This is a genomic window from Bradyrhizobium australiense (genome assembly GCF_013114825.1).
GTDB classification, from domain to species: Bacteria; Pseudomonadota; Alphaproteobacteria; order Rhizobiales; family Xanthobacteraceae; genus Bradyrhizobium; species Bradyrhizobium australiense.
The window spans coordinates 1-42,153 of sequence record NZ_JAAVLX010000018.1 but is presented as its reverse complement, the minus strand read 5'-3'; the positions used below and the strand labels follow the sequence as shown (position 1 = coordinate 42,153).

General features: G+C 58.3%; 30 protein-coding genes and 23 pseudogenes. 42 read left to right on the top strand and 11 right to left on the bottom strand.

Annotated features, from left to right (window positions below; genetic code table 11):
• Positions 1-915 precede the first annotated feature (915 nt).
• The 9 genes and pseudogenes from HCN58_RS34275 (at position 916) to HCN58_RS34245 (ending at position 7,182) form a co-directional block, all read left to right on the top strand.
• Positions 916-3,366, top strand: a complete 2,451-nt coding sequence (locus tag HCN58_RS34275) for a CaiB/BaiF CoA-transferase family protein (protein WP_171583740.1) — start codon at positions 916-918, stop codon at positions 3,364-3,366.
• A 360-nt stretch (positions 3,367-3,726) separates the two neighbouring features.
• Positions 3,727-3,873: a hypothetical protein gene (locus HCN58_RS34270; RefSeq protein ID WP_171583739.1), complete on the top strand. Its 147-nt coding sequence runs from the start codon at positions 3,727-3,729 to the stop codon at positions 3,871-3,873.
• Between the two features lie 800 nt (positions 3,874-4,673).
• Positions 4,674-5,064, top strand: a pseudogene (locus tag HCN58_RS34265) (transposase); the annotation flags it as partial.
• A gap of 154 nt (positions 5,065-5,218) precedes the next feature.
• Positions 5,219-5,347, top strand: a pseudogene (locus HCN58_RS37650) (hypothetical protein); the annotation flags it as partial.
• Between the two features lie 54 nt (positions 5,348-5,401).
• On the top strand, positions 5,402-5,608 hold the full coding sequence (locus HCN58_RS36490; RefSeq protein WP_235984133.1) for a hypothetical protein: 207 nt from the start codon (positions 5,402-5,404) through the stop codon (positions 5,606-5,608).
• 55 nt (positions 5,609-5,663) lie between these two features.
• Positions 5,664-5,951: pseudogene (gene tnpB / locus HCN58_RS37645) on the top strand (IS66 family insertion sequence element accessory protein TnpB); the annotation flags it as partial.
• Positions 5,952-6,216: 265 nt separating this feature from the next.
• A complete protein-coding gene (locus tag HCN58_RS37275) occupies positions 6,217-6,711 on the top strand; it encodes an IS66 family transposase (protein WP_171583736.1) in 495 nt (164 codons plus the stop codon).
• Positions 6,690-6,884: pseudogene (locus HCN58_RS37640) on the top strand (IS66 family transposase); the annotation flags it as partial. The gene HCN58_RS37275 and the pseudogene HCN58_RS37640, both read left to right, overlap by 22 nt.
• Positions 6,817-7,182, top strand: coding sequence for an IS66 family transposase (locus HCN58_RS34245; protein ID WP_171583735.1), 366 nt, complete (start codon positions 6,817-6,819; stop codon positions 7,180-7,182). The pseudogene HCN58_RS37640 and the gene HCN58_RS34245, both read left to right, overlap by 68 nt.
• 131 nt (positions 7,183-7,313) lie before the next feature.
• Here the strand turns inward: HCN58_RS34245 and HCN58_RS34240 are convergent.
• The 3 genes and pseudogenes from HCN58_RS34240 to HCN58_RS34230 all read right to left on the bottom strand — a co-directional run.
• Positions 7,314-7,629, bottom strand: a pseudogene (locus HCN58_RS34240) (IS110 family transposase); the annotation flags it as partial.
• A 902-nt stretch (positions 7,630-8,531) separates the two neighbouring features.
• Entirely contained in the window at positions 8,532-9,920 is a 1,389-nt protein-coding gene (locus HCN58_RS34235) for an aminotransferase (RefSeq protein WP_171583734.1), read from the bottom strand.
• 10 nt (positions 9,921-9,930) lie between these two features.
• Positions 9,931-11,409 (bottom strand): NAD-dependent succinate-semialdehyde dehydrogenase, encoded by a 1,479-nt coding sequence (locus HCN58_RS34230; protein WP_171583744.1) that lies wholly within the window; start codon positions 11,407-11,409, stop codon positions 9,931-9,933.
• 186 nt (positions 11,410-11,595) lie between these two features.
• Here HCN58_RS34230 and HCN58_RS34225 point away from each other — a divergent pair, with 186 nt between their 5' ends.
• The 22 genes and pseudogenes from HCN58_RS34225 to HCN58_RS34150 form a co-directional block, all read left to right on the top strand.
• On the top strand, positions 11,596-12,072 hold the full coding sequence (locus HCN58_RS34225) for an Lrp/AsnC family transcriptional regulator (RefSeq protein WP_171583733.1): 477 nt from the start codon (positions 11,596-11,598) through the stop codon (positions 12,070-12,072).
• A gap of 386 nt (positions 12,073-12,458) precedes the next feature.
• Positions 12,459-12,626: pseudogene (locus HCN58_RS36485) on the top strand (MFS transporter); the annotation flags it as partial.
• A 747-nt stretch (positions 12,627-13,373) separates the two neighbouring features.
• A complete protein-coding gene (locus HCN58_RS34215) occupies positions 13,374-13,685 on the top strand; it encodes a hypothetical protein (RefSeq protein WP_171583732.1) in 312 nt (103 codons plus the stop codon).
• A 581-nt stretch (positions 13,686-14,266) separates the two neighbouring features.
• Positions 14,267-14,800: pseudogene (locus tag HCN58_RS36480) on the top strand (ABC transporter ATP-binding protein); the annotation flags it as partial.
• Between the two features lie 18 nt (positions 14,801-14,818).
• Positions 14,819-15,325, top strand: a complete 507-nt coding sequence (locus HCN58_RS36475) for an ABC transporter ATP-binding protein (protein ID WP_235984137.1) — start codon at positions 14,819-14,821, stop codon at positions 15,323-15,325.
• Positions 15,326-15,834: 509 nt separating this feature from the next.
• Positions 15,835-16,095, top strand: a complete 261-nt coding sequence (locus HCN58_RS36915; protein ID WP_283814685.1) for an NAD(P)-dependent oxidoreductase — start codon at positions 15,835-15,837, stop codon at positions 16,093-16,095.
• Positions 16,096-16,156: 61 nt separating this feature from the next.
• Positions 16,157-16,315 (top strand): NAD(P)-dependent oxidoreductase, encoded by a 159-nt coding sequence (locus tag HCN58_RS36910; RefSeq protein WP_283814684.1) that lies wholly within the window; start codon positions 16,157-16,159, stop codon positions 16,313-16,315.
• A gap of 609 nt (positions 16,316-16,924) precedes the next feature.
• Positions 16,925-17,447, top strand: a pseudogene (locus HCN58_RS34200) (FAD-binding oxidoreductase); the annotation flags it as partial.
• A 298-nt stretch (positions 17,448-17,745) separates the two neighbouring features.
• Positions 17,746-17,913 (top strand): hypothetical protein, encoded by a 168-nt coding sequence (locus tag HCN58_RS34195; RefSeq protein ID WP_171583731.1) that lies wholly within the window; start codon positions 17,746-17,748, stop codon positions 17,911-17,913.
• 195 nt (positions 17,914-18,108) lie between these two features.
• Positions 18,109-18,459, top strand: coding sequence for a zinc-binding metallopeptidase family protein (locus HCN58_RS36465; RefSeq protein ID WP_235984132.1), 351 nt, complete (start codon positions 18,109-18,111; stop codon positions 18,457-18,459).
• Positions 18,426-18,905 (top strand): M20/M25/M40 family metallo-hydrolase, encoded by a 480-nt coding sequence (locus HCN58_RS36460; protein WP_235984130.1) that lies wholly within the window; start codon positions 18,426-18,428, stop codon positions 18,903-18,905. Before HCN58_RS36465 ends, HCN58_RS36460 begins: the two co-directional genes overlap by 34 nt.
• A 183-nt stretch (positions 18,906-19,088) precedes the next feature.
• Positions 19,089-19,304, top strand: coding sequence for a hypothetical protein (locus HCN58_RS37635; RefSeq protein WP_376701253.1), 216 nt, complete (start codon positions 19,089-19,091; stop codon positions 19,302-19,304).
• 694 nt (positions 19,305-19,998) lie between these two features.
• A complete protein-coding gene (locus HCN58_RS34185; protein WP_171583730.1) occupies positions 19,999-20,706 on the top strand; it encodes an aspartate/glutamate racemase family protein in 708 nt (235 codons plus the stop codon).
• Between the two features lie 284 nt (positions 20,707-20,990).
• Positions 20,991-22,190, top strand: coding sequence for a M20 metallopeptidase family protein (locus tag HCN58_RS34180; RefSeq protein WP_235984129.1), 1,200 nt, complete (start codon positions 20,991-20,993; stop codon positions 22,188-22,190).
• A 975-nt stretch (positions 22,191-23,165) separates the two neighbouring features.
• Complete coding sequence (locus tag HCN58_RS36455; protein WP_235984128.1) at positions 23,166-23,426, top strand: hypothetical protein; 261 nt, start codon at positions 23,166-23,168, stop codon at positions 23,424-23,426.
• Positions 23,427-23,513: 87 nt separating this feature from the next.
• Positions 23,514-23,591: pseudogene (locus HCN58_RS36450) on the top strand (AAA family ATPase); the annotation flags it as partial.
• Between the two features lie 60 nt (positions 23,592-23,651).
• On the top strand, positions 23,652-24,062 hold the full coding sequence (tnpA, locus tag HCN58_RS34170; RefSeq protein ID WP_171583729.1) for an IS66-like element accessory protein TnpA: 411 nt from the start codon (positions 23,652-23,654) through the stop codon (positions 24,060-24,062).
• The gene (gene tnpB, locus HCN58_RS34165) at positions 24,059-24,406 is read left to right on the top strand and encodes an IS66 family insertion sequence element accessory protein TnpB (protein ID WP_171583728.1); all 348 of its coding nucleotides are present in this window, start codon (positions 24,059-24,061) and stop codon (positions 24,404-24,406) included. Before tnpA ends, tnpB (HCN58_RS34165) begins: the two co-directional genes overlap by 4 nt.
• A 73-nt stretch (positions 24,407-24,479) precedes the next feature.
• A complete protein-coding gene (gene tnpC, locus HCN58_RS34160; RefSeq protein WP_171583742.1) occupies positions 24,480-26,060 on the top strand; it encodes an IS66 family transposase in 1,581 nt (526 codons plus the stop codon).
• Between the two features lie 13 nt (positions 26,061-26,073).
• Positions 26,074-26,445, top strand: coding sequence for a DUF3024 domain-containing protein (locus tag HCN58_RS34155; protein WP_171583727.1), 372 nt, complete (start codon positions 26,074-26,076; stop codon positions 26,443-26,445).
• Between the two features lie 28 nt (positions 26,446-26,473).
• Positions 26,474-26,868: pseudogene (bioD, locus tag HCN58_RS36445) on the top strand (ATP-dependent dethiobiotin synthetase BioD); the annotation flags it as partial.
• 286 nt (positions 26,869-27,154) lie between these two features.
• Positions 27,155-27,556 (top strand): annotated as a pseudogene (locus HCN58_RS34150) (nuclear transport factor 2 family protein); the annotation flags it as partial.
• Positions 27,557-27,604: 48 nt separating this feature from the next.
• Here HCN58_RS34150 and HCN58_RS37630 read toward each other — a convergent pair.
• The 4 genes and pseudogenes from HCN58_RS37630 to HCN58_RS34135 all read right to left on the bottom strand — a co-directional run bounded on the left by HCN58_RS37630 (position 27,605) and on the right by HCN58_RS34135 (position 30,017).
• Positions 27,605-27,982 (bottom strand): annotated as a pseudogene (locus HCN58_RS37630) (glutamine amidotransferase-related protein).
• Positions 27,892-28,221 carry a glutamine amidotransferase-related protein gene (locus tag HCN58_RS37625; RefSeq protein WP_376701254.1) on the bottom strand — a complete coding sequence of 110 codons (330 nt, stop codon included), beginning with the start codon at positions 28,219-28,221 and terminating at the stop codon, positions 27,892-27,894. Before HCN58_RS37625 ends, HCN58_RS37630 begins: the two are co-directional and overlap by 91 nt.
• 6 nt (positions 28,222-28,227) lie before the next feature.
• Positions 28,228-29,573: pseudogene (locus HCN58_RS37885) on the bottom strand (anthranilate synthase component I family protein); the annotation flags it as partial.
• A gap of 170 nt (positions 29,574-29,743) precedes the next feature.
• Positions 29,744-30,017: pseudogene (locus tag HCN58_RS34135) on the bottom strand (Dabb family protein).
• Positions 30,018-30,259: 242 nt separating this feature from the next.
• Between HCN58_RS34135 and bioB the strand changes: the two are divergent.
• The 4 pseudogenes from bioB to HCN58_RS36415 form a co-directional block, all read left to right on the top strand.
• Positions 30,260-31,269 (top strand): annotated as a pseudogene (gene bioB, locus HCN58_RS36430) (biotin synthase BioB).
• A gap of 41 nt (positions 31,270-31,310) precedes the next feature.
• A pseudogene (locus HCN58_RS36425) lies at positions 31,311-31,416 on the top strand (aspartate 1-decarboxylase); the annotation flags it as partial.
• 25 nt (positions 31,417-31,441) lie between these two features.
• Positions 31,442-31,738: pseudogene (locus HCN58_RS36420) on the top strand (aminotransferase class I/II-fold pyridoxal phosphate-dependent enzyme); the annotation flags it as partial.
• Positions 31,739-31,746: 8 nt separating this feature from the next.
• A pseudogene (locus HCN58_RS36415) lies at positions 31,747-32,178 on the top strand (aminotransferase class III-fold pyridoxal phosphate-dependent enzyme); the annotation flags it as partial.
• A 239-nt stretch (positions 32,179-32,417) separates the two neighbouring features.
• Here HCN58_RS36415 and HCN58_RS34115 read toward each other — a convergent pair.
• Together HCN58_RS34115 and HCN58_RS34110 are read right to left on the bottom strand one after the other, a co-directional pair.
• Positions 32,418-33,605: a M24 family metallopeptidase gene (locus HCN58_RS34115; RefSeq protein ID WP_171583726.1), complete on the bottom strand. Its 1,188-nt coding sequence runs from the start codon at positions 33,603-33,605 to the stop codon at positions 32,418-32,420.
• Positions 33,606-35,556: 1,951 nt separating this feature from the next.
• A complete protein-coding gene (locus HCN58_RS34110; protein WP_171583725.1) occupies positions 35,557-35,784 on the bottom strand; it encodes a hypothetical protein in 228 nt (75 codons plus the stop codon).
• Between HCN58_RS34110 and HCN58_RS36900 the strand changes: the two genes are divergently transcribed.
• The 4 genes and pseudogenes from HCN58_RS36900 (at position 35,765) to HCN58_RS36890 (ending at position 37,700) form a co-directional block, all read left to right on the top strand.
• A complete protein-coding gene (locus tag HCN58_RS36900) occupies positions 35,765-36,100 on the top strand; it encodes a TauD/TfdA dioxygenase family protein (protein ID WP_283814682.1) in 336 nt (111 codons plus the stop codon). The two genes, HCN58_RS34110 and HCN58_RS36900, sit on opposite strands and share 20 nt — an antisense overlap.
• Positions 36,079-36,791, top strand: a pseudogene (locus HCN58_RS37620) (TauD/TfdA dioxygenase family protein). The gene HCN58_RS36900 and the pseudogene HCN58_RS37620 overlap by 22 nt, the downstream one beginning before the upstream one ends.
• A 152-nt stretch (positions 36,792-36,943) precedes the next feature.
• The gene (locus HCN58_RS34100) at positions 36,944-37,231 is read left to right on the top strand and encodes a hypothetical protein (RefSeq protein ID WP_171583724.1); all 288 of its coding nucleotides are present in this window, start codon (positions 36,944-36,946) and stop codon (positions 37,229-37,231) included.
• Positions 37,232-37,580: 349 nt separating this feature from the next.
• Positions 37,581-37,700: a hypothetical protein gene (locus HCN58_RS36890; protein WP_311966939.1), complete on the top strand. Its 120-nt coding sequence runs from the start codon at positions 37,581-37,583 to the stop codon at positions 37,698-37,700.
• On the opposite strand, the gene HCN58_RS34090 is transcribed toward HCN58_RS36890, so the two are convergent.
• On the bottom strand, positions 37,646-37,840 hold the full coding sequence (locus tag HCN58_RS34090) for a hypothetical protein (RefSeq protein WP_171583723.1): 195 nt from the start codon (positions 37,838-37,840) through the stop codon (positions 37,646-37,648). The two genes, HCN58_RS36890 and HCN58_RS34090, sit on opposite strands and share 55 nt — an antisense overlap.
• Positions 37,841-38,418: 578 nt before the next feature.
• On the opposite strand from HCN58_RS34090, the pseudogene HCN58_RS34085 reads away from it, so the two are divergent.
• The 3 pseudogenes from HCN58_RS34085 to HCN58_RS34075 form a co-directional block, all read left to right on the top strand.
• Positions 38,419-39,266: pseudogene (locus HCN58_RS34085) on the top strand (site-specific integrase).
• 9 nt (positions 39,267-39,275) lie between these two features.
• Positions 39,276-40,449 (top strand): annotated as a pseudogene (locus tag HCN58_RS34080) (IS91 family transposase).
• Positions 40,450-40,853: 404 nt separating this feature from the next.
• Positions 40,854-41,510, top strand: a pseudogene (locus HCN58_RS34075) (transposase); the annotation flags it as partial.
• Positions 41,511-41,518: 8 nt separating this feature from the next.
• Here HCN58_RS34075 and HCN58_RS34070 read toward each other — a convergent pair.
• A pseudogene (locus HCN58_RS34070) lies at positions 41,519-42,153 on the bottom strand (IS630 family transposase); the annotation flags it as partial.

Genomic DNA, 42,153 nt, shown 5'->3' with positions numbered 1-42,153 from the left:
AGCCCCTCAAACATGAGCTTTGAATCTTGAGACATGACCGTTGACCTCTCACACATGAACTTTGAGCGCGAACTGCGCACCTCATCCGGACTCATCAACCGCGCCCCAATCCGTTCGATGATCTGTACCGCCCTAAGTTTCATCTCATGATGTTCACCGCCTTTGGATTTCGGAGCGTAAACAGCGTCAGCGCATTAACTAGGATCAATCGAGCGGGTCTCATCGGGAACCCTTGGCGACAGGGCTGCCGGCGGCTTGGCAGCGGCAGTCCTCATCTCAGCAATTCGCGTGCCGCTCTGGGATCCGTGCGCGGCTTGCCTGACGAGAGAAAACACGTGTAGCTAGCAGCCTGCTCTTGGAATAATGCTGCGGGTTGTTGGAGTTCCGACATCGCCGTAATCAACCGGACATCATCTGTTGGAGAGGGCGCGCCGTCCTTTCTCGACACCGGCCAGTGCTACGCGCGCACACCTGTGAATGATAGGCTATGGTGGAGATCGCCGCTGCTGGCTTGCAAAGGCGCCGTGCAGGCGACGGCAATTCTAAGGCTAAGATTTGTCGGGGCGAGCGTGCATTTGTCTCAGCATAATCTGGGGGGCGGCTACGCACTGCTCCAGCGCGGCAAAGTAGCGAGCTGGATTTCTCAAAAGCCTGCCTCCCGCAGAGCTTGAGTGCGCTGGCACGGTACTTGCTAACCTCTGGTGAAGAGCTGTCAACAGCTGCGCGCGCATCCACGCGCAGTGTTGGATAGGAATAGACAAAGGTGGTGCAACGGTCCTGGTAGGAAGCGGTGCTTGCAATTCGTGCGCGTGTATCCATCTCAAGTAAAAGCGCCGCGCTCGTGGTCGTTACAGGCTTGTATCACGTCGCCCATGATCTCCCGGTGACAGGATAGTCGGAGAAATGGAGAACTCGATGGGCGTGTTATCGCATCTGCGGATCGTCGAGATCGGCAGCTCGGCCGCAACCAGCTACTGCGCCCGGCTGTTTGCAGATTTCGGCGCCGATGTTCAGAAGGTCGAACCGCCAGCAGGAGATCCACTTCGACGCAGCGCGCCACTTGCGCCTAGCGGCCAGAGTGCGTTCTTCGCGTTCTTGAATTATAACAAGTCTAGCATCATCATCGATGACAAGGACCCCAACGCGATCACGCAGCTGAGGACGCTGATCGAGGATTGCGACATTCTGGTGGATGGCCGCGATGTCGAGTCTGCGGATTGCCCATTGATTGATATCGCCGAAATCCGCAAGCGGCGCCCCAAGTTGATCTACCTTGAAGCGAGCATGTTCGGCCGCGAAGGGCCGTATGCGGAATTCGCCGCAACCGACTCGACGGTCCGCGCACTCGCCGGCCTCATCAAGTTGGTCGGACCTGTGGAGGGGCCGCCCTTGCACGCGCCGGATTTCCAGACGGGGATCGTCGCTGGTCTGTGGGGCTTCATCGCCGCGGCTTCTTCGGCGCTTGCACAAGTGCAGGGTGGGGCAGGGCGGTCGTGGTCGCTCAGTATTTTCGAGGCAAATCTCGCTCTCAGCGAGTATCACATGTTCGAGGCGTTTGCGGCTGGCAACGTGATGCGCCGGATTGGCATTAACCGGTTCTGGCCCGGTAGTGGTCCGACCGGAATTTACGAAACCAAAAAAGGTTGGCTCGGCGTCACGATAGGCACGCCAACACAATGGCGCGCCTTCTGCGATATGCTTGACCTTTCGGAACTGCGTGACAATCTGGTTCTGGTCCTCCCCGAAAATCCTCCGCCAGACATGGAACAGATCGAACGACAGTTTATGCCGAGGCTGAAGGCACGTACAGCGCGGGAGTGGTTTGCAGAGGGGCTGAAACGGAAGATCCCGATCATCCCGGTGCCCGAAATGCCCGATCTGCTGCAGGACGCGGAGAAGAAGGAACGCGGTGCAATCGTGCCCGTCCTGCTTGGCGAAGAAGAGGGCCTGACGGCTGGCTCGGTGCAGCGGCTGACATTGACGCCGCCGCGCCGGGGCGGAAGGGTTCCGGCTCCCGGCGAGCAGCAGGCGTTCGCGAATACCCGAACACACCTGACTGGCACTGCGTCGGCGTCGTCGGGCTGCCTCGATGCCAACCGGGAGCCGCTTCAGGGAATTCGAGTGATTGACTTCTCGATGGGCTGGGCGGGTCCGTTGTGTACGCGCACACTGGCTGATCTCGGCGCGGACGTTATCAAGATCGAAGCCATCCAATATCCGGACTGGTGGCGCGGCGTTGACCGGCGATCTGCTTACGTCGATGGCCTGATGTATGAAAAGACGATGCGCTTCTGCACCATGAATCGCAACAAGCGCGGCATCACACTCGATCTGAAGCGGGCGCGAGGCCTCGCTCTTGCCAAACGGCTGTTGGCCGGGGCCGATATTGTCGTCGACAATTATTCGGTCGATGTGCTGCCGAAGCTCGGGCTTGGTTACGACGTGCTCGGAACGCTCAATCCTCGGCTTGTCATGATGTCCATGTCAGCCTTTGGTGCGGATAGCCGCTATCGCGATTGCCGGGCCTACGGCTCGACTCTTGAGCAGGGCTCTGGGTTGCCGAGCGTGATCGGAAACCCCGGCGGACCACCCGTCATGAGCCACATCGCTTTTGGGGACGCCGTCGGTGGGTTGAACGGCTGCGCTGCAGTTCTGGTCGCCCTGATTCATGCCCGCACCACCGGGCAGGGACAATTCATTGATCTTGCACAGATCGAATGCATGATCCCGTTCGCGGCCCCGTGGATCACCATCCACTCAATCGGCGGTATGCCGCCGACAAGATACGGCGATCGACATCCGCAGTTCGTGCCGCACGGCTGCTTCCGGTGTGCGGGTGAGGACAACTGGATCATGGTAGCAGCGACCGACGCGGACATGTGGCAGAGGCTTGCGATCCTTATTGGCCGACCAGACTGGGCCACTGACACATCGCTGAAATCTGCGGAAGCTCGCCGGTTGGTTGAGGATGTCATTGAAGCAGACATCGCAGCCTGGACTCTCACCCGCGACGCAGACGAGGCCATGTCGGAGTTGCAAGCCGCAAAGATTGCTGCCGGAGTAGCTCGCCTGCCAACTGACTTGCTGAAAGATAGGCATCTCCGGTCGCGCGCATTCCTGCAGCAAATCGAGCGCCCTTTCGTCGGCTTGCATCCACAGCCCTCGATGCCGATTCGCGAAGGTGCAGGCCCCTATGCGATCCGCACGGCGGCGCCGACGCTCGGACAGCACAACGGGGAGATCCTATCAGGGCTTCTCGGCCTTTCTGACGCCGAGATCGCAGAATTGGCGAAGGAGGGTATCATCGGTACGGCGATGCTCTCCGAGGGAGAGCTCGCAAAGATAAAGAAGATGTCCTCGGCCTGACCAATCGACGCTATAGCCCGGATGGCGTAAGTCTCGTTACGGTCAATACTCCGGTTCTGTGGCTATGTGGGTGTGAAGGAAGGCCTTTGGAACCCGACAGATAGCTGATCCCGCGCGATTTCTTCGCAAGATGGCTAATCTGTTGCGCCGGCAGCAGCGGGCTGATTGCGAGATGAGAAGGGAGGACGATGTCGGAGCTTTCGTGGGCGATCGTGATGAGTTCAGCGCCGGGTAAGCGCGGACCTGCTTGCGAAGGATGCCGCTCGCCTCGTGATTAACCTGGAAGGAAGCCGACGCGACCCCGGAAGATTGCCACAAACCAGGGGGCCACCGAGGTCGTCGTGGTGCAGGCGACGTGTCGTGGACGAGGATTGCAGAAAGATCGTTGCCGCCGCGGCGTCCTGGCGAAAGCTCGACGTGCTGATCAACAATACCGGCATCACCAAGCAAGCATTGCCGAACCACAATTTCGACGGGTTCTCGGCTGAGGATTTTCAGCGCATTTAAGCGGTCAACACCATCGGGCCGTATCAGATGATCCGCGCTGCGCCCCCTTGTTGGAAGCGAGCGCAAAGGCATCTGGGGACGCAGCGGTGGTCAACGTCTCCTCGGTCGCTCGTCAGCGGTGGGCGGTTCATCCGTAGCCTATATCGCGCGAGCAACGGCGCACTTAATCCATGACTTTATCGCTGACCCAAGCCTCGCGCCCGCCATCCGCGTCAACACGGCTTTGCCCGGGCAATATCGATCCGCCTTGGTACACAAGGGGGCGGGGAGGTACGCGATGCGATCGTTGAAGGTGCCGCTCATCAACCGGCGACTGAGGGGCGGACTAGGGCCGAGCGACCTGCCCGTTAGGATTTTACAGACCTCCAGTTCAGCCCGATGTCGCCAAGCCTCGCTGTCGCGTCAACTCGTCTGAGCGGTTAGATGCGTATTCTTGCAGATCAAAATGGACAATGAAATCCAGCAGCGGATCGCTCTCTCGGATGTGGTCCGCCGGACCAGACTTTCGGAGCATCGCCTAGGCGATGCCTCACTGCAGTGAGCCTGTTAGCGAACTCAGTCAATTCGCGAACACCAAAAATTGACAAAAAAAGGTGCTTATGTCGGCCGAGTTGAACGCGAAGCTGAAGAAGCTTCTGGCCGAGCAGATGCTCCATGCAGCGCCGCTTCGCGAGATCCTTTCAACGCTTCGCGAGATCCTTTCAAAAATGTATGATCCGCCCCGTCCGGGCAAGGGCTCGTAACATCCTAATGACGACTCCGATTGCATAAATGTATCCGGCCTCTCGCGATTGGACTGGCCAGGCGGCGGGATCTCCCCTAGTGGAAGCTGGGTTCATTGCCGCCCCGGCTTCTTGTTCGCGTCCTGTCACGATTGTATAGTCGTCTATTGCTGGAGCGCCTCCAGGCGGCGTTCGATAGCACCAAGCTCTAGTTCTTCGGCCACCTCGCGCACCTCGTCGAACCAGCGGCATTCGCCCGCCATCTGAACGCCCTCCGCAAGATCGAGTGGGTCGCTACGCCAAGCGTCCCTTCGGCGGGCCAGAGCAGGTTCTGGCCTATCTCGGGCGCTACACCCACCGCGTTGCGATCGCCATAGCCGGCTCCTTACCTGTGAGCAGGGCCACGTCCGCTTCCGTGGAAGGATATCGCGCTGGCAACAGATCCAAAGTGATGACGCTCGACACGGAAGGTAAGCGCTCATCTGAGGCCCTTGATGCGGGGTTGAGTTGGACGTGAGAAGAGACCTCCGATTTGGAGGGCACCGTCCGCATGGCCATAGACGACAAAATGGACGTCTCATTAGGAGCCTCAAGGACGGGCCGTCTGAGCCATCGTGAGATAGTTGAAGGGCCGACGGGGCGGCGGATGCGCACCGCGGCGGAGAAGGCGCGGATTGTGGCCGAGAGCTACTTCCGGGAGAGAGTGTGGCGGGGAGGTCGCTCGCAAGCACGCCACGTCGCGCCGGCAGGTCTATGATTGGCGGAGGCGATTTCGGGAAGGAAAGCTGTCGTCGCCGGAAGGACTGATGCCAGAGTTCGCAACGCTATGGTGGAAGGGCCTTACGATACTGGCTTTCAGCCAGGCCTGGCAAGCAGCGCCGGAGCAGATACCGGCCCGGCTTGAGATTGTGATCGACGATGTTCTGATCCCGGCGGAACCTGGCTTTGAGCAGCTGTGCGCGGTGATCCGTGCGGTGCGAGCATCGAGATGGTCACGCCGGGCGCTGATCTGAAAGTCTATATCGCGACGCAGCCGGTTGACTTCCGGAAAGGCCATATGGGCTTGCCGCGGCGGTGCAGCAGATGTTGGGGCTCGATCCGTTCAGCGGCGCGGCGTTCGTGTTTCGCGCGATACGATCGGACCGTATCAAGGTACTTGTGTGGAACCGCACGAGACTGGTGCTGGTGCACAAGCGTCTGGAAAGAGCCAAGTTCGTGCGGCCGCAGATTGGGAACAGTGTGATGCGGGTGTCGCCGGCGCAGTTCGCCGCCTTGTTCCGAAGGCCTGGATTGGAGTTTGGTTCGGCCGGAAGGTGTTCGCCGTCCACACCTTGCATGAGAGCTGCGGCAGAGTAACTCGGGGAGCTTTTTTTGATGACCGAAGCGCCGTTGCCATGATTGAAATGGCTGATGGACGCTGCGTCACTTGCGCAAGAAAACCAGGAGCTGAAGGCGAAGCCGGCGCAGACGCAGGCCGCTGTAACCGAGTATCAGGCCGCCCTGGCCGCCTCTGAGGAGGCGTGCCGCCGTTTGGACAACGTGCTCGACGCCATGCGCGTCAGCAATTTGGCGCCAAATCCGAAAACTCCGTCCCGATCAATACCATTTGCCGCTGGAGGACGTGGAGATCGCGCAAGGCGTGCTGGATGCCGCCCGGGAAAAGGCGACGAGGGGCATCCAGGGCCGCTCGAGCGGCACGCCTTCGCCGCCTAATCGCAATCGCTGCCAGCTGCCTGCTCTGGAACAGATCCTCGAACCGGAGAGCACGCGCTGTCCCTGTGGCTATGGCGAAATGGCGAAAATCGAGCGGCTCGACGTGATCCCCGCGCAATTGCGCGTGCTGGTGACCCGTCGTCCGCGAATGCTTGTCGCCACTATTTCGAGGACTATCGTGCAGCTCCATGCGCCGGAGCATGTGGCGCCTGGCGGCCTACCTACCGAGACCTTGATCGCGGAGGTCATCGCGTCGAAATTCGGCGGCCACTTGCCTTTTTATCGACAGGCTGAGATCTATGCCCGGCAGGGAGTTCGACTTGATCGGGCCACGCTGGCGGGCCGGGCTTTTGCTTTCATCTCCAGCCGATCGCCGAACAAATGCGCAAACATCTGGCTGTGACCGATAGTCTGTTCATGGACGAAACCAATGCACCGGTGCTCGATCCGGAGCGCGGACGGACGAAGAAGGGCTTCTTCTGCGCGACTGCCTCCGACGACCGGGGACATGGCGGTGCCGGTCCGCCAATCGTGCTGTTCCGCTATGCCTCCGGCCGCGGGCGCGTTTGCCCAGCAGTTCCTGCTTGGCTTGAAGGACGATTCGTACAGTGCGACGGCTATGAGGAGGTACGATCGGCTCACGCGCATCGAGCGGCCGCAAAGGCCGTGGACGCTCGTGCATTGCTGGAGCCATCTGCGGCGCCGCTTCGTGAAGCTGATGCGCAACACGAAATCCCCGATCGCCGAGGCCGCGGTCAAGCAAATCGCCTCACTCCACGCGATCGAGGCGACCGTGCGCGGTGCATCACCGCAAGCTCGGCTCGTTGCGCGCAAGACCTACTCGGCGCCAATCGTTGACGCGCTGAAGCCCTAGTTCGAAAAGCGAGTGCCCATAGGACGTGGCTTCGTTCAACCCGGCTTCAAATAGGCCCGCGCCGGACTTGCGGTGAGATCTGTGGCGCGGGACATATTTGAACCAGTATTCCGAGCATTCTCCGCGCAGCATTCAGATACCACATGATAGAGCTGCAGATTCATCTCCATCGGGGCCTTCTGCATATGCTGGATATGGGCGGCGGCATATTCCACCAGCCGCTCCCGTCGGCGCAGATACGCGCGTAGGATTGCGATCTCGGCATCAGGTCGGAAGCTGCCGCGTAACAAGCCATAGGAATGAAGCTGGCGCACCACGCGGCATCGCTGACATCGATCCTACGCCCGGGCCCGTTCTTGGCGTACCGCGCATTGACCAGAATCACCTCAAACCCGCGAGCTCCAGGAGTTCGTAGACCGGGATCCAATAGACCCCTGTGGATTCCGACAGCAACGTCGCGTGCGTGGCGGGGCGCCGCGTCGCGGCCGTCGGCTCCAGCCAGAATTTGTCCACCCAGCGCCGCAACACGGAGTCGCGCAGGCCAAGCTCCTTGGCAACAGATCCGATCGAGCGCCCGCTCGACGCAAGTCCTATAGTCGTCCGTAAACGATCGGCGTTGACGTCCTTCCATTCGACACCTCCTGGCTCTTCGAGCCCACTAAAGATGTCCACTCATTGGGAGGAGGTTCAACCCATGATTCCGCTGTTGTCACTACGAGGTAAATTGCCGCGGCGCGTCGCCGTAAGCACGAAAGATCGCCCTTACTTGAAGCCAAGAATGTACCCCATTTCTATTTGCATCCTCAGTGCTAATCCTCACCCTGGCGGTGCTCATCTGAATGAATTCTCCGTATGCAGACAATAGGAGCCACAGCGACTACACGAGCAAGAAGTCGACACTTGCTTCGGCTCATCTCTATCTTGCAAAGATATTACGAGACGACGAAGTTGAAGTTCCCTAATGTAGGCAACCTCCGACTCCGAAATAATGCGCCCGATCTGAGAATCCGCACGTTTCCACCCGCTCCAGCGACGGACTATCGTCTAGGCCTCTTCACTGCGCGGTGAACTGAACCGCTAGCCTGATTCCCTGTGACTAGCACACGCTTCAATGACCGATGGGGAAACGGGGCCTAGCGAGAAGGCCTCCAAAAGAGATAGTGCAACTTACGACAACTCCGTGGCCGCATCCCGCGCGGGACGACTCCAAGGTTCGACACGAGACGGCTTAGCAGCACCAGCACGCCGACAGTCTATGAGACGTCCCCCTTCTGGGCTGGTCGACTTTCCTGTTCAAGAGCGAACAATTATCCGCGGCGGCACACAGGATTGCATCTTCAGTTTTCCGGCTATTTCTTCGCGAGTTCGTCCATGACTTGCTTGGTGGCTCGATACGCCATATCAACAATCTCGTCGATTTCGGTTTCGGTCACCACGAGAGGCGGAGCGAAGCCGAGGATGTCCCCATGCGGCATAGCTCGTATAATAAGCCCCCGATCCCGAGCTGCCTTCGAGATGCGGGCCCCCACCTTGAGCTCCGGATCAAATCGGCGTTTTGTCTGACGGTCGGCAACAAACTCGATCGCGCCGAGCAGGCCCACGCCTCGCACTTCGCCGACGATCTCGAGCTGTGCAAATCTCTCTCTGAGTCGCAGATGGAAATACGAGCCGACAGTTCTGGCGCGGCCGATTAGTCGCTCCTTCTCAACAATATCGAGAACTGCGTTGGCGGCTGCGGCCGCAATCGGATGGCCGGAATAGGTGTAGCCGTGAGAAAATGCTCCGACACGATCCGCTGCTTCCTCCATCACGGCGTAAACCCTTTCACCAACAATGGCACCCGAGAGCGGAAAGTAGCCCGACGTTAGTCCTTTTGCGACCGTGACCAGGTCTGGCTCCATCCCGTACAGCGTGCTGCCGAAGTCAGCACCGGTTCGACCGAATCCACAAATAACCTCGTCCGCGATCAGAAGAACGTCGTAGCGCCTAAGCACGGTCTGAATTTCACTCCAGTAGCCGGCAGGAGGTGGTGTGATCCCTCCCGTACCAAGTACCGGCTCAGCGATAAACGCACCGATTGTTTCAGGCCCCTCGCGAACGATTAGCTCTTCAAGCTCTGCCGCGCGTCGGCGAGAAAAGGACTCTTGCGTCTCGCCTGGCTCGGCGCCCCAATAGTGGTGCGGGGTGCCTGTGTGCAAAATGCCCGGAAACGGAAGACCCATGTAATCATGGTAAAACGACATACCAGTCATTGAACCGGAAATGACCGAGCAGCCATGATAGCCGCGCTCGCGCGAAATGATTTTTTTCTTTTTAGGCTGCCCCCTTAGATTGTTGTAGTACCAGACGAGCTTGGCTTGCGTTTCGTTCGCGTCCGATCCGGACAGCCCATAGAACACTTTGCTGGCCTTACCAGGCGCCATTCGCACGAGACGATCCGACAACGTGGCCAGCTCTTCGGTCGTGTGCGCTGCATATGTGTGGTAGTATGCTAGCTTATAAGCCTGCCGCGCGATGGCCTCAGCCACTTCGGTGCGGCCGTATCCGATGTTTACACAGTAGAGGCCCGCAAAGCCGTCGATGTAACTACGGCCCTGCGCGTCTTCGATGCGGATGCCTTTTCCTCCAGCGACGATTGTCGGATCACCAATCTTGCCAGTTGCGAAATCCTTGAGCTGGGTGAAAGGATGGAGAACGGTTGAGCGATCTCGTTCAGCAATAGTATTTACATCAATCATTTCGTTTCTCCTAAGCCGCGAGATCGCCGAAGCAGACGTATTTCAGTTCCATGTACTCCGCTAAACCGTGTCGAGAGCCTTCGCGGCCGAGCCCTGATTGCTTCCACCCGCCGAACGGAATAGGTGGACCCGTGAATGACGCGGTATTGATGCCGAGCATGCCACACTCGATTTGCTCTGAAAGCCGGAGCGCTCGACGCAAGCTATCCGTGTAGACGTACCCAGCCAACCCCATTTCGCTTGAATTCGCTCGAGCGACGACCTCGTCTTCAGAGTCGAACGGCAGCACGGCAGCTATCGGGCCAAATGTTTCCTCATGTCCAATGAGCATGTCTTCGGTGACTTCACTGAGCAACGCCGGAAGCACGAAGTTCGGGCCTAGGCTTTCGTCTTGTTTCGCGGAGATAACCCGCGCTCCCTTTTTCACCGCATCATTGATTTGGGCCCTGCACTTGTTGGCCACTGATAATTTTGTCATTGGCCCTATATCCGTTGCAGGCTTCAGGCCATGACCGGCCTTGAGTTTAACCATCGCCGCAGTAAACGCCTCAAGGAAGGCACGATAAATGCCCCGTTGTACGTAGATGCGATTAGCCGCCAAACAGTCCTGACCCGACGTAGCAAACTTTGCCGCCATAGCCCCTGTGACAGCCTTGTCGACATCGACGTCGTCAAAGACGAGAAAGGGAGCATGCCCTCCGAGTTCGAGCGACACCTTCTTTACGCTCTGAGCCGCCCCCTGCAGAAGCAGGCGGCCAACTTGGGTAGAACCGGTGAACGAGAGCGCGCGTATTCTTGTGTCGCGCAACAGGGGCGCCGACAGTTCGATGGGATCGCCCACGATCACTTGAAACACGCCCGGCGGGACGCCGGCCTCCTCAGCCAATCTAGCCACAGCAAGGGCGGAGAGCGGCGTCTCTGGGGCAGGTTTCACGATAATCGGACAGCCGGCCGCAAGGGCCGCCGCCGCCTTTCGTGTGATCATGGCGACGGGGAAATTCCACGGAGTTATCGCCGCCGCGACGCCAATTGGCTGCATTCGCACCTGAAGCAAACTGTCAACCTTATGGCTAGGAATCATCTCGCCGTACGCGCGCTCGCCTTCTGCAGCGAACCAGTCGAGAAAAGTAGCACCGTAGGCAATTTCGCACCGCGCCTCTGCGAGGGGCTTGCCCTGCTCGCTCGTCACCAGGATAGCGAGCTCTTCTGAATGCTTGCGCATCAATGATGCCCAAGCCCCGAGGATTGCCCCGCGTGCTGCTGGCATTAGTTCTCGCCACGCAGCAAAAGACCGCTCAGCCGCCTGTATCGCGAGCGTCACGTCCGCGGCACTGCAACGAGCAACCTCGGCAATTTCGTCCCCCGTAGCCGGATCAACCACAACGTCTTTTTGCTCGCTCGCAATCCATCGTCCATCGATAAGCGCGGCTCCCGCAACAAAATCGCGGCGGCGCAGCCTCTGCAGGTAACTCGCAGCAAGACCGGCCATGTCCGGACTTTTGTTTCTGGCAGTTTGAAAGGCCATTTGTGAAGTCCCGCGCAGTCGTTTGTTGAAATCCACCAGGCAATCAGGATACTAGTGTCGCGAACAGATTTGCGTTGCATTTCGCCGCGGTGCGTAGGGTTTTCTGCAGCTTGGCGTCATTTTGCGACGGAATTCACCCGGAGCCCAACTATGCAATACGACCGAACTGACGCTCGCATCCTTGAGATCGTACAAAAGAACAACCGTCTGACTTCAGAGGTGATCGGCGAAATGGCTGGGCTTTCTGCTACCGCGTGTCAGAGACGATTGAAGAGGCTTCGTTCGGAAGGGATCATCGAGGCTGATGTCTCGATCGTTTCGGCGAAGGCGGTGGGAAGGCCTATTCAAATGCTTGTGCTAGTGACACTGGAGCGCGAGCGTTCAGACATAATCGACAAGTTCAAGAAGGCCATCAAATCATCCGCTGAAGTGGTCAATGGATTTTACGTCACCGGCGACGCTGATTTTGTCCTGTACATCACTGCGTGTACCATGGAAGACTATGAACAGTTCACTCGGCGCTTCTTTTACGAGAACTCGGATATTAAGGGGTTCAAGACAATGGTTGTGATGGATCGCGTGAAGGCGGGTTTCGCGATTCCAGTAGAGGTTCCCGATGAAGAGTAACTCGACAGGATTGGTGTCTGTCGACTTAGATCCGCCCATTCGGGCGCCTTTTCTTCGTTATTTCTCATTGAACGCGACAAATCCGCGCTCTCGCTCCGCTACTCTCTGTTGCTATCGTATATTGGCGTTCCAAGAGGAATTCGAGACTGACGAAATTCGCAAGATGTTGTCGCGCTCCATCCGAACAGCAGCGACGCTCCTTTGTCGACGAGGCCGATGGGACAACGACTCGGATTCGAGCTGATTTGGAAGTGACCAAAAAAAAATTGGTTCTCGCGCGCGAGGTGACAACCCCCGATTGCCAGGCATGCTGTTCACGGTCAAATTGTTGGAACCGTCACTGACTTGCGCGAAAATCAAACAGTCGCAGGCGAGACAGGAGTGATATGACTGAGCCACCCAAGCCGGAGGTGTTCAGTGTCGATAGTATCACCGCGCCGCTGCGCCATGCCACGTTCCGGCGCATTTGACTGGCAAGCGTATTGTCTAATCTCGGCACGCTGATTCAGGGTGTTGGTGCGGCATGGGCTATGACGGAGGTGTCGTCCTCGGCTTTGGCGTCAGGCGCCAAGCCAGGCCGCATACTCTCGCCGCGAGCGAAACAAGCTCGGGGTCCGGAACGGTCGGCGAGAGTTGTGGCCGTGATCGGGCCGATGCCGGGGATGGACGAGAGCAACTTCGGACTTGACCGACGATTGCTGCTGTTTCGACGCTGACGTCCCAGCTCGCCTCCTCAGAGTTCGCCGGTGCAAGCGGCGCTGGAGACCAGACCAAAGTTGCGGCCCTGTATTGAGAGAGATGAAATGGGCGCGGACCTCATCTACTGAAATCAGACTACAACAAATCAGTTTGGGATGTGCCTACATGCAGTCCCGAGGGGGCTCGTCGCTCATCTCGTTTGAATCGGCTTTCGTTCGCCGGCTCCAACTGCAATGGCTTCGGTTCTATCTGTTCAATTTGCTGCTTGCTCTGCGGCCCTGCATCGATAGTCCTTCAGCTCCTTTGTCCGGCACGGAGAACCGTCAGCTGCCGTTGGAAGAGGATGAGCCGTTTGGAGGCCGGCACGTCGTCCTCGAGGAGGCTTGCCAGCTTCAAATTCGACAAGAGCGACTCGCGGGCCGCACGGCGATAGGTGCAGTCGTCTTGAACGCGCTGTAGCTCCCTTGTTTCCTAAGCAGCAGCCGCGCGCAAGCCGTTACCGTCACTCCTAGACGGGCTACTCTTTAAATGTCCATTCAGAGGGCGCTTACTTTCGCCGCGCAGCGTCCTGCACTTTAGACGAATTTACCGGCTGCACTTACATGCACTCAAGCAATTGTTTCGCGCGTCCGCCTGTTGGCGAGCTGCTGAAAACTTCAAAAAAACCGTTTGGCGCCGAATTTGTGCGTTGGCGCGCGAATCATCGCGGAAAGTCGGATCAAAAATATCGTTACAGTCGGCGCAGGTTCAATTTAAGCCTGTTTTGCGCCCACTCGGGAGACAAGGAGAAGTCTATCACAGGGATCGAGCAGCGCGCTGAGGCCAAACCGCGCGTGTTGCTCGTCGACGATCCGGGACCCGCCGCTATCGGTCGCGAGGTGCGCTCGCATATGTGCGCCATTCTCTCCTGGTGATTCCGTGCAGAAGGAGTCGCGTTGTTGGTAGTGCTTCGGTGCGCGCTGTTGGGGCCGACTTTGATCAGCGAGGGTGTGAGTTCGCGGCCAGAGGTGGATCATTTCCGCGTAGTGGTGGTGGAATGAAACCGGGAATGGACCAAGGAGGGGGTATTCAATCAACCGTGGCTTTAGCCGGCGGAGCATCTTTCGTGCTGCTGCCGCCGCGGTAGCGGTTCCAGCGATCGCCCGAACGGCGGCTGCCTTTGCTCGAGACAAGCTCGCCGGTAGTGGCCAAGTCATCGCGTTATCGTGGGGCGGTCTGTTTACCAAGGGCATTCGAAAATATGTCTACGAGCCCTTTACCGAAGCAACCGGGATCAAGGTGGTTGATGTCGTTGCCGATGTTGCCGAGCCTCAAGTCAAGGCGATGAACCAAGCCGGACGTGTCGATTGGGATACTGCCTTCATACAAGCGTCGACCTTTCCATCTATGGACGAAGCTGGCATGTTTCTCCCGATCAACTATAGCCTTTGGGATGCTGAATCCATAAAGGGACAGAGCAAACGGCTCGTCTCAAAAGTGCGGTGCCGGTGATCGCATGGGCCATGACGCTGGCCTAGGACAAGCGGACGTTTGGAAACAATGGCCCAGGACACTAATTGGAGCCGAAATGTTGATGACAGCCGGGCTGACCAGCACTGATGTGAAGGCCGGAGGCATTATGCTGCATAACCTGCAAAAGCGGTACGGTCGCGCAACAGCCGTTGATAGTGTCAGCCTTTCGATATCGCCTGGAGAGTTCATTTCGTTGCTCGGCCCGAGCGGATCCGGAAAGACGACCACTCTGATGATGATCGCTGGTTTCGAGATGCCGGATAGCGGTCAGGTATTGTTGGATGACAAGGACATTACGCGGCTGCCGCCCCACCGTCGCCAACTCGGCGTGATCTTCCAGAACTATGCTCTCTTCCCGCATATGACGGTCGCCGAGAATATCGCATACCCGCTTCGTATGTGACGTATGGCTAAGGCGGAGATCGAAACCCGCGTAAACCGAGTGCTTGATCAGGTGCACCTAAGTGCATTGGCCTCGCGGTACCCACATCAAATGTCTGGCGGTCAACAGCAGAGAGTGGCGATAGCCCGAGCAATGGTTTTCGAGCCGCCCGTCCTGCTTCTCGACGAACCGCTCGGTGCGCTGGACAGAAAGTTGCGCCAGCATCTCAGGAATGAAATCAAGACCTTGCATAAGGAAGTCGGCAAGACGATGACCTATGTCACCCACGATCTGGATGAGGCGCTCGCCATGTCTGATCGGATAGCGGTGATGCATGAGGGGCGGATACGGCAGGTTTCCGCACCGCGGGACATCTATCGCAGGCCAGCCGATTTATTTGTTGCCAGTTTTGTGGGTGAGGTGAATCTCATCCCCGTCAAGCTCAGGTCCGGCGTCGTTCACGGTCCTGCTGGGGAGCTTTTGGCTGCAGCGCAGCGGCCCGAGGCGGATACGGATGCGACGCTTTGTGTACGCCCCGAACATTTGCGCCTCGACAAAGCCCTCGGGAGCGCAGGTGGAGTTCAGGGGTGCATCGTCGACATGACATTCGTTGGTGATGCGACCATCGTCGATTCCGCACTGACTATGGATTGCAGCTGACGTCGAAAGTTCTCAATGTTGCTGCTGAAACACTGCCCGACATCGGCGATGCGTGTGTTGCCTCCTGGGCCGCGAACGACGCAAGCGTTCTGAAAGAGTCGCTTACTGGTATCGCTTAGCGACGTTGACTGAAAATGCGTGGCGCCGTCCTACGTACGCCGATCTACAGAGATCAATATGGCAGATAAAGGTCCAGCACTTACTGTCCTTCTCAACCATTGCCGCGGCGACCTACGCACGGCTGACAGGAGAGCGTTTCCCGCAGGTTCGCGCAATCAGCGCGCCCGATCCCGAACGGCTGGCGCGGTACATCGGTGAGGCGGATGCACTGCTTGCGTCTCGTTTCCCTGTAGAACTATTCGATCAGGCGAAGAAATTGCGATGGTTTCAATGCACTAACGCCGGCGTTGATTCCATGTTGCCGATTCGCGATCAAGGGGTCACATCACCGTTAACGCCCGGGGGATTCACGGTGACATCATCACAGATTTTGTGTGGCCGGCGTAACGATGCTGCACTGGGATTTCCGGAGGTTCTTGCAAGAGCGGGCTGAACGAAAGTGGAATCCACGTTATGTAAGGCCATTGGCCGAGAAGACGCTCGGGGTGGTCGGGCTGGGCTCCATCGGAGCGACCGTCGCGCGGCGCGCCAAGAGCGCTGGCATGACGGTCATCGGTCGAAGGGGGATGTTTCCGTACCAGTTGAGGGTGTCGACCATCTGTTCGCTTCCGACGCGCTCGCAGATTTGCTTCCGCTATGCGACTTTGTAGTTCTGGCCGTGCGGCGACCGCAGACAAGATTGGTATCATCGGCGCAGCGGAGCTCGCGCGTATGCGGCCTGATGCCTTTCTGGTCAATATCGCCTGGGGCACCGCCGTCGTGGAGGCAGAGCTGATCAAGACTCTGCAGACGCGTGCAATCGCCGCAGCGATGTTCGATGTCTTCGAGCAGGAATCGCTCCCAGGACAGCCCGCTATGGGACATGCCTAACGTGATTGCAACACCTCACGTGATGGGAAGTCCAACAAACTATGCGGAGCGAGTGTTCTCTATCTTCGGCGACTACATAGGCCGCTTCCTCAAGAACGAGCCGATGAGGAACGCCGTGGACATGGGGCGCGGCTATTAAGGCGTGCTGAATGCCAAGAGTGGGGCCTCATGCGGCTATTGATCCGTTCGGACGTCGTTTGAATCTTTCGTGGCTTCGCGGGCTGTGTGTATGGGGATTTCGACAAGCGCACGTTTGTCACGCGAGGCCGGCCCGTGGCCAAAGATTGAGACGAAAGAGAGTGCCGCACCTCCTGGGTGAAAGAACTAAGCCGAAAGAAGTTAGATGAAAGGCTAGCGCGACCTCAGCCGCCCTCGCATGCTGGAATTTCCTTCTAGTGCTTTACTGACCCTAACTTGATCGGTGCAGTGGCACGTGGACGGCCTACGGGGGGCTCCATTTCTACCGCGCTGCGCCCATTCGCCAAACCCTGCATTTCAGCGACCTGTGTTGTTGCCGACAACTATTTCGACTGTCGGTGCCGCTTTGAAGCTTTGAAGGAAAGAATCGTGAGTATCAACGGGTCTGCCGCACCGCCGCTTCCGCCAGAGATGATCGAGAAATTCCGTAACTTGTCGGCGCCAAATACGCAGTGACCGATCCGGCCGACATTGAGCCTTACCTCGCTCAGGAGCGCAATCTGTTCCACGGCCGCTCGCCGCTGGTACTGCGGCCGGGTTCGACCGCGTAAGTTTCCGCGATCTGGAAGCTCGCTTCCGAACATAAAATTGTATTGGTGCCGCAGGGCGGCAGCACCGGCCTCGTCGGGGCCAGACGCCGCACAATGACGAGGCGTTGGTGTCGCTGCGCCGGCTGGACAGGATCCGCGAGGTCGACGCCACCTCAAATACCATGATCTGTGAGGCGGGCGTGGTGCTGCAAATCGCGCAGCAGAAGGCAGCCGAGGTGAGCCGCCTGTTCCCGCTCTCGCTTGGAGCGGAAGGAAGCTGCACTATCCACGGCAATCTCTCGAGCAACGCCGGCGGTACCGCTGCACTCGCCTATGGCGTCGCGCGCGAGATGGCGCTGGGGCTCGAGGTGGTGCTGGCCGACGGACGCGTGCTCAATGTGCTGTGAAATCCTGAAAAGGTGCTGTAACGCTCCCATCTCGTCCATCTACTCGCAATGGCTGATCGCGGACACACCGACGTTGGTGGTAGCGCTGTGGCGGAATATCGAGATCGTGAAACGGCAACGCCGGTCTGACGCGAGAAGACTCAAGAGGTCACGCCCATGCCCGAGTCACCGCGGACGACGACGGTAGCAGCGGCGCGTCCGCAGCTAAATTGGCCTCGAGTGTACTTGTCAGCGCAGTAAGAAAAACCCTCAGAGGGACGAGGAATTGAGCAGTAGATTGGACGGTACGAACCATATGGCCAATTTCCTCGCCGCAGCCTCGGTAGTTGCATTGATGATCGCTGCCATTCATATGAGCGGCCTCAGTCTCGCTTTGTCCTGCGGCGTCACTTTTGCCGATACTTTGTGTGCTGCGTGTTCCGACGACCTGCTCAACCTTAGAGGGGCAGAAATCCGCCGATGAAGAACGGGTAGGGGCTGCATTAGAGCGTCGACCTGCGAATTATCGCTCAAATCAGTCCTGTAGCGTCGGTACAGTTAGCCACGACTTCTCGACCAACCGTACACGCAAACACTGCGTGCGGCGGCCGCTGCACGAAGTTCAACGTCATACGTGTTCGGCGTGACACGCGCAGATCACTTCCGCCCGAGCCTCAGAATGCAGATCATACGAGAGATTAAGGCTGGGGAGGAGGAAATTAGGGACTTGCGGCGCTGGCTCCATGCTCATCCAGAACTCGCTTTTGAGGAGACAGAAACGTCTGATGTAATTGCCAATACATTGAAAGGATATGGCATCGAGGTGCACCGCGGACTCGGCCGCACGCGCGTGGTTGGGGTGTTACGGGTCGGCGACGGAAAACGTTCGATCGGATTGCGCGCCGATATGGATCCCCTGCCTAAGCAGGAACTGAACACGTTCGCGCACCGATCGCAGTATCCCGGCAAATGCATGCTTGCGGTCATGACGGGCACATGGCGATGTTGTTGGGCGCCGCCCGCCATCTAGCACGTACGCGAGATATTGGTGGCACAATCGTGTTCATCTTCTCCCCGGCAGACGAGAATGGATCGGGAGCGAAGGTGATGGTGGATGAGGGTATCTTCAGTCAATTTCCGGTCGACGCAGTCTTCGGTTTGCATAATTGGCCGGGCATACCGGTGAACAGCTTCGGTCTTAGACCAGGTCCGATCTTGACCGGATGCACCAACTTTGACATTCGGATCATTGGCGTCGGTGCACACGCCGCCTTTCTGCACAACGGAAAGGACCCAATCTTGACGGGTTCACAGATCGTCGCGGCGCTCCAGGGTATCATCACTCGCAACAAGGATCCTATGGATACGGCAGTATTGTCTGTCACTCAGTTCAATGGGGGGCAGAAACATAGTCCCAGATACCGCCACGTTTGCCGGCACCGTAAGGGCATTCAAACAACGAGACGTTGGACCTAATTGAATCCAGGATGCATACATACGGTTGTCCAAAATATTGCCGCGGCACATGAGTGCCGGGCTGAGCTAACAATCAAGCGCTATCCGCCCACGGTGAACACATCGGCTGAAACAAGCTTCGCGGCGGAGGTAATTAGGTCGATTGTCGACGAAGCGAAGGTAGACGCAGACGTTATAACAACAATGGGTTCCGAGGATTTTGCGTACATGCTGCAGGCGCGCCCCGGCGCCTTCGCACTCTTGGGGGCTGGAAATGGGGAGCACCGCGAGCAGGGTCACGGGCCGGGCCCATGCGCTCTTCACAATTCCAGTTACGATTTCAATGACAAAATACTAGCGCTGGGATTGACATACTGGGTGGAATTGTCGCGGCGCTGGTTGCGCGAACGAACAGCCTAGTTGCCGATGCGAATCTAGTCGCACTGCGAACAATGTGAACGCGGAGCATAAGCCAGCGAGTTGCAAGAAAGAGCTCTAGCGGGCTCAAATTCTGTTCGAATCCGCAATCGGTCACATGAAGATGACTACAGGCAGATGCGAGAGAGCGCTCAGCGCGAACCTGAGCATGGTACGAGAAGTCTCTAAACGAGGGGCTCTGTGTTTGTCGATTTGGATCGACCTCCGCCGCCTTGTAAGCACCTTTTGCGGCAAATTTGATTTGGGTCAAGAGGCACGCCACGATGCCCGTGCTCCCTGCTGGTGGTTACTACCAATCGATCCACCGAGTGTATGCGTTTCTGAGCTATTCGACTTAGAAAATTCTGAATGAGTGCCGGAAAACGTGCGCCTAGCTCAAAATTACCATAACGTGCCCCGAATGCGGCGTAATCGTCCAACGTGAGCAATGGGCCGCTTGTCAAATTCGCCTAAGGACATGTCGAGGAAGTCAGGGGCAAGTTCGCAGCGCTTGAGGCGATATGCAACTCAAGTTGATCCGATTTCCCTAAGTCTAGTTTTTTCATGACCTTTTGCATGAGACGCATTGCTCCAGAGCGCAGCGAAGACTCGCGTTTGGCTCGGTTTTCGCAGAATTTCGGCTGCAGGCGGCGACCTCAGATAGGAATTCGCCTCAAAACCGGAGTATGTTTGATCTATGACATCACAAAGTCCACAGTCGCTGGGAATTCTCAAGCTCGAACGGGGGGTGCTACCTGGCGCCATGCCACCGACGCCACCACCGGGCTCGATGCTGAATCCAGCTACTTTCGATTTTCCGGTCGTCTACGAGACGGTCGAGGGGGCTTGGGTCGAGAACGTCGTTCGTGGTGATCCTGCGCTCGAGCCGGCTTTCATCGCTGCCGCACGACGCCTGGTGGAGCGAGGTGCTGTCGCGATAAGCTCGACTTGTGGATTCTCTATCCGGCATCAAGCAGCGGTGGCAGCGTCGGTGAACGTGCCAGTGGGAATGTCTAGCCTGCTGTTGCTGCCCGCTTTGCTCCGGAAGTTGCCGCGACTCGCCAGGCTTGCTGTTCTAACCTACGACTCCAAGTTTTGCGGCCAAGAGCTGCTCGGACTCGACGATCCGGACGAGCGGGCGAGGGTTGTGATTGGTGGCATCGAAGGCGGTAAGTTTTGGCATGACGAGCTAAAGCGTCCGGCGCCGCCGACCGATGTGGCTGCCGTAGAGGCGGATGTAGCCAGCTGCGTTGCGCGACTTCGCGATGCACACCCGGAGATCGCGGTCATTCTGTTCGAGTGCGCTGCGTTCCCGATCGTTGCACCAGCAATTCGTCGCATCGCGAGTCTGCCCGTCTACGATATCGTGGGTCTCTGCCGGCTGATGATGGCGTCCGTGCCTTGAGGGCGTAGCTGGCCTGAAGAGTTTTGGGGTCTTCGCTCACAGTTGCGTCGGGAAACTGCGTAGGTGGCCCGTGAACTGCAACAGCTACCGAGCGGATCTGTCGCGGAACGACGGGGCGAGGTGTATCACGCCTATCAGGCCCGGTTCGGCAATTTGACCGTGTGAAATTCCACGTCAAACCCGCGAAATTGGCCGAAACATGCGTGACTGAGCCAAAGTGGTCGATTTCCTGCGTCATTAGAGACTAGTTTGTTTTTCGTGAGTGTACGGGTCGGAAGGAGCGGATGAGAGAGCAGACCGAAATGCGAGCGCGCACCAACAGCTTTTTATCGGATACTGAGCGCGATGCAGTGATCGAATTACGGCATGCGATGCATCGTGAGCCTGAACTCTCGAATGCGGAATGGAAAACGCAGGAGCGGATTCGCCGCGTACTCCAGCAATTTGGTCTCAACCAGATCAACACCTTTCACAAGACCGGCCTGTATATCGATATTGAAGGCACAGCCTCGGGCGCAAAGCGCTCCATCGCGGTACGCGGCGATATCGATGCACTGCCGATCCAGGAAGAGCGCGATGACCTCTCCTATCGATCGCAGGTCGAGGGCGTTATGCATGCCTGCGGTCATGACATACACGGATCGATCGCCCTCGGCGTCGCACTCGCCTTCCATCGGATGCGCGACAACTTCGCAGGTAAAGTGCGCGTCTTCTTCCAGCCGGCCGAGGAGGCCGAGCCGCTCGGGGGACGCACTGTGCAGGACGAGAAACTGCTGGACGGCTTCGACCATGCCGTCGGGTTCCATGTCGCTCCGGAGATTCCCGCAGGCAAGTTCGGTGCGCGCGAGGGCGCAGTAACCAAGTCGGCCGATCAGTTCAGACTTACCATCACCGGTAAGATGGCCCATGGCGCGGCGCCTCATAAGGGAGTCGACGCGATCGCGATCGCCGCTGCCTTCGTCAACGAGGTGCAGAAGGTGGTCTCCCGCGAAATGCCGGCCGATGACAGGGCGGTGGTCACAATCGGTATCATTCACGGCGGCGAGGCGACCAACATCATCTGCCCTTCCGTCGTTATGGAGGGAACGATCAGAACTTGCAGCCCAGAACGTAGGCGACAGCTGTGCCAGCGCGTGCGGGAAGTGGCCGAGGGCGCCGCCGCGATGCATCGTGGCCAAGCCGAGTGCGTCATCCGCTCCGGTGAGCCCCCCGTCGTCAACGATGCCGAGATGGTGAGGCGCTTCCGCCAACTCGTTCAGGACACGGCTGGCTCCGATGGCTTCAATGCCAGCAAGGAGGTAACAGGTAGCGACGATTTCGGCTTCTACTCGGCATGCGTGCCCTCGATCTATTTTTGGTTCGGGAGTCGCGCGGCCGCCAACGAATCGTCCGTACATACGCCGACTTTCGGAGCCTCGGATGAGCTCGTCATTCCGGCGACGGAACTTGCCGTCAAATACATCCTCGATTTGCTGAATACCTGAGATCGGCCGCGCCGAACGCCGAGGCAAAACGCCTCGCGATTGTAGTGCGCGCGAGTACCCATGCTGCATGCGAGGGCACCCCATGCCTAGTTTGCCGACTTATCTTCCGACTCGTTGGAGCTGTAGAGCGGCGTATCCGTCCTCGTCTTCATCAAAGTTCGCGGTACTGCCACCGTGAAGAGAAGTTGAGGCGCTTACGGCTTCAGGCACGTGAGGGCGCTCACGATCGGGCATGACTTGTGAAGCTGCGTCAGGCCCGGCTCGGCTCTGCGTGGACGACACCACCCCCGCACCTTCCGAACACGTTCGTCGTCACTCTCCTTCCACGGCGGACGTACTGGCCGCCCCTTTCGGGGCGGCCGCTTTTCTTATCGCCATCTGAGATCTCCAATGGGCGTCACGCCGAAATCGCTTCAATGAGTGCTCATGAACAGATCAATCTATACCGGCCCCGTATTTGAAATGGCCAAGCAGCAATTCGAATGTATCAAGGGCAGACGATCAACGAAATCGTCACCGGCAAACCCGTATCAGCAGGAGGCGCACTCGGCCGCCGCGAGGCAACAGGACGCAGCGTAGCTTATCTCGTAGGTCGCGCGCTTGAAACCTCGGCATTCCTGCTAATAGCGCAACAGCGATTGTACAAGGATTCGGCAACGTTGGTTCAGTAGCAGCGTATGCCCTCGCTGAAGGAGGTCTCAAAAATCATCGGTGTGAGCGATCACACGGCCGCATACTATGATCCCGCCGGTCTCTATGTCGCCGCTACACAGTCACGTGACCGAGCGGGGGTACCTTGCCGGCTTCTCCACTCAGAGCCTCGTTGAGGCGTCGAAGTTGCTCGTTCAAAAGTGCGATGTCCTCGTACCGGCTGCAATTGAGCAGGTCATTACGGGCCGAAATGCCGCATAACTCAAGTGTCGCATTCTAGCCGAAGGGGCCAATGGTCCAACGACGCCGGGAGCGGATGCGATCTTGCATGCACGAGGCGATGAGATTTTCGTATTGCCAGATATTCTTTGCAACGCGGGAGGAGTCATCGTCAGCTATTTCGAATGGGGGTTCAGGATCTCCAGCGACTCTTTTGGAAGCAGGCGAAGGTATTCGATCGTCTCTACCGAATTCTTGAACGGTCGTTCCACCAACAATAGCGCGAGCAAAACGCGATCAAAGTTCCAATCGAATGGCTGCCACAGCGATCGGAATCGGCGTGGTGCAAGGGGCCAAGCGAACTAGGAGTCGCTTTCCCTGATCACTTCGTCCTTTGCGACCTTACCGCCTCGATGATGTGATCGAAAAAAAACCGAGAGGGAAAGCTCGATGATGAGCCAGCGGATCTTGGTGACCGGCACGGATACCGGTATTGGAAAGACTGTTTTCTCCGCCGGGCTTGTTGATCTTCCGTACGCATCCGGTGACGGTCGCCTTGCGGAGTGAGGCGGGGTATTGAGAACTGTCCTTATGGACAGTGATAAGGGCAGTGCCCGGGTCGAGCGGCTTGAAGTGGTGGAGACGGGCCGGCGGCGACGCTGGTCTGAGGATGAGAAGCTCAGGATCGTCCTGGAGAGCTTACAGGCGCCGCGCCAGGTCGCGGCGACGGCGCGGCGGTACGGCGTTTCCCGCTCATTGCTGCTGCGGTGGCGGCAGTTGTTTCGTCCTGAGCCGCAGGATGGCCTCGAACGACGCTCGGGCTTCGTACCAGCGCGGGTAGTCCCGGAGTCGGGCACGGCGCCTGGTCCGGGCGGGTCGGCCAGCGGCGGCGCGATCGAGATCGAGTTTGCGGCCGGGGCTCGGATGCGGATCACGGGTGCGATCGACGCGGCGACGCTGAAGGCAGTTGTCGCGGCGCTGACTGAAGGACGGCCGCGATGATCCCCATTGCGTCGAGCGTGCGTGTGTGGATTGCGACCGGCCACACCGACATGCGCCGCGGCATGAACTCGCTGACCTTGCTGGTTCAGGAAGCCTTCAAACGTGACCCGCACGGCGGCGACCTCTACGTGTTCCGCGGCAAGAACGGCAAGCTGATTAAGATCCTTTGGCACGATGGGCTGGGCATGTCGCTCTACGCCAAGCGGCTCGAGTGCGGTCGCTTCCTGTGGCCGTCGTCGGCTGATGGCGTCGTGACGATCACGCCGGCCCAGCTTGGCTACTTGCTTGAGGGCATTGACTGGCGGATGCCACAACACACCTGGCGGCCGCAGGCGGCCGGCTGATCGCTGGGATTTGAATCGATCACACGATCGGCAGTTCGGACAAAGCCGGCGTATTGTGATTCTCTGGCCGGCGATGGGCGCCGATGATTCTCTCCCCGACGATGTGACCGCGCTGAAGGCAATGCTGCGCGCCGAGCGCGCGGCCCGGTTGGCTGCGGAAGCCGAGGCCCAAGCGCGGACATTGCTGATCGAGAAGCTCAAACTCACGATCAGGAAGCTGCGGCACGAGCAGTTCGGACAGTCGTCCGAGCGCGCAGCATTATTGGACCAACTCGAGCTGCAGCTCGCTGATCTGGAGGAGAACGCCGCGCAAGCCGAGACTGCGGCGCAGATCGCCGCAGCCGACAAGATCGCGGTGGCACCCTTCGAGCGCCGCAAGCCGGCGCGCCGGCCGCTGCCGGAGCATTTGCCGCGGGAGCGCCTTGTCTATCCCGTGCCTGCGACCTGCCCATGCTGCGGTGACAGCCGATTGCGCAAGATCGGCGAGGACGTGACCGAGATGCTGGAGCTCGTTCCACGGCAGTGGAAGGTGATCCAGCACGTGCGCGAGAAGCTGGTCTGCAGGGCTTGCGAAGCGATTACCCAACCTCCGGCGCCCTCGCACCCGATTGCGCGTGGACGTGCGGGCCCCAAGCTGCTCGCCCATATCCTGTTCGCCAAATACGGCCTGCACCTGCCGCTCCATCGTCAGAGCGAGGTCTATCGGCGCGAAGGCATCGACCTCGATGTCTCGACCCTCGCAGACTGGGTGGGAGCCTCCGCAGCAACCCTAATGCCGCTGGTCGATGCAATCCGAACCCATGTCTTCGCTGCCGAGCGCATCCATGCGGACGACACCACGGTGCCGGTCCTGGCCAAGGGCAAGACCCGAACTGGCCGGCTCTGGACCTATGTGCGCGACGACCGCCCGTTTGCCGGTCCCGATCCGCCGGCGGCGGTGTTCTTCTATTCGCCGGATCGTAGCGGTGAGCATCCGGAGCAGCATCTGGCGGGCTATGCCGGGCTGATGCAGGCCGACGCCTATGCCGGCTTCAGCAGGCTTTACGAGCCCAATCGCAAAGGCGGCCCGATCACCGAGGCCACATGTTGGGCGCATGGTAGGCGCAAGTTCTTTGATCTGGCACGGCTCACCAAGGCGCCGATCGCGGCCGAGGCGGTCAAGCGCATCGATGTCCTGTTCGCCATCGAGCGCGAGATCAACGGTGTTGCCTCGCAAGAGCGTCTGCGCGTGCGCCAAGAGCGCAGTCGACCATTAATCACCGAGCTGCATGCCTGGCTACGTGAGCAGCGCGCCAAACTCTCCAGGAACAACGACACGACCAAGGCGATCAATTACTGCCTCAGCCGCTGGAACGCATTCACTCGCTTCCTCGACGATGGGCGCCTGTGCATGTCCAACAACGCCGCCGAACGCGAGCTACGGGCCGTCGCCGTCGGAAGAAGAAACTGGACTTTCGCCGGCTCCGACGAGGGCGGCCGACGTGCCGCGGCCATTTACACCCTCATCGCGACCGCCAAACTCAACGACATCGATCCGCAGGCCTGGCTCGCCGATGTGCTGGCGCGCATCAACGATCATGCTATCCAGAGGCTGGATGAGCTTCTGCCCTGGAACTGGCGAAAGCCCGTGCCGAGCCATATCGAAGCAGCGTAAGCCAAGAGGACACATGAGAGCGAGCGGTTTGTCCGCGGCAGATAAATCGGCGGTGACGGCCGCCTGCCAGCAGCTCATCGACGACTTTCTGAAACCCCGCTTCCTGCCCACTATCCGGCCGACGCAGTTCAACTATCCCGTCGATATCCTGGGAAGATGGCACGGCACCAAATATCGCTTCATTCAACGCTACCGTTCCGGCTTCCCGGAGAATCTCGGCGAAGAGTTCGACGCCCCGTTCGCCCGCCTCGACTGGCTCAGCCGTGATCGCTTCGACGTCCAGTGGCACCGTCACACCGGAGAATGGTTCTGCCTATATCGCGGCCTTACCCTCGCCGAAGCGATTGACACGCTACGATCCGACGGATTGCTCTACCCACATTGAACAACGGAACTCTACAAGCTTAGGTCCCCTGCGGTCCTCCCCGGACGGATACGATCTTCCTGGCGCCGACTACTGGAAACCGAATCAGTCGGGCCTCGAAGGGGAGACGGATGCCGAGTGCGTTGCACGGCTGGGCGGGCTCTCACCTGATCGGGTCGTCCCGGAGCCCTACCGCCTCCGCATGCCGGCTCCCCGTATCATTCTGCGGAAATAGACGGAATTCGGATTGACTCGGAACCGCTCGATGTCCCCCTACCGGCCAACGCCCGCTGGTGATCGAGGGGGCCGGCGGGCTAATGGTGCCGCTCACCCCGAAGTCGGTTTATGCCGACGTCCTTTGAGCGATTTAGACTTCCCATTGTGCTTTGTGCAAGAACGGCGCTCGGCACCATCAATCACTCGTTGCTATCGATAGAGGCGCTACACGCTCCAAGCCGCATTCAATGTCGCGTTCCGTGCAGATGATTTCGTCAGATAAACCCAGCAAGAAGCCTCGATCTGAGAAAGACGAATGTGCGTTCCTTGGTCGAAGCGGTGCGACCGTTCTGAATCGCTACAACTGAGGACGATTGTCTTGCACGACGGCAAGTCATTTCGCGTCCCGTGCCAATTTCGACCAACTCTTGCGGTTACTGCCTAGTGAGTTCTGCCGCCCCCTTGAACCATCGACCGACGCTTATGAAGCACTCCCGCTGCGAGAGTGTCAAAAGTGACAGAGCATTGTTTCTGGCGTTTATCGCGAACGTTGGTTCGCGCGATTAATGATCGGTACTTTGAGGATATCGAGGCGCTCATCGACGAGAATGTTCAGTGGGCACTCTACGGTCCAATCGAGATGTTCCCCTTTCTCGGCACACGGTATGGTCGGAATGCCGTGCTAGACGTGATTCGCCAAATCTCGAACGATGTCCAAATACGCCGTTTCGATCGCGAGACAGTCATACCTGGTGTCGATTCCGGCGCGTCAATGCTGCGCTGTTGCTTAACAGAGCGGCAGTCCGATAAGCCTATCGCGCTTCGCATGTCGCAGTTCGCTCAATTCCGCTCCGGCAGGCTCGTAAAAAGTCATGTGCTCAAGGATACTTTTGATCTCGTCGAGCAGACGCTCGGGTTCTTAGCTCCCGTTCTCGATGAAGTCTTAGATAGGCGAAAGGAACGTTCACCCGCAGCGCCCGACGCCCTTTCTTGCGCTCTGAAATCGCCTGCGAGCCGCAGAAAGTTCAAACAACGCGTACCCTTGTTGCGTAAGTATAGATTCCGGATGGAACTGTACTCCATAGGTTGGTTGATATTTATGTGCGGCGCCATGATCTCACCTTCCTCCGAATGGGCTGTCGCCGAGAGGCTCGGCGCACACGACTCGTCTACCTCAACCAGAAGAGAGTGGTAACGTCCGAACGCAAAGCGGCGACTGCAGCCCGTTAAACAGCCCGAACCCGTCATGCACTACGTAAGACGACCGGCCGTGCATTGGGTAGCGGGCACGCGCCACTCGGCCGCCGAAAGTACTCCCAATGGATTGGTGTCCGAGGCAGATCCCCAGGATAGGGACATGGCCTGAAAGTTCGCGGACGACAGCGGTAGATATTCCTGCCTCGCTTGCGTGCAGGGACCAGGAGAGATGACTATGGCGTTCGGCTTGAGACGAGCGATGTCGGTGACGGTGACCGCGTCGTTTCTGATCACCTGCGTTGATTCACCGAGCCTGCGAAGATAGCGAGCGATGTTGAAGACAAAGGAATAGTAATTGTCGATGATTATGATCAAAGCACACACGGATGTGTCGGCAGCAAATGCTTCAAAGATTCGCTGGGCCTTCGCAAGCGTCTCCTCATATTCAGCCTCTGGATCTGAGATCGCCGTGATCCCGCCGCCAGCATGAAATTCGGCTACCTTGTCCTGTATCGTTACTGTGCGGATCGCAATATTTGTATCCATGTGTCCGCTGAAAGCGATAAAGCCGATCGCCCCGCAGTAAATCTGGCGCGCCACGCGCTCGATTTCCGCGATAATCTCCATCGATCTTACCTTGGGATCCCCGGTAATGGAGCCGCCTGGAAAGCAAGCGCGGAGCAGGGTGACGGCGTCTTGGCCTTCTGCAAGTCGCCAATAACCGTCGACACCAGGTGGTGCACTGAGGCATAGGATTCGAGGCCGCATAGCATGGGCAATTCGACCGAATGCGCAGTGCAGAAACGGGACAGATCGTTTCGCAGGAGGTCGACGATCATGGTATTCGGCGCGGTCTTTTTGAGACCGGAGGAGAATGTTGGCTCGACAATGGTCTTCCGAGGAATCAGCCGAGCGCGCGACAGTGCCCTTGATGGGGCGCGTTTCGACTTTCCGCTCATCGAGCTTTAGGAAACGTTCTGCCGAACTCGATGCGATGGTTAGTGTGTCATAGAGCAGAAGGGCCATGAAAGGTGGGTGCCGGGTTCACGGATTGCAAGCGGCAGTAGAAGTCCATCGGATCGAATGAAGCCGTTATCTGGGCTCTGAATCGCTGCGCAATATTAGCTTGGAAGACGTCGCCAGCCAGGATCAACTCGATTACATGTTGTACCGCGGCTGCGTAAGTCTTCCGACCGAAGTTCGAGTGCTAGCCATTTACTTGATTCGAAAAACTGCGCCGCGGCGGGTTTGAGCTGGCAAGCAGAGCCTCGGATTCGTCGGCTCGAGGAAATGCATGATCCTTCTGACACTCAGGATCATGTGCCGGCCAGCCGGTAGAAGTGATCCAGCATCTCTTGTCTTTGTGGTCATAGCTGACTACCACGTCATAGGAGTGCAAGATGGATTGGGGCGCGCATTGAGAGCTTGGAAGAGCCGGCAATCGCTCTAATGTCCTATTGAGATCGTAAGCAAAGAACCCCGCTGCGCCTCCCTGGAAGGGCGGGGGCTCGGAACGATGCCGTAGGGAATACCGCGCGAGTAGCGAGCGAAGTATATCCCACGCGTCGCCGCAGACAGGAATTCCTTTCCAGTTCGCCTGTCCATCCGCGACGGTTGCGAGTAGCGCCCTAGTAGGTCGTGTTTTGAAGCGCTGTCCAAAAAGGTAAGATGCGGCCGCTGCGCGAGACGGCGCACGCCATGACAGGATCAATCCACTGCAGTTCGCGTATGTGCATCGATGATTTAAATGGGCAAACCGTAAGAGGCGCTTCGATGGTAAAACCTCATTGTCAGCGTCTCTGGCCAGGCACTCGCAAGATCTTGAGGACGTATGCCCTTGCCGGGAAGGTGAACCGATCTCCGGAGTGTGACTGCTATTCACGCACGAGCCGTACCGTGTGCTACATCAATCAGCCGCGAACCGGAGCTCGCGGAGTCGCCGTACCCGCCTAATCGGCTCCTGGTATAAGTCGTGCGCCTTGTAAGCCGTGAGTACCGCCTCGTGGTCGAACTCACCATAAACCACGACGTCAATCTCGTTTCCGAGCTGGTCGGTCTTGCGATTGCAGCAACTCGAGCCGGCGGGCATGGGGGATTTTGGTGAGCACCAACAAGCCTTCGACTATCTCTTGGATGCGGGCCTCGTCCTTGGCGGTAAACAAGACAACGTGACGAATCATGGTCAAACGAACGCCCTCATGGCGTTGTCCTGGAATCCTACTGCGTGAAAGCGTGCCAGGCGGCGCCGGCTAGTCCCCGCTGAGTCGTCGTCCGCACAGAACTAATCCGATCACTGGATGTGCTTCTGAGGCGTTCTCGCGAACTAGATAGCAGTTTCGCGTGATGAAAACCTGCGCCAAAGCAAGAGAACTGGTCCAATGAAGCGCGAATTCGGCAATCAGCCCAGGATTTCTTCTTGGGGATGGAGGTAAGTTCGCCTCTCTTACATGGAGGCCTTTATGATTTCTGCGGTGTCGGCGGACGAGAACGATGCCGCAACGGTGGAGTGGTCCGGGGTAACTGGCAGCGCTCCGAGGCAGAGGCGTTCTATTACTTGCCCTTCGCCGATCTCATTTTTCAGTCGCAGAGCATCCATCGCCGGAACTTCGACCCAAACCACCTCGAAGCCGCAAGCTTGCTCAGTATAAAGACGGGCGGCTGTTCGGAAGATTGCGGCTACTGTTCGCAGAGCGCGCACTATGACACCGGCGTCAAGGCCACCCGCCTGATGGATCCTGACGATGTGATCGCCGCGGCGCAGCGCGCCAAAGACTGCGGCGCAGTGCGGTTCTGTATGGCCGCGGCTTGGCTCAGCCCAGAGGACCGTGATCTTGATCAGGTGTGCAACTTGGTCGGCGCCATCAAAAATCTTGGTATGGAAACCTGCGTTACGCTCGGATGCTGACCGCGAGGCAGCCTACACGGCTCTCCGAGGCCGGCCTCCACTTCTACAATCACAACGTCGACACTTCGCCCGAGTTCTACGCCAAGATCATCGCTACTCGTACCTTGGAGGATCGAATCGACACCCTTGCAAATGTCCGCGCCGCCGGCATCAAGGTCTGCTGCGGTGGCATTGTTGGCATGGGGGAAAGCGTTGAAGAGCGGATCGGTATACTCCTGTTGCTCGCCAATCTACCAACGCATCCCGAAGGTGTCCGGATCAACCTGTGGAACGAGGTCAAAGGTGTGCCAGTCAGCGACGCTCCGGAACGTCACGCTGGTGCGCCTGATCGCAACAGCTCGCATAATGATGCCCAAGAGTCTGTTGCGATTGTCCGCCGGATGACAATACATAGCGATGAACTGCAGGCTCTCTGCTTTTTGGCCGTTGCGAACACTATCTTCATCGGTGATGTGCTCTTGACAACCAAAAACCCACAGCGGGACAGCGATGCGCAGTTGCTGGACCGGCTTGGCATCAAGCTTTGAGCGGTTCACGTCGCTGAGCGCAATTCCAGGTTAGGTGTCGAATGCAAGTTACTCTGAAGGGGCAAGATCCATTGCGCCTCGGTGACTCAGGCCGATCTGCATTATGACGGATCGATATCGATTGACCGTGCGCTGATGGAGGCGGCCACTACTCATCCTGCAGCAATGAACGGAACGTCAGCAACGTCTGGCGAACTTGGTGGCGTTTCACACATCGGGAGATAAAGGGGCGCGGCTGGAGCTGTTCGTCGAAATCGCAGATCGTGCCGTACATTGTAGGCGACAACGACCGTGCGATGCAGCTTGCTTCCGCGATACAGGCGCGCGGCTTCGACGTCCGCGGGATCCGACCCCCAACGATACCAGTAGGTACGGCCCGGCTGCGAATTCACTGACCCTCAATGTCGGGGAGGAGGTGTGCTCAATGCTCGATGCAATCATTGAGGAAGCACGATTTGGTAGTTGCTAGCGCATGGCATCCAAGACGACCTCGCAATCTGGCATCCGTACACTCAACATGGGCTTCAGGCCGAATCGACAAATATCGCTGCAGGCAGCGGTGCTTATCTTTTTGCGGCGGACCGCAGACGTATCATTGATGCCATCTCATCTTGGTGGGTGGTGGCCCATGGTCATTGTCATCCACGCATTGTAAGTGCGATTCAGCAACAGGCCGGAAAACTGACCCAGATCATCTTCGCGGGACATACTCATGATCGCGCTGAAGAGCTCGCAGCGCTGCTTTTGAAGTTTACTCCAGCTGGTCTCGATTACGTGTTCTTCTCCGATAGCGGTTCAACGAGCCTAGAACTGGCGCTAAAAATGGCGCTCGGATACTGGTATAACATCGGTGAGCCGCGCACACGCATCGTTATGCTTGAAAAGCCATATCACGGCGACACGGTGGGGCGATGTCGGTTGGTGCCGCCGTCCGCTGTGCTGCGAGGGCCAGTTTGCGCCGGACGCTGGTGCTTTCGGTCCTTGCCTGCGGCGCATACCCGGCGCGACGGAAATACTGGAGACGACCAGCATCCGCAGACTTACCGGTTCTGCAAATTGCAGGGACCGCGCTTGGAAAGTCGTGCCAAGTGAGCGTTGCGACCGGCCTTGCGCGGGCCCTGGATCAGCAGTCTCGAGATTGTGTCCTTTTATTTTATGATCAATTGTCGCGGGAATGTTGTCAGATCTTCCCGGCCTGTTTCAGTCACAATGAAGGACTGAGTGATCGTGACGCCGTTCTCGCCGAGCCATAGCCCCGGCATCATGTGAAATGCCATGCCGGGCTCTAGAACAGTGAGATCACTGCTTCGGAGACTCGCGGTGCGTTCCCCCCAAGTCGGCGAGAAACCGATTCCTATCGAGTAACCGAGTCTAGCTTCCTTTTGAAAGCCGTGCCGGGCAATCGTAGCTTGCCAGGTGCGTTCGATAACAGCGCAAGTGACGCCAGGTTTCACCTCCGCCAATGCCGCTTCGATACCTTCGACTACTGCGTTGGAAAGCCGAAGATACGAGTCCGGTGGTGAGCCAAGGAATATCGTGCGACTAATGGGGGCATGATAGCGCCGGCGGCAGCCAGACGTCTCCACATTCACCGGAACGTTTCTGCCGATTAGACGATCCGACCAAGGCGCATGCGGTTCGCCTGATCGCGAGCCCGTGAGCAAGTAGGTCGGGCTCGAAGGTAGAACACCGCCGAATTCCGACGTGCCGGCGATCATGCGCTGGTAAATCACTGACGCTAGGTCGCACTCGCGCATGCCAGGCTTTGCTGCCTCGATAGCGTCGCTAATCATCGCGTTTGAAATCTTGCCCGCCTCCCGCATAATTGCGAGTTCCGCTGGGCTCTTGCAAATGCGGATCCAATTGATGAGGAGTTCGGCGTCAACGAAGCGCACGTTCGGGAGAGAGCCAAGGAGCTTGGTATGCGTCATTGCCGTGTAATAGAACGAGCCCGTCTCAGTCCCGATAGCTTTAAGGGTTGGACAAATCTCTCTGAGTTGTCCAACGAGGAAATCAACTGGATCCCGTTCTGAGGATTGCACATATTCGTCCATATAGGGGCGGATGGCTTTCTCTGAAAGATGTGTCATTCGCCGCACCGACACCGCATCCATGAACCGGCCGATCCAGACGGGTTCATCAAGATCGCGATGGACAACCAGCATCTGAAAGACGTAATAGGAGTAGGCCTCGTATCCCGTGAGATAGTAGATGTTTGATGGCTCGCTGATGAGCAGCGTATCCATCTCCCGCCGTTCCATCTCCTTCTTGACCAACGTCAAGCGACGGGAAAATTCCGGTTTTTCGAATGGTATTCCGTCTCCGGTCGGGCTCATAACATAGTTCCTTTTTTTACTAAGATATCGTCGCCGATCATGTCTGAACGGCCATTGATAAGACGCCCTTGGGCGGAAAGCGGCAGTTTTGCATCCCCATGAGCTTCAGCGCGAGGGCCCAACTGGAACGGATCGAGGGGGGCCGTATCGTTTCAAAGAACTGTACGCGACCAATCGCGTTGCATGTGGCTCTGGCCGCCGGCCGATTATCGCCTATCCTCCTGCCATCTGCCCCTTTGATGAAGCGCGTGAAAACGAAATTCTCGTTATCATTCTGGACAGTAACGATGTCTCGATATCATACAGTGCAATCACTTCCTCGCTCATGCTTAAATCCTGCATTCGGAGGCCGTCGTCAACGGATTTTAACGGCTGGGCTGGTTATAAAGGCGAAGGACCAACGCCTTGAGGCAAGAAAGTGGAAGGTGGCGGCCCCTGCGGGGAACGTGTGCTATCATTCGATTTCGCAACTGAAGAAGGCAACGCTTAAATCGGCTTGGCGGGTTAGCCGGCCGTAGCAGCAATTCGGCTGCCTTCGGTCAACCTAGATCGACGCAATGAAATCCATCAAATAGACACGGTCGAATGCGGAAAAAGAGCTCTGAAGCGCAACAGATTGCATCAATCAACTTCGATACATCGCTAATATGCAGCAGGGTTTTTTTTAGGAGTAGCCGGTTTAGCCTCTGGCAAGACATCAACCATCGCAATGCGACGCAACGGCATAGGAGTGAGCATGGCTAGCCATTTCTATCGAATCCGTATGGGCAGGTACGCCGAGACGTTGTTCTGGCGCAGCAAACACGACCTGAATCAAAGGCTCTGCTGCAGTACAAGCTGATGAAGCTCGGGTGCGAACTGACGGGAGCAAGCACCGGTCCACCGGCGCCGACGGGCCGGTCTGCTGTGAACCTGACCCGGCTAAACAGTCACAGGGCTGAATTGACTTAATTAGAGCCGCCAAGGCGATTTCGCAAACGTTGCCGAGAACTGGCCTTGCGAGTCGCCGAAATTAGCGCCTTGGTAGTTGGGATATCTATCCACCCCATCCGATCTGCTCATGAGCCGGCGCCATTGTTCGGCAAACTTCCTTCCTGATTCCGCTGATACGGAACGCGCTACACCGAGCGACAAAGGTCCTCAGTTCGTCACAAGAACTCAAGCCGACAACACTGAGTCTCGAACGCTTGAATTCAAGGGCGCCGATCCGCATATCTTTCTCCCTAGGGGCTAGGGCGATTTCGACGTATTCCATGCGTCCATCATCGCGCGTTCTGCGCGGGATTCTCGATGCACCTTGCGAAAACATCCCAAGTGCGGCCCCGACGCCCACGTCGTCTCCACAATGTTCGAAGCAGGTGGGGCGGCGTTGGGCGAGTTCAAGATGCCGCATGCTCTTGAGTGTTGATGCGCCGTGCGCGCCGGATCGCCAGATGCCGGCGCGAAAGACAACACTCATTTGTTGCTGTCTCTTATTGCCAACTGCTTGCTGCCGGATCGACGTCCAAGTTATCCGCCCACGTGAACAAGTGCTTTAGCGCTGGCACCGAATATCTGTTGCGTCTCGCGTCTTGCTAGCGCGCATTAGACGTGCGCGACCTCTGTTGAACGTCCAAGCAAGTGCTGAAAGCCCATCGGCAGGTCTCTTTTCTTCCGCCATAAACTTCTAGTGATCCGCCCCAGCTTTTGCGTGCTCGTCATGAAGTCGTAGGATTCCATCGATAGTGAGGTTTGAGAAAGCCGTTTTTTGAAGCAACATTCAGTGATGAAGGATATGCGCTCACATCGACTAACAGATACAACACTTCTAGGGTATCGTGTGTTGATTGCTTGGGCCGCTACGTATTGCGGTCGTATGACTCCGCTACGTATTGCGGTCGTATGACATGGTCGTCTGGACGCTATCGTGCACATATTCCAGCACCTCCGTCGGACATGATGAGATCATTGCTCAGAGTCGAAAATAAGGCGAATTTCGTTTCATTGACTGCGCATCGTTCGCGCTTACATTTTTGGATGTCAAAGCGAGGCCATTCACCATCAAGTTGCGGTCGAGAATCGGCTGCTGACCGGAATGATCTTGCATATTTTCCGTCGTCGCTGCCGCGATCAGTGCATGGCGGAGTTTCGTCCAAGGGATCGCGCTTCCGAGAGCAATCATGAGCAGTACGACGAACATAGACAATGTCATATCGGGCGCAGACGTCATTAAGCGCGCGATCCGGCTTGGTGCCGAGATCCGCAACATTAGGCTGTCGGGAGACTTGTCCGACGATGTCTTGCGAGCGATCGGCCGACTGCTGCTCGAGCACAAGGTGATCTTCTTCCGTCACCAACAACATCTGGATGATGCCGAACAGGAGCGCTTTGCTGTTCGACTAGATAGGCTGATCCCGTCCCCTCAAGTCGGTGTGACCGATCGGACGTCCTCCATCCTGGAGCCATCTTCGGGCCGCACCGGTGGCGCCGACCAATGGTGTGCGGATGTCATTTGACGGCTTTCCGAAATATCTCCGTGCGGCGCACCGTGATGACTACGCTTTATGGCGGTGACACCGTTTGGTCGAATACGGCGGCCGCGTATCTTGATCTTCCGTTATCGCTGCGCATGCTCGCTGACGAACTCTGGGCGGTTCATACCAATGCCAATCCTTACGCCGTGCAAGAGCAATCCGCCGAGGCGAACGAGATGCAGTTCGACGAGGTGTTCACCGGAACGATCTACGAAACCAAACTTCCGGTGGTTCGAACTCATCCCGAAACCGGCGAGCGCACGCTCGTGCTTGCAATCTCGTGCAGCGCTTTGTTGGGCTGCAGAAACATACCGGTCAAAAGTTGCTCGATTTGTTCCAATCCTACATCACGGCGCCACACAATACGGTGCGCTGGAGGTGGAGGGAAGGCAACGTTGCGATCTGGGATAAACGCCTCACGCAGTCGGCCAATGATCGTCCATGGTTGGCGATCGCGATGTGGTCGGCCTCGGTGCCCGTCCTGGCGTCGAGACGCAAAAGCCGCAGGCAGCCAAGGCTCGAGCAGCTTAAGCCAGCGAGTCGCAAAGGCTCGCCGAGCCAAAACTCCTTCCAGAGGCCGTACCGCAGCAATACGCCGGGTTCGACACTAAACCTGCTTAAAATGTGCGGTCTTGGGCGGAAACGGCAGGAACAATGCGTCCAATTTGACTAGACCATTCATCTGTTGATTGGCGGGCCAAGGCGGTGAGTACTGCTTTCTTCAGGATGCTGGTCCAATGAACGGTGCTTCATGCCCTATTACGATCTTGTGAGCGGTAGCCTTCTGGCGTTGATGGCGGCTGGTCTGCAAAAACAGTCGCGTCCATGACGGCGGCCATGCGCCAACTTGGCGAGGGACGGTTCGATGTCATTTTGCCGGGAGGCCGAAAAAATCAACTCGGCGGGATGGCCGAAGCGGTCGAATTGTTCAAGCTGAAAGACCGCGAGAGAGCAACAGTAGAACTTGAGGCGAAGACCGAACAGGATCGTACTGCCGCCGCGCAGCGTAAGGCCAATATCGCCCGGCTCGCGGGGAATTCGAGAGCCACCGTCGGCTTATCGACACCGTCTCGTCGGCATCGTCCGAGCTTGAGGGCTCCGTCCGCAGTCTAACCCCCACGGCTGATCACAGCCGGCAACTCTCGGTCGAGGTCGCCGCCTCATCCGAGGACGCATCCGCCAACGTTTAGCGCGTCGCCGCAGCGACAGACGAGATGGCTGGAACCATCGCCCAACCTCGGCCGTAGAACGAGTCGCCAATATAGCGCGCGAGGCGGTTCTCAAGGCAGAACCGGAGCGACCAACGCATTACCGATTCGACCGCCGCGGCGGAGCGGATTGGCAGCGTGGTCCAGTTGATCGCCGCAATTGCGGCAGCAAACAAATTTGCTCGCGCTGAACGCTACGATTGAAGCGGCAAGCGCAGGAGATTTCGGCGGGTTTTGCCGTTGTAGCCCAAGAAGTGAAGTCTCTTGCGACGCAAACCGCGCATGCGACCAATGAGATCAATAAGCACATTAGCGCAATTCAGGCGGCGACCGCCGCCTGCACGCATCTTATGAAGGTTTCAATCGTTGCATGAAGCTTCGCGAACTCCTGGAACGACCGCTCGTTCACCAGAAAGTCCAGCGTTGCGCCGAAGGATGCATCGACGCTCACATGGCGATCTTCGTAGATATGTAGAAATGCGCGCTCGCCGTAAGTCGTAGGCCGCCAGAGCATTGACTTTGCACCTCTTCGAAGCGGCCGGTTGAGCTTTGCATTGATCTCAGGCCCCCAATGGATCATTGGCATCGAGGTGAGCTTATCCCCGAGCCGACACGGTTGTACGTCATACAAGCAGGAGTAGTAAAGAGCATGATCTGTGAAATGCGCTGATCCTTAATTGGGTCTCACCAGCGCTTGGTCCTGTTTTGGCGCGCGTGGTTGGTCCCGGCATGAAGAGGGGCTGCTTTGCAAGCCGCGCGGATTCAGGTGCGCGCCGCGGGACCGTGCCCGTCCATAAATTCCGGCGCGGTGGAGAGCAGCACAATGCGACGGGTTGAAATTTATCGGGGCAAAACATCCGGGAATCGTCCGTGAACAAGGCTCTAAGCGATTGAGCGGGAGTCTGTTTTTCGGATCCGAGGCCGTTTGAGATTGCAGGGATTTGGCGGTTGAGACCGCCAAACCCTGCAATTTCGTTTCCAGATTGAACGAAGCCGCTGGCGCGGCATTTGAGGAGAGGTGGTAATGGCCGCCTCCTGTCTGAGAGCATCGAGGGTTTTCAGAGCCCAACCCTTCAGACAGTAGGTTTTCCGATGGCCCAGGTGAGCCCTCTCCGCCGACGCATGATCGAGGACATGACGGTCCGCAATTTGTCGCCGGCGACCCAACGATCGTATCTCAACGCGGTATCGAAGTTTGGCCGATCACCTGACCATTTGGGCTTGGAGGACGTTCACGCGTTCCAGGATCATCTGGTGGCGACGGGGATATCGTGGCCTGCACTCAACCAGATCGTCTGTGCGTTGCGATTCTTCTACGGCGTGACGCTCGGCCACAGCACGATCCCGGAACGCATTGCTTACGCGCGGGAGCCACGCAAGCTGGCGGTCGTGCTGAGTGCCGACGAGGTGGTGAGCTTTGTGGAGGCGATCCCGAGCCCAAAGAGCCGCATAGCGTTGACGACAGTCTATGCCACCGGATTACGCGTGTCGGAGGTGGTTTTCCTCAAGGTCGCGGATATCGACAGCCAGCGGATGGTGATCCGGGTCGAACAAGGCAAAGGCGGCAGAGACCGTTACGTCATGCTCTCGCCGCAGCTTCTGAAGATTCTAAGGGCCTATTGGCGGCTAACCCAACCGACACGCTGGCTATTTCCTGGCCGCGACGGTGAGCGGCCGCTTGATGCGACCGTGCTGCACGCGGCGTGCCGCTCGGCCCATATCGCAGCCGGTCTGAACAAGCGCGTGACGGTGCACACACTAGGCACAGTTTTGCCACCCATCTTCTGGAGAACGGCGCCGACATTCGTGTCATCCAGGTGCTGCTCGGCCATGCCAGCCTGCAAAGCACGGCACGCTACGCCCAGGTTGCCACCAAAACCATCAGCCAGACCCCGAGTCCGCTTGACCGGCTGCGATTAGAGATCGTTCCGCCCGGCTGATCGGGCATCATGGGTCCGGCTTTAGAGGTGGCGGACATATTCCGCCGCCACGGCGAAGCTTTTCGACAGGCGCATGCCGGTCACCTCGGCCGCGTCGAGCGACGCGTGATGGGCGCCATCACGGCGTGTCGGACGGCCGTGCTCGGTGGCCATGTCGAGCAATGCGACGACTGCGGTGCGACGCGCATCGCCTACAACTCCTGTCGCAATCGGCACTGTCCGAAGTGCCAGGGCGCGGCACGCGCGCAATGGCTCGCCGAGCGGCAAGCCGAACTCCTTCCCGTGCCGTATTTCCACGTGATCTTCACCTTGCCGGCGCCGGCCAGAGAGATCGCCTTCCAGAACAAGGCGGTGGTCTATGCCATCCTGTTCCGCTGCGCGGCGGAGACACTTAACTCCATCGCGGCCGACCCCAAGCACCTCGGTGCCCAGCTCGGCGTGACCGCCGTCCTCCATACCTGGGGCCAGACCCTGCAACACCATCCGCATGTCCACTGTGTCGTGCCTGGTAGTGGACCTTCGCTCGACGGCACACGCTGGGTCGCTTGCCGGCCCGGCTTCTTCCTGCCGGTGCGCGTCCTCGCCCGGCTGTTTCGCCGCCTGTTTCTGCAAGAGCTGCAAGCTGCCTTCGCGGCCGGCCAATTAGGCTTTTTTGGTAATCTCGCTCATCTCGCCGATCCCGCCGCGTTCACCCGGCGGCTTGATCAGCTCCGACGGACCGACTGGGTCCGCCAAGCCACCATTCGGCGGGCCCGAACAGGTGCTGGCGTATTTCGGCTGCTATACGCATCGCGTCGCCATCGCCAACAGCCGACTGATCTCGCTCGCCGATGGTAAGGTGAGCTTTTCCTGGAAGGACTATCGGCAGAATCGCAAAGCCAAGGTGATGACGCTTGATGCCGACGAGTTCATCCGTCGCTTTCTCCTGCACACCCTGCCGGACGGCTTCCATCGCATCCGCCACTATGGCTTCCTCGCCAATGGCGGACGCAACGACCGACTCGCCCTTTGCCGTCAGCTCCTCGCTGTCCGCCATCTTCCGCCAGATCGAGAAGCCGGCACCGATCCCTTCGCCAAATGTGAGATTCCCGCCTGCCCACATTGCGGCGGCACCATGCGGCGCATCGACGTCGTCCCGCGAGCCTGCGCGCGCGACCAGCCATTCCGTTGTGACACGTCATGACCAGCGCCTGCACCATCCACCCCTTCCATGATCACCTTCTCGGTGGCAACGTCGGCTGTCGCCGTGGCCGCGCTCGTCACCGTTCACGCTGTCAGTCATTCGGCCGCGCATCCCAGCGCAGCAAATCTCTCGCGGCATCGCGCTCTCGGCCCGATCAATGGCGCCGCTCACATCAGCTGAATGTCTCGCCGACGCGCGGCGACCACAGGCGCGCCTTCTCCGCAGTTGCACCGGCTGCACTATCGCCATAGCGCCCACAACTCCGCGGCTTCGTTCAATCCGGCTTCTATGAGGTCGCACGCTACGACAGAGCGCGCGGCTGGCCTTTGCCACGCGACCTCACAGAGCCCTCAAGATTCCCTCGAAGCGGGAAGCATGATTCCTTGTCTGCATCGGAGGAGACGATGCGGCCGAAGAAACACCAGACGACTGGATCGAACGATCTGTTCCGGACGCGGCGCGACCAGATCATCAATCTGAAGCACGAGCTGGTTTTGCTCGCCGGCAAGATCGACTGGGACTGGATCGACGGCGAGATTGCGCCGCTCTACAGCGAGCACGGCCGGCCGGGGATCGCGACCCGCTTCATGATGGGGCTTCTGCTGCTCAAGCACATTTACGGGCTATCCGACGAGGGGGTGTGCGAGCGCTGGGTCCACGACCCGTATTTCCAGTACTTCACCGGCGAGGCCGACCGACGCAAAACTGTTGCATGCGGCGATCCGGGGACTGAACCGTCCGGCGATCAGGCACGGCGTGCGGTTGCGGCAATCCTATCTGCGGATCGCCAAGACGCGGCGATGATGGCGGGGCGCTATGCCCATGCCAAGCAGTTCAAGCGGCATCAGCGGCAGTTGCGCATCCTGCGCAGCCGGCTGGGCCGGATCATCCGCGATATCCGCCGCAAGATCCAAGGACGGACGGCTCTCGAGGAGACCTTCGCACTTCCACTCGGCCGCGCCGCTCAGATCCGCTCGCAGCAGCAGCGCCAGCGCGGCTGGAAGCTCTATTCCTTCCATGCCCCGGAGATGGAGTGCATCGGCAAGGGTAAGGCTAGAGCATGATGAGATTAGGTTTGTTCATATCCGGCGTTGGCGAAGTAATTGGCGCACTCGGCCGGTGAGACGGTATTGAGGATGGGAGCGATAGCATCGAAGACGGCCTCGGTGGTTCGCTGTGCGGCTTTGCGCAGCCAATGTTTGAACTTGGCGAAGAACTGCTCGATCGGATTGAGATCGGGCGAGTATTTCGGCAGGTAGAAGAGCCGGGCGCCGGCGGCGCGGATGGCATGGCGAACGGCCTTAGCCTTGTGCGAGCCCAGATAGTCCATGATGACGATGTCACCGTGCCGCAGCGTCGGAACCAGAACGTTCTCAAGGTAGAGAAGGCTTCGCCGTTGATCGGTCCCTCGATGAACCACGGAGCGGTGATGCGATCGTGGCGCAAAGCGGCGATGAAGGTCATGGTGCGCCAGCGGCCGTGCGGCACCTTGGATGTGATGCGTTGACCGCGCGGCGCCCAGCCCCGCAGCGGCGCCATATTGGTTTTGGTCCAGGTCTCATCGATGAACACCAGGCGAGTGGGATCGATCCGATCCCGATACTTGGTCCACTGCGCCTGCCGACGCGCGACATCGGGACGGTCCTGCTCGGCGGCAATCAGCGTCTTTTTTTGTAACTGAGCTTCTCAGCGTGGACGAACTCC

Bases quoted from the DNA above. Each gene is read 5' to 3' on its own strand.
- HCN58_RS34245 (WP_171583735.1), top strand. From the start codon at position 6,817: ATGGCGGTGCCGGTCCGCCAATCGTGCTGTTCCGCTATGCCTCCGGCC.
- HCN58_RS36490 (WP_235984133.1), top strand. From the start codon at position 5,402: ATGCCAGAGTTCGCAACGCTATGGTGGAAGGGCCTTACGATACTGGCT.
- HCN58_RS34180 (WP_235984129.1), top strand. From the start codon at position 20,991: ATGAGAGAGCAGACCGAAATGCGAGCGCGCACCAACAGCTTTTTATCG.
- HCN58_RS36910 (WP_283814684.1), top strand. From the start codon at position 16,157: ATGCGGCCTGATGCCTTTCTGGTCAATATCGCCTGGGGCACCGCCGTC.
- HCN58_RS36465 (WP_235984132.1), top strand. From the start codon at position 18,109: ATGCAGATCATACGAGAGATTAAGGCTGGGGAGGAGGAAATTAGGGAC.
- HCN58_RS36475 (WP_235984137.1), top strand. From the start codon at position 14,819: ATGGTTTTCGAGCCGCCCGTCCTGCTTCTCGACGAACCGCTCGGTGCG.
- tnpC (WP_171583742.1), top strand. From the start codon at position 24,480: ATGGGCGCCGATGATTCTCTCCCCGACGATGTGACCGCGCTGAAGGCA.
- HCN58_RS34275 (WP_171583740.1), top strand. From the start codon at position 916: ATGGGCGTGTTATCGCATCTGCGGATCGTCGAGATCGGCAGCTCGGCC.
- tnpB (WP_171583728.1), top strand. From the start codon at position 24,059: ATGATCCCCATTGCGTCGAGCGTGCGTGTGTGGATTGCGACCGGCCAC.
- HCN58_RS34115 (WP_171583726.1), bottom strand. From the start codon at position 33,605: ATGAGCCCGACCGGAGACGGAATACCATTCGAAAAACCGGAATTTTCC.
- HCN58_RS37635 (WP_376701253.1), top strand. From the start codon at position 19,089: ATGGGTTCCGAGGATTTTGCGTACATGCTGCAGGCGCGCCCCGGCGCC.
- HCN58_RS34185 (WP_171583730.1), top strand. From the start codon at position 19,999: ATGACATCACAAAGTCCACAGTCGCTGGGAATTCTCAAGCTCGAACGG.
- HCN58_RS34235 (WP_171583734.1), bottom strand. From the start codon at position 9,920: ATGATTGATGTAAATACTATTGCTGAACGAGATCGCTCAACCGTTCTC.
- HCN58_RS34155 (WP_171583727.1), top strand. From the start codon at position 26,074: ATGAGAGCGAGCGGTTTGTCCGCGGCAGATAAATCGGCGGTGACGGCC.
- HCN58_RS36900 (WP_283814682.1), top strand. From the start codon at position 35,765: ATGAGCAGTACGACGAACATAGACAATGTCATATCGGGCGCAGACGTC.
- HCN58_RS34090 (WP_171583723.1), bottom strand. From the start codon at position 37,840: ATGCTCTGGCGGCCTACGACTTACGGCGAGCGCGCATTTCTACATATC.
- HCN58_RS34195 (WP_171583731.1), top strand. From the start codon at position 17,746: ATGGCCAATTTCCTCGCCGCAGCCTCGGTAGTTGCATTGATGATCGCT.
- tnpA (WP_171583729.1), top strand. From the start codon at position 23,652: ATGGACAGTGATAAGGGCAGTGCCCGGGTCGAGCGGCTTGAAGTGGTG.
- HCN58_RS34110 (WP_171583725.1), bottom strand. From the start codon at position 35,784: ATGTTCGTCGTACTGCTCATGATTGCTCTCGGAAGCGCGATCCCTTGG.
- HCN58_RS34215 (WP_171583732.1), top strand. From the start codon at position 13,374: ATGCACTCAAGCAATTGTTTCGCGCGTCCGCCTGTTGGCGAGCTGCTG.
- HCN58_RS36915 (WP_283814685.1), top strand. From the start codon at position 15,835: ATGCTGCACTGGGATTTCCGGAGGTTCTTGCAAGAGCGGGCTGAACGA.
- HCN58_RS34230 (WP_171583744.1), bottom strand. From the start codon at position 11,409: ATGGCCGGTCTTGCTGCGAGTTACCTGCAGAGGCTGCGCCGCCGCGAT.
- HCN58_RS34100 (WP_171583724.1), top strand. From the start codon at position 36,944: ATGACGGCGGCCATGCGCCAACTTGGCGAGGGACGGTTCGATGTCATT.
- HCN58_RS34225 (WP_171583733.1), top strand. From the start codon at position 11,596: ATGCAATACGACCGAACTGACGCTCGCATCCTTGAGATCGTACAAAAG.
- HCN58_RS36460 (WP_235984130.1), top strand. From the start codon at position 18,426: ATGGCGATGTTGTTGGGCGCCGCCCGCCATCTAGCACGTACGCGAGAT.